55 protein-coding genes (1 of these 55 running past the window's edge) are annotated in these 55,993 nt (G+C 63.2%); 31 read left to right on the plus strand and 24 right to left on the minus strand.

What is annotated here, in order from left to right:
• The 6 genes from AC1D10_RS18905 to otsB all read left to right on the plus strand — a co-directional run.
• On the plus strand, nt 1–176 hold the final stretch of the coding sequence (locus tag AC1D10_RS18905; protein ID WP_477274451.1) for a DoxX family protein. 202 nt of this gene lie to the left of the window's left edge; only the last 176 of its 378 coding nucleotides appear in the window; its start codon lies beyond the left edge, outside the window; its stop codon occupies nt 174–176.
• A gap of 133 nt (nt 177–309) precedes the next feature.
• A complete protein-coding gene (locus AC1D10_RS18910) occupies nt 310–1,212 on the plus strand; it encodes a GNAT family N-acetyltransferase (RefSeq protein WP_477274453.1) in 903 nt (300 codons plus the stop codon).
• A gap of 155 nt (nt 1,213–1,367) precedes the next feature.
• A complete protein-coding gene (locus AC1D10_RS18915) occupies nt 1,368–2,429 on the plus strand; it encodes a glycosyltransferase family 4 protein (protein WP_477274455.1) in 1,062 nt (353 codons plus the stop codon).
• 50 nt (nt 2,430–2,479) lie between these two features.
• Nucleotides 2,480–4,642, plus strand: coding sequence for an amylo-alpha-1,6-glucosidase (locus AC1D10_RS18920; RefSeq protein ID WP_477274457.1), 2,163 nt, complete (start codon nt 2,480–2,482; stop codon nt 4,640–4,642).
• A 144-nt stretch (nt 4,643–4,786) separates the two neighbouring features.
• The gene (locus tag AC1D10_RS18925) at nt 4,787–6,565 is read left to right on the plus strand and encodes an alpha,alpha-trehalose-phosphate synthase (UDP-forming) (RefSeq protein WP_477274459.1); all 1,779 of its coding nucleotides are present in this window, start codon (nt 4,787–4,789) and stop codon (nt 6,563–6,565) included.
• Nucleotides 6,565–7,305, plus strand: a complete 741-nt coding sequence (otsB, locus tag AC1D10_RS18930) for a trehalose-phosphatase (RefSeq protein ID WP_477274461.1) — start codon at nt 6,565–6,567, stop codon at nt 7,303–7,305. The genes AC1D10_RS18925 and otsB overlap by 1 nt, the downstream gene beginning before the upstream one ends.
• 311 nt (nt 7,306–7,616) lie before the next feature.
• Here otsB and AC1D10_RS18935 read toward each other — a convergent pair whose 3' ends face one another.
• Both AC1D10_RS18935 and AC1D10_RS18940 read right to left on the minus strand, forming a co-directional pair.
• Nucleotides 7,617–8,339 (minus strand): SDR family oxidoreductase, encoded by a 723-nt coding sequence (locus AC1D10_RS18935; protein WP_477274463.1) that lies wholly within the window; start codon nt 8,337–8,339, stop codon nt 7,617–7,619.
• Nucleotides 8,336–9,181: an SDR family oxidoreductase gene (locus AC1D10_RS18940; protein WP_477274465.1), complete on the minus strand. Its 846-nt coding sequence runs from the start codon at nt 9,179–9,181 to the stop codon at nt 8,336–8,338. Before AC1D10_RS18940 ends, AC1D10_RS18935 begins: the two co-directional genes overlap by 4 nt.
• Nucleotides 9,182–9,284: 103 nt before the next feature.
• On the opposite strand from AC1D10_RS18940, the gene AC1D10_RS18945 reads away from it, so the two are divergent.
• Complete coding sequence (locus tag AC1D10_RS18945; RefSeq protein ID WP_477274467.1) at nt 9,285–10,172, plus strand: helix-turn-helix transcriptional regulator; 888 nt, start codon at nt 9,285–9,287, stop codon at nt 10,170–10,172.
• 12 nt (nt 10,173–10,184) lie between these two features.
• On the opposite strand, the gene AC1D10_RS18950 is transcribed toward AC1D10_RS18945, so the two are convergent.
• Nucleotides 10,185–10,820 carry a TetR family transcriptional regulator C-terminal domain-containing protein gene (locus AC1D10_RS18950; RefSeq protein ID WP_477274469.1) on the minus strand — a complete coding sequence of 212 codons (636 nt, stop codon included), beginning with the start codon at nt 10,818–10,820 and terminating at the stop codon, nt 10,185–10,187.
• 227 nt (nt 10,821–11,047) lie between these two features.
• Between AC1D10_RS18950 and aptA the strand changes: the two genes are divergently transcribed.
• The 4 genes from aptA (at nt 11,048) to AC1D10_RS18970 (ending at nt 15,589) form a co-directional block, all read left to right on the plus strand.
• On the plus strand, nt 11,048–12,376 hold the full coding sequence (aptA, locus tag AC1D10_RS18955) for an omega-aminotransferase AptA (RefSeq protein WP_379103532.1): 1,329 nt from the start codon (nt 11,048–11,050) through the stop codon (nt 12,374–12,376).
• Nucleotides 12,377–12,447: 71 nt separating this feature from the next.
• The gene (locus AC1D10_RS18960; RefSeq protein ID WP_477275005.1) at nt 12,448–13,698 is read left to right on the plus strand and encodes a Zn-dependent hydrolase; all 1,251 of its coding nucleotides are present in this window, start codon (nt 12,448–12,450) and stop codon (nt 13,696–13,698) included.
• 65 nt (nt 13,699–13,763) lie between these two features.
• Nucleotides 13,764–15,215 (plus strand): dihydropyrimidinase, encoded by a 1,452-nt coding sequence (gene hydA / locus AC1D10_RS18965; RefSeq protein WP_477274471.1) that lies wholly within the window; start codon nt 13,764–13,766, stop codon nt 15,213–15,215.
• A 2-nt stretch (nt 15,216–15,217) separates the two neighbouring features.
• Nucleotides 15,218–15,589, plus strand: coding sequence for a hypothetical protein (locus AC1D10_RS18970; protein ID WP_477274473.1), 372 nt, complete (start codon nt 15,218–15,220; stop codon nt 15,587–15,589).
• A gap of 35 nt (nt 15,590–15,624) precedes the next feature.
• On the opposite strand, the gene AC1D10_RS18975 is transcribed toward AC1D10_RS18970, so the two are convergent.
• Nucleotides 15,625–16,023, minus strand: coding sequence for a cupin domain-containing protein (locus AC1D10_RS18975; protein WP_184874971.1), 399 nt, complete (start codon nt 16,021–16,023; stop codon nt 15,625–15,627).
• Nucleotides 16,024–16,153: 130 nt separating this feature from the next.
• Between AC1D10_RS18975 and AC1D10_RS18980 the strand changes: the two genes are divergently transcribed.
• Genes AC1D10_RS18980 through AC1D10_RS18995 form a run of 4 tightly spaced genes read left to right on the plus strand, consistent with a single transcriptional unit; the run spans nt 16,154 to nt 20,000 of the window.
• Nucleotides 16,154–16,945 carry an ABC transporter ATP-binding protein gene (locus AC1D10_RS18980; protein WP_477274476.1) on the plus strand — a complete coding sequence of 264 codons (792 nt, stop codon included), beginning with the start codon at nt 16,154–16,156 and terminating at the stop codon, nt 16,943–16,945.
• 13 nt (nt 16,946–16,958) lie between these two features.
• On the plus strand, nt 16,959–17,837 hold the full coding sequence (locus tag AC1D10_RS18985; protein ID WP_477274478.1) for an ABC transporter permease: 879 nt from the start codon (nt 16,959–16,961) through the stop codon (nt 17,835–17,837).
• Nucleotides 17,834–18,988 (plus strand): ABC transporter permease, encoded by a 1,155-nt coding sequence (locus tag AC1D10_RS18990; RefSeq protein ID WP_477274480.1) that lies wholly within the window; start codon nt 17,834–17,836, stop codon nt 18,986–18,988. Before AC1D10_RS18985 ends, AC1D10_RS18990 begins: the two co-directional genes overlap by 4 nt.
• A gap of 40 nt (nt 18,989–19,028) precedes the next feature.
• Entirely contained in the window at nt 19,029–20,000 is a 972-nt protein-coding gene (locus tag AC1D10_RS18995; RefSeq protein WP_477274482.1) for an ABC transporter substrate-binding protein, read from the plus strand.
• Between the two features lie 48 nt (nt 20,001–20,048).
• On the opposite strand, the gene AC1D10_RS19000 is transcribed toward AC1D10_RS18995, so the two are convergent.
• Entirely contained in the window at nt 20,049–20,507 is a 459-nt protein-coding gene (locus AC1D10_RS19000) for an Lrp/AsnC family transcriptional regulator (RefSeq protein ID WP_477274484.1), read from the minus strand.
• A gap of 123 nt (nt 20,508–20,630) precedes the next feature.
• Between AC1D10_RS19000 and AC1D10_RS19005 the strand changes: the two genes are divergently transcribed.
• Together AC1D10_RS19005 and AC1D10_RS19010 are read left to right on the plus strand one after the other, a co-directional pair.
• Nucleotides 20,631–21,914 (plus strand): cystathionine gamma-synthase family protein, encoded by a 1,284-nt coding sequence (locus AC1D10_RS19005; protein WP_477274486.1) that lies wholly within the window; start codon nt 20,631–20,633, stop codon nt 21,912–21,914.
• A 150-nt stretch (nt 21,915–22,064) separates the two neighbouring features.
• Complete coding sequence (locus AC1D10_RS19010) at nt 22,065–22,508, plus strand: CHRD domain-containing protein (protein WP_477274488.1); 444 nt, start codon at nt 22,065–22,067, stop codon at nt 22,506–22,508.
• Nucleotides 22,509–22,559: 51 nt separating this feature from the next.
• Here the strand turns inward: AC1D10_RS19010 and AC1D10_RS19015 are convergent, their stop codons facing one another.
• From AC1D10_RS19015 to AC1D10_RS19025, 3 genes are all read right to left on the minus strand, one after another.
• Complete coding sequence (locus AC1D10_RS19015; RefSeq protein WP_477274490.1) at nt 22,560–24,209, minus strand: thiamine pyrophosphate-binding protein; 1,650 nt, start codon at nt 24,207–24,209, stop codon at nt 22,560–22,562.
• Nucleotides 24,206–25,381, minus strand: a complete 1,176-nt coding sequence (locus tag AC1D10_RS19020; protein WP_477274491.1) for a CaiB/BaiF CoA transferase family protein — start codon at nt 25,379–25,381, stop codon at nt 24,206–24,208. The genes AC1D10_RS19015 and AC1D10_RS19020 overlap by 4 nt, the downstream gene beginning before the upstream one ends.
• A 140-nt stretch (nt 25,382–25,521) precedes the next feature.
• A complete protein-coding gene (locus AC1D10_RS19025; protein WP_477274493.1) occupies nt 25,522–26,454 on the minus strand; it encodes an alpha/beta fold hydrolase in 933 nt (310 codons plus the stop codon).
• Nucleotides 26,455–26,643: 189 nt separating this feature from the next.
• Here AC1D10_RS19025 and AC1D10_RS19030 point away from each other — a divergent pair, with 189 nt between their 5' ends.
• The gene (locus tag AC1D10_RS19030; protein WP_477274495.1) at nt 26,644–27,651 is read left to right on the plus strand and encodes a ribonuclease T2 family protein; all 1,008 of its coding nucleotides are present in this window, start codon (nt 26,644–26,646) and stop codon (nt 27,649–27,651) included.
• Between the two features lie 34 nt (nt 27,652–27,685).
• Here AC1D10_RS19030 and AC1D10_RS19035 read toward each other — a convergent pair whose 3' ends face one another.
• Both AC1D10_RS19035 and AC1D10_RS19040 read right to left on the minus strand, forming a co-directional pair.
• Nucleotides 27,686–27,817 (minus strand): hypothetical protein, encoded by a 132-nt coding sequence (locus AC1D10_RS19035; protein WP_477274497.1) that lies wholly within the window; start codon nt 27,815–27,817, stop codon nt 27,686–27,688.
• Between the two features lie 42 nt (nt 27,818–27,859).
• Complete coding sequence (locus tag AC1D10_RS19040; RefSeq protein WP_477274499.1) at nt 27,860–29,146, minus strand: GGDEF domain-containing protein; 1,287 nt, start codon at nt 29,144–29,146, stop codon at nt 27,860–27,862.
• A 276-nt stretch (nt 29,147–29,422) separates the two neighbouring features.
• Here AC1D10_RS19040 and ettA point away from each other — a divergent pair, with 276 nt between their 5' ends.
• The 5 genes from ettA to AC1D10_RS19065 all read left to right on the plus strand — a co-directional run bounded on the left by ettA (nt 29,423) and on the right by AC1D10_RS19065 (nt 34,216).
• A complete protein-coding gene (ettA, locus tag AC1D10_RS19045; protein ID WP_477274501.1) occupies nt 29,423–31,072 on the plus strand; it encodes an energy-dependent translational throttle protein EttA in 1,650 nt (549 codons plus the stop codon).
• A 45-nt stretch (nt 31,073–31,117) separates the two neighbouring features.
• On the plus strand, nt 31,118–31,885 hold the full coding sequence (tam, locus tag AC1D10_RS19050) for a trans-aconitate 2-methyltransferase (protein ID WP_477274503.1): 768 nt from the start codon (nt 31,118–31,120) through the stop codon (nt 31,883–31,885).
• A gap of 105 nt (nt 31,886–31,990) precedes the next feature.
• A complete protein-coding gene (locus AC1D10_RS19055) occupies nt 31,991–32,326 on the plus strand; it encodes a hypothetical protein (protein ID WP_477274505.1) in 336 nt (111 codons plus the stop codon).
• Nucleotides 32,327–32,434: 108 nt separating this feature from the next.
• A complete protein-coding gene (locus AC1D10_RS19060) occupies nt 32,435–33,556 on the plus strand; it encodes a beta-ketoacyl-ACP synthase III (RefSeq protein WP_477274507.1) in 1,122 nt (373 codons plus the stop codon).
• Between the two features lie 243 nt (nt 33,557–33,799).
• Nucleotides 33,800–34,216 (plus strand): GFA family protein, encoded by a 417-nt coding sequence (locus tag AC1D10_RS19065; protein ID WP_477274509.1) that lies wholly within the window; start codon nt 33,800–33,802, stop codon nt 34,214–34,216.
• Between the two features lie 20 nt (nt 34,217–34,236).
• Here the strand turns inward: AC1D10_RS19065 and AC1D10_RS19070 are convergent, their stop codons facing one another.
• The 3 genes from AC1D10_RS19070 to AC1D10_RS19080 all read right to left on the minus strand — a co-directional run bounded on the left by AC1D10_RS19070 (nt 34,237) and on the right by AC1D10_RS19080 (nt 35,770).
• Nucleotides 34,237–34,803, minus strand: coding sequence for a methyltransferase family protein (locus AC1D10_RS19070; RefSeq protein WP_477274510.1), 567 nt, complete (start codon nt 34,801–34,803; stop codon nt 34,237–34,239).
• Nucleotides 34,804–34,917: 114 nt separating this feature from the next.
• A complete protein-coding gene (locus AC1D10_RS19075; RefSeq protein ID WP_477274512.1) occupies nt 34,918–35,316 on the minus strand; it encodes a VOC family protein in 399 nt (132 codons plus the stop codon).
• Nucleotides 35,317–35,347: 31 nt separating this feature from the next.
• Nucleotides 35,348–35,770, minus strand: a complete 423-nt coding sequence (locus AC1D10_RS19080) for a tautomerase family protein (protein ID WP_477274514.1) — start codon at nt 35,768–35,770, stop codon at nt 35,348–35,350.
• 124 nt (nt 35,771–35,894) lie between these two features.
• On the opposite strand from AC1D10_RS19080, the gene AC1D10_RS19085 reads away from it, so the two are divergent.
• Both AC1D10_RS19085 and AC1D10_RS19090 read left to right on the plus strand, forming a co-directional pair.
• Nucleotides 35,895–36,536 (plus strand): TetR/AcrR family transcriptional regulator, encoded by a 642-nt coding sequence (locus tag AC1D10_RS19085; protein ID WP_477274516.1) that lies wholly within the window; start codon nt 35,895–35,897, stop codon nt 36,534–36,536.
• Nucleotides 36,537–36,541: 5 nt separating this feature from the next.
• On the plus strand, nt 36,542–37,159 hold the full coding sequence (locus tag AC1D10_RS19090; RefSeq protein ID WP_477274518.1) for an MOSC domain-containing protein: 618 nt from the start codon (nt 36,542–36,544) through the stop codon (nt 37,157–37,159).
• Between the two features lie 168 nt (nt 37,160–37,327).
• On the opposite strand, the gene AC1D10_RS19095 is transcribed toward AC1D10_RS19090, so the two are convergent.
• Both AC1D10_RS19095 and AC1D10_RS19100 read right to left on the minus strand, forming a co-directional pair.
• On the minus strand, nt 37,328–38,167 hold the full coding sequence (locus AC1D10_RS19095) for an SDR family oxidoreductase (RefSeq protein WP_477274520.1): 840 nt from the start codon (nt 38,165–38,167) through the stop codon (nt 37,328–37,330).
• 149 nt (nt 38,168–38,316) lie between these two features.
• A complete protein-coding gene (locus AC1D10_RS19100) occupies nt 38,317–39,279 on the minus strand; it encodes a D-amino acid aminotransferase (RefSeq protein ID WP_477274522.1) in 963 nt (320 codons plus the stop codon).
• A gap of 150 nt (nt 39,280–39,429) precedes the next feature.
• On the opposite strand from AC1D10_RS19100, the gene AC1D10_RS19105 reads away from it, so the two are divergent.
• Nucleotides 39,430–39,933, plus strand: coding sequence for a hypothetical protein (locus AC1D10_RS19105; RefSeq protein ID WP_477274524.1), 504 nt, complete (start codon nt 39,430–39,432; stop codon nt 39,931–39,933).
• Nucleotides 39,934–39,947: 14 nt separating this feature from the next.
• On the opposite strand, the gene AC1D10_RS19110 is transcribed toward AC1D10_RS19105, so the two are convergent.
• Entirely contained in the window at nt 39,948–40,262 is a 315-nt protein-coding gene (locus AC1D10_RS19110) for a DUF2293 domain-containing protein (protein WP_477274526.1), read from the minus strand.
• Entirely contained in the window at nt 40,259–40,798 is a 540-nt protein-coding gene (gene tsaA, locus AC1D10_RS19115) for a tRNA (N6-threonylcarbamoyladenosine(37)-N6)-methyltransferase TrmO (RefSeq protein ID WP_477274528.1), read from the minus strand. The genes AC1D10_RS19110 and tsaA overlap by 4 nt, the downstream gene beginning before the upstream one ends.
• Before the next feature lie 125 nt (nt 40,799–40,923).
• On the opposite strand from tsaA, the gene AC1D10_RS19120 reads away from it, so the two are divergent.
• Nucleotides 40,924–41,931, plus strand: coding sequence for an ArsR/SmtB family transcription factor (locus AC1D10_RS19120; protein ID WP_477274530.1), 1,008 nt, complete (start codon nt 40,924–40,926; stop codon nt 41,929–41,931).
• Nucleotides 41,931–42,848 (plus strand): methylenetetrahydrofolate reductase [NAD(P)H], encoded by a 918-nt coding sequence (gene metF / locus AC1D10_RS19125; protein ID WP_378915394.1) that lies wholly within the window; start codon nt 41,931–41,933, stop codon nt 42,846–42,848. Before AC1D10_RS19120 ends, metF begins: the two co-directional genes overlap by 1 nt.
• Before the next feature lie 401 nt (nt 42,849–43,249).
• Here metF and AC1D10_RS19130 read toward each other — a convergent pair whose 3' ends face one another.
• Nucleotides 43,250–44,167 carry a DMT family transporter gene (locus tag AC1D10_RS19130; protein ID WP_477274532.1) on the minus strand — a complete coding sequence of 306 codons (918 nt, stop codon included), beginning with the start codon at nt 44,165–44,167 and terminating at the stop codon, nt 43,250–43,252.
• A 206-nt stretch (nt 44,168–44,373) separates the two neighbouring features.
• On the opposite strand from AC1D10_RS19130, the gene AC1D10_RS19135 reads away from it, so the two are divergent.
• A complete protein-coding gene (locus AC1D10_RS19135; protein ID WP_477274534.1) occupies nt 44,374–45,594 on the plus strand; it encodes an alanine racemase in 1,221 nt (406 codons plus the stop codon).
• 5 nt (nt 45,595–45,599) lie between these two features.
• Here the strand turns inward: AC1D10_RS19135 and AC1D10_RS19140 are convergent, their stop codons facing one another.
• From AC1D10_RS19140 to AC1D10_RS19150, 3 genes are all read right to left on the minus strand, one after another.
• Nucleotides 45,600–45,983, minus strand: a complete 384-nt coding sequence (locus tag AC1D10_RS19140) for a hypothetical protein (protein ID WP_477274536.1) — start codon at nt 45,981–45,983, stop codon at nt 45,600–45,602.
• Nucleotides 45,984–46,035: 52 nt separating this feature from the next.
• Entirely contained in the window at nt 46,036–47,214 is a 1,179-nt protein-coding gene (locus tag AC1D10_RS19145) for a lytic murein transglycosylase (protein WP_477274538.1), read from the minus strand.
• A gap of 242 nt (nt 47,215–47,456) precedes the next feature.
• Nucleotides 47,457–48,257 (minus strand): glycoside hydrolase family 25 protein, encoded by an 801-nt coding sequence (locus AC1D10_RS19150; protein WP_477274540.1) that lies wholly within the window; start codon nt 48,255–48,257, stop codon nt 47,457–47,459.
• Between the two features lie 224 nt (nt 48,258–48,481).
• On the opposite strand from AC1D10_RS19150, the gene AC1D10_RS19155 reads away from it, so the two are divergent.
• Nucleotides 48,482–49,861 (plus strand): serine hydrolase domain-containing protein, encoded by a 1,380-nt coding sequence (locus tag AC1D10_RS19155; protein WP_477274542.1) that lies wholly within the window; start codon nt 48,482–48,484, stop codon nt 49,859–49,861.
• Between the two features lie 2 nt (nt 49,862–49,863).
• Here AC1D10_RS19155 and AC1D10_RS19160 read toward each other — a convergent pair whose 3' ends face one another.
• The 3 genes from AC1D10_RS19160 to AC1D10_RS19170 form a co-directional block, all read right to left on the minus strand.
• Complete coding sequence (locus tag AC1D10_RS19160; protein ID WP_477274544.1) at nt 49,864–50,529, minus strand: class I SAM-dependent methyltransferase; 666 nt, start codon at nt 50,527–50,529, stop codon at nt 49,864–49,866.
• Entirely contained in the window at nt 50,526–51,773 is a 1,248-nt protein-coding gene (locus tag AC1D10_RS19165) for a BtaA family protein (protein ID WP_477274546.1), read from the minus strand. Before AC1D10_RS19165 ends, AC1D10_RS19160 begins: the two co-directional genes overlap by 4 nt.
• A gap of 94 nt (nt 51,774–51,867) precedes the next feature.
• Complete coding sequence (locus tag AC1D10_RS19170; protein ID WP_477274548.1) at nt 51,868–55,515, minus strand: hydantoinase B/oxoprolinase family protein; 3,648 nt, start codon at nt 55,513–55,515, stop codon at nt 51,868–51,870.
• A 192-nt stretch (nt 55,516–55,707) separates the two neighbouring features.
• On the opposite strand from AC1D10_RS19170, the gene AC1D10_RS19175 reads away from it, so the two are divergent.
• Nucleotides 55,708–55,968, plus strand: coding sequence for a hypothetical protein (locus AC1D10_RS19175; protein ID WP_477274550.1), 261 nt, complete (start codon nt 55,708–55,710; stop codon nt 55,966–55,968).
• The last annotated feature ends 25 nt before the right edge of the window (nt 55,969–55,993 follow it).

Genomic DNA, 55,993 nt, shown 5'->3' on the forward strand with positions numbered 1-55,993 from the left:
GCCTCTGGACGACAATGGCCGCTGCGGTGCTGGTCGTGTTCCTGATCGCTGCCACGCCGATGTTCCACAATTTCTGGGACCATCAAGGCCCGGACCGCGCGTCGCGCATCAACGGCTTCGTCGGCAATGTCGCATTGAGCGGTGGGTTTCTGACGCTGATCGCGCAGTCGCTCTAGGCAAAGAGTGAGCCGATCGGGTTTCCCGCCGAAGATCGAACGATCACAAGGATTGCAGACGGCCGCGGTGCTGTTTGACTTCGGTACTGGACGCTCTAACCTGGGCCAGCGGCTTCTTGTCAAGGAGTGGCCCATGTCGGTCGTGTATCGACCTGCCGGCGCGCAAGATCTGAAACGAGCTGACGAGCTTGTCGTTGCCAGCATCAACGATTTGACCCAGCGCCATGGCTTTGGCCCAATGGCGGTCCCGCGCCCGACCAATTTTCAATTGTTTTCCCTGAAGGACGACGCCGCTGGCTTGTGGGTGGCGGAAGACGCCGGTGAAATCCTCGGCTTTGCCTGGAGTTGGGTCTGCGGCGATTTGTGGTTTCTGGCGCAACTATTCGTGTCTTCCGGACATCAGGGCAGCGGGATTGGCAACGAACTGTTGAAACGAACGCTGGAGCATGCGCGGCAATCGGGAGCGACCAGCAAGGCGTTGATCACCTTCAGCTTCAACACGGTGTCGCAAGGTCTCTACATCAGGCACGGACTGTTCCCGCGATTTCCGATCTACAATCTCAGCGTCGCGCAGGATGTCCTGAAAGGTCGATCAACGGCCGGGCAACTCCGGTGCGTGCCTCTGGAGGAAACAGCTTCGCACCTGTATAGCCTTGCTCGAATTGACAATCGGGCCTTGGGCGTATCACGAGAAAAGCATCACCGATATTTGATCAACGACGATGCGACGAGGGGTGTTGTTCTCTACGCCGGCGACGACTGCGTAGGCTACGTGTATATAGGCACCAACGGTCACATTGGACCACTTGCAGTCGCGCAGCCCGATCAGCTTGATGCTGCCTTCAGGACGGCACTGAACCTGGCTGCGGATATTGGTTCTTCGCAGGTGTCGGCGTTTCTCCCTGGCACAACGCAAGCGGCTCTAAGCACCGCCGTCGAGCATGGGATGCGCATCACGCTTCCCATGGTTCTGATGTCGACGCGGGAGCTTGGCAATTGGTCTCAGTATCTGCCCCGCAATCCTGGATTCATGTGATCGCAGCCGCCGCTTCCTGGCATGGCATTTGACCCGCAGCGGGCTCGTCGAGGGACACCGCGGCACTGCCGCCCCGACGGCGTCGATCTTAAATCGGAACCAATCGAGCCGTTGACGCATTTCGCCCCTGTATGCCGAGCATCCCGGGATGAAATATGAAAATTGCCCATGTCGCACCGCTTCATGAATCGGTGCCGCCGAGACTTTATGGCGGTACCGAACGCATCGTCTCGTATCTGACCGAAGCGCTGGTCGATCTGGGTCATGAGGTAACGCTGTTTGCCAGTGGCGACAGCCAGACTTCCGCAAAGCTGGTAGCCGGCCGGGAATGCGCGCTTCGCCTCGATCCGCGTCCGCTCAAATCCGAGACGGCGGCGCATCTTTCGATGCTTGCCGAGGTGCGGAAGCGGGCGCGAGAGTTTGACGTCATCCACTTCCACCTCAGCCACTTCCTGCACTTTTCGTTTTTCGAGGACATGGCGGAGCGGACGGTGACGACGCCGCATGGCAGGCTGGACTATGTCGACCTGGCGCCCGCCTATGAGCGTTTCCCGCGCTTTCCGATGATTTCCATTTCGCACAGCCAGAAGGCAGGCCTTGCCAGGGCCAACTGGTTGGCGACGATCCACCACGGGCTGCCGACCGGTATCTACGAGCCAACTTTCGAGACGACGCGGGAAGAACCGTACCTTGCCTTCCTCGGCCGGTTTTCACGCGACAAGCGCCCGGATCGCGCCATCGAGATTGCCTTGCGATCGGGGCTCAGGCTGAAGCTTGCGGCAAAGATCGGCGACGACGATCGCGCCTATTTCCACGAGGTGGTCGAACCTTTGATCGACGGTGATCGTATCGTCTATGTCGGCGAGATCGAGGAGCACCAGAAGGCGGAATTTCTCGGCAACGCGGCAGGCCTCTTGTTCCCTATCGACTGGCCGGAGCCGTTTGGCCTTGTCGCCATCGAGGCAATGGCCTGCGGCACGCCGGTGATTGCCTGGAATTGCGGCGCGCTGCCCGAGATCGTCGATCAGGGCGTGACCGGCTTTATCGCGGAGTCGATGGATGGCGCGGTCGCCGCGGTGCCGGACTTGCTGCAGCTCGACCGGCGAAAGGTGAGAGCCGTTTTCGAAAAGCGGTTTTCCGCCAGGAGAATGGCCGGCGACTATCTGGCCGCCTACGCGCGGCTGATCGGCGTCCCGGCCGAAGCGAAGGCGTCGTGAACGGCGACGCGTTCGAGCGACGGGAACGAAACGACAGGGATTTGTGACGAATGGCCCAACTCGACGAGCGCCAGCTCGATCCCGCGGTAGCCCTTGCATCGCTCGACGCAACCGCTCCTCGTGAACCACACCGGCTCTTTGCGCTCAAGCAGGGCGACTGCTTTGTGGTTGCCGATGCCTATGGCGACATACGCGGCGCCGGTGACGGTTTCTTCCGCGACGACACACGCGTGCTCTCCGAATTTCGACTGACCGTCGGCGGCAGACAGACATCGTTGCTCGGCGCCTCGCTCAGCCAGGACAATGTGCTGTTCACCACCAACCTGACCAATCTGCCGATGCAGAGCGCTAGCGGTCGAGACATTCCGCAGGGTGCGATTCATGTCGAGCGCGTCAGGCTGCTGTGGCAGGACAGGTTGTTCGAACGCATCACACTTTCCAACTACAGCCGGGAAACCTCGACAATCGGCGTTTCCCTGCACTTCGCCGCCGATTTCCGCGACATGTTCGAAGTGCGCGGCTCGACACGGCTGCGGCGCGGCATGGCCCATGTGGCCGAGATGGATGCGACATCCGTCCTGCTGCGCTATGACGGGTTGGACGGGCTGGCGCGTGCCTCGGCGATATCATTCTCGCAGGCACCGGACCAACTGACTGCCGACCGCGCCGATTTCCTTCTCGCCGTGACCAAGCGCAGCAGCAAGGTGCTCTATGTCGAGGTCGGTCCCGAGGTGACCGATACGCCCGATCGCGACCGTTTCCGCGCCGCCGCCGCCCGGGCCCGCTTTGGCATGCGGGCCAAGCGCCGCCATGGCGCGACGGTGCACAGTTCCGGTCGCGTCTTCAACGACTGGGTCGAGCGCGCCCGCGCCGATGTCGCGCTGCTGACCACCGAGCTTGCGACCGGACCCTATCCCTATGCAGGCATCCCCTGGTTCTCGACGGCGTTCGGTCGTGACGGCGTCATCTCTGCGCTGCAGATGCTCTGGCTCAATCCAGGCCTGGCGCGGGGCGTGCTGGCCTTCCTGGCCCAGCATCAGGCGACGGAGACGTCGCCGTTCAGCGATTCGCAGCCGGGCAAGATCATGCACGAGACGCGCAAGGGCGAAATGGCGGCGCTGCGGGAGCTTCCGTTCGGACGCTACTATGGTGGCGTCGATACGACGCCCCTCTACATCCATCTCGCCTGTGCCTACGCCGACCGCACCGGCGACATGGCGTTCATCGACAGCCTGTGGCCGTCGCTATGCGCCGCGGCCGAATGGACGGAGGAGGCGGGCCGCGAGACCGGGTTCGTGACCTACCAGCGGGCTGCCGAGTCCGGCCTCGCCAATCAGGGGTGGAAGGACAGCTTCGATTCCGTCTTTCATGCCGATGGCCGCATCCCCAAGGGGCCGATCGCGCTGGTAGAGGTGCAGGGCTATGTCTTTGCCGCCTTCCGGGGGCTGGCAAAGCTTGCCCGTCGCCGTGGCGAGGACGACAGAGCCGATCACTGGGATAGCCGCGCCGAGGCCATGCGGGTGTCGGTCGAACGCGATTTCTGGCTCGACGATCTCAGCTTCTATGCCCTGGCGATCGATGGTGCCGGCGAGCCCTGCAAGGTGCGGACCTCGAATGCGGGCCATCTCCTCCTTGTCGGGCTTCCCGAGCCGGAGCGGGCGCAGATGGTCGCCGACCAGCTTCTTTCGGCCTCCTTTCATTCCGGCTGGGGGCTGAGGACGCTTGCCGACGATGCCGTGTTCTTCAATCCGATGTCGTACCACAATGGCTCGATCTGGCCGCATGACACCGCCATGTGCGGCGCCGGCCTGGCGCGCTATGGCGAGCGTGACAGCGTGGTCCGGCTGATGAGCGGCACGTTCGAATCCGCGGTCCATTTCAACATGCGGTTGCCCGAACTGTTCTGCGGTTTTACCCGCGCACCAGGCGAAGCGCCGATCGCCTATCCCGTCGCCTGCCTGCCGCAAGCATGGTCGGCGGGTTCCGCTTTCATGCTGATGCAGGCCTGCCTTGGCCTGGAAATCGATGGCTGGGAGGGCGAAATCCGAGTCACCCGTCCGAGGCTGCCGATCGGCATCGACACACTCACGCTGCGACACCTGGGCGTCGGCGAAAGAGTGGTCGATCTGACATTCCAGCGCGTCGGCGACCGGGTCGTCGCCTTTCTCGCCGACCGGCATGAAGGCCTGGTACCGCTCATCGTCAGAACCTGATCCGAGCGAGATTGGCTGGAACCGATCCCGGTTTTGTGCGTTGCAAAATACAGGTCCGAATGGCGACCAGGTCGCCGGCGGACTATTTCAAATCGGAAACACAAACAAAATGGCCGCCGAACGGCCGGAGGTGATGGCATTCCCATGACAGATTATGGTGCGGACCTGCTCTGGGTTCTGATCCTCGCGAGCCTCGGTCTTTCCGCTCTTGCCGTTTTCCTTTCCATATCGCGGCAACGCCGCAGTCCCCCCCCGGCGGTTGTACATCCGGCCGGTGAGGACGTGGCCGCGGAAGCGGCGCGCAAGGTGATACGGGAGTTCGAAAAGAACGGCCAATCTGTCGATGCCGCCCTGGTGACATGGTCGCCCGAAACATTGCGCAAGATCCTGGCCGACGATCTGCCCGATGCGCAGGTGATCGTGGTCTCCAATCGCGAACCGTATATCCACAACCTCAGGGACAATGGCGTCGAACTGCTTGTGCCGGCCAGCGGGCTGGTTTCGGCCCTGGAGCCGATCACCCGCGCCTGCGCCGGCACCTGGATTGCCTATGGCGGCGGAACGGCAGACCGTCTCATGGTCGACAAGGACGACCGGGTACAGGTGCCGCCCGGCAATCCGTCCTACACGCTGCGCCGGGTCTGGCTGACGGAGGAAGAGCATCAGGGCTACTACCTCGGCTTCGCCAATGAAGGCCTCTGGCCGCTTTGCCATATCGCCTTCACGCGGCCGATCTTTCGCGAGTCGGACTGGGAAGCCTATGAAGCCGTCAACCGAAAGTTCGCCGATACGGTGGTTGCCGAGGCGCGCAACGAGCGGCCGATCGTGCTGGTCCAGGACTATCATTTCGCGCTGCTGCCGCGGATGATCCGCGAGCGCCTGCCCGAGGCGATCGTCATCACCTTCTGGCACATTCCATGGCCGAATTCGGAAGTGTACAGCATCTGTCCATGGCGTGAGCGTATCCTCGAAGGGCTGCTCGGCAGCTCGATCATCGGTTTCCACACCCAGTTCCACGCCAACAATTTCACCGAAAGCGTCGATCGCTTCCTGGAAAGCCGCATCGAGCGAGCCGATGCGGCCATCTCCTATGGCGGGCAGACGACGTTGGTGCACGCCTATCCCATCTCGATAGAATGGCCCGCGGACCTTCTGGCAAGATTGCCTGATGTCGATGACTGCCGCGCCCGCCTGCGCACCAGGTTCGGGCTGAAAGCGGATGTGAAACTTGGCGTCGGCGTCGAACGTCTCGACTACACCAAGGGCATTCTGGATCGGTTTCAGGCGCTGGACGAATTGTTCAAGCGATACCCGGAATGGATTGGAAAGTTGGTTTTCCTGCAGATTGCGGCACCCAGCCGAGGCACGCTCCCGGCGTACAAGCTGCTCCACGATGAATGTCACCGCTATGCCGAAGAGCTCAACGAGCGTTACGGCAGCGACGGCTACAAGCCGGTGGTCATGGTGGCCGAGCATCACACGCAGGAACAGGTCTATGAGATCTATCGCGCCGCCGACATATGCATGGTCACCAGCCTGCATGACGGCATGAACCTGGTCGCCAAGGAATTCGTTGCGGCACGCGACGACGAACAGGGCGTCTTGATGCTCAGCACGTTCGCCGGTGCCTCGCGCGAATTGCTGGAGGCGTTGATCGTCAACCCCTATGACGCCGCCATGATGAGCGAGGCGCTGCTGCAGGCGCTGACCATGACGCCGGACGAGCAGCGCGAGCGCATGCGGCCGATGCGGCAGATAGTCCGCGACAACAACGTCTATCGCTGGGCCGGCAGCATGCTTCTGGATGCGGCGCGCCTGCGCAAGCGCGGCGACGTCGATCGGGCAACGGGCACTGGCGACCGGCAGCCGCCAAGCGTCGACAATGTCGTCTCCATGTTCGAGCGCAAACGGCTGGCAATATGATGAGCCAGACCCTGCAAAAGCCTCAGACAGTGCTGACCGGGGAATGGGCGCTGTTCCTCGACATTGACGGCACCCTGCTGGAACATGCCGAACACCCGGACGCTGTCTCGGTCAGCGACGAGCTTCGTACATTGCTGCAGGGTCTGGATCACAAGTTGAACGGGGCATTGGCCGTTATTACAGGCCGCTCCGTTGCGGCCGTGGACCAGCTGTTTCAGCCTTTGAAGCTGCGGGCGGCCGGGCTTTACGGCCTCGAACACAGGCTGCTGCCGGACGACGACGTCGAAGTCGCGGGAGAGCCGGCGGATATTGCCGCTCTTGCCGACGAGATCGAGGCCGAGCTCGGGCGTGGGCAGGCCTATATCGAGCGCAAGGGCCGGGTGCTGGCCATCCACACGCGCGCTGCGCCGCATCTGCTTCCGCGCGCGACGCAGCTTGTCGAGCAGGCGCTGGCCAGCCTGCCAAAGGGCTACCGGGTGGTTGCCGGCAATGCCGGCGTGGAACTGCTGCCGCTCGAGGCGGCCAAGGGTGCTGCGATCCGGCGGTTCATGGGCATCGCGCCCTTCACAGGCCGCCGCCCGGTCTTCCTGGGCGATGACACGCCGGACGAAAACGGTTTTGAGGCCGTCAACGATGCCGGCGGCATATCGATACGGGTCAAACCCTTCGCGCATACAACCGCGCGGTACGGCCTTGCCGGCGTTGCCGAAACGCTCGCCTGGCTGGGGGGGCAACTTTAGGGTACCAGCCGAGGAGCGCAACCGCGCTGGCGCACCTTGGAGGGATATTTCGACCAGGAAAGGAACGGTTCGAAGGGACGCTTTGCACGGTTGGTGCGTGAGATCACGCCAGCTTGGCTCGTTCCTCGCTCCGCCCGCCATGTGGCCGCCGACATATCACCATCCGCCGCAGGCGCCAGCTGGCAAGAAGCGACCGACAAGAAGATGTATGGGGCGCCTTCCAAGGAAGCCGAACCCTGGCGGCGCCCAATGATGGCTACGATCCTTGGTTGTGCGCTGTTGCCACTCTGACAGGTGCGCGCCCCCGGGGCCTACGCCGCAAATCGTAGACCCCCATCGCAGGTCAGGACCTGACCGGTCATGAAGCCGTTGGAGACGAGAAAGGCGATTGCGTCGGCGACGTCCTCGGCTTTGCCGACTCGGCCAACCGGTGTCTTGTCGGCATAGTCGGCAAAGATCGCTTGCCTCTGCTCCTCGGCAACGAAATCCCACCAGGGCGTGTCGATGACGCCGGGCGCCACGACATTGACGCGCAGCGGCTTCAGCTCCACGGCCAGGATCGGCACCACCGTCAGAAGCATGCCGTTGATGGCGGCGATGCCGGCGACGCCCGGCATGGCAAGCTGAGCCGAGACCGCCGAGATGAAGGTGACCGATCCACTCTTTCGGAGCGTTGGCAGGGCGGCCTGCAGGCAGGACAGTTGCGGCCTTACTTTCTCGTCGACACCGCTGCCGATGTCGGTCAGGTCGAGCGTCTGGAAGGGGCCAAGGCCCTTGCCGCCGCTGGCCGCCAGGACCAGATGGTCAAAGGGGCCGAGGCGCTCGAAGAATCCGCTGACCTGGTCCGGCTTTGCGGCATCGAATGCTGCCTTGTCGACAGCGCCGCCAAGGCTCTTCCATGCGCTGTTGAGCCTGTCCTGATTGCGTCCGGTGATGGTCACCTTCATGCCGGGACCAAGCAGTTTGCGCGCGGTCGCCAGGCCGATGCCGGACGAGCCGCCGATGATGACGGCATGTTCGATCGTCTTGGTCATGAATGCTGTTCCTTCGATGTTGGGGAGGCGAGGCCGACGAGGTCCAGGCTCAGGCTGCGCAATTGCTGTCTTGCCCTGGCATCGTAGGCCTGGGCGTCGGCGCGGGATTCCCGCAGGCCGTCGAAGTAGAGGCCGCTGCGTCCTTCCAGCGCCGGTGATGTCGCGAGGTTGAGGATGGCATCGGCACCTGTCTCGACCGAACTCCACGGCGTCACGCCAGCCTGGCGGACCATGGTGGTGTTCATGTAGCTGGCCGGATGCAAGGCGTTGACGGTGACGCCGCTCCCTTTCAGATGCTCCGCAAGGTCTACGGTGAACAGGATCTGCGCCAGCTTGCTCTGGCAGTAGGCGCGCACGCCGTCGTAGCTGCGGGTCAGCATGACATCGCCGAAGTCGACCGCCTGCTGTCCGGCCGAGGCGACATTGACGATGCGCGCGGGCGCGCTCGCCGCGATCAACGGCAGAAGCTCCGATGTCAGCAGAAACCCGGCGAGATAGTTGACCGCGAAGCGCAGTTCGTAGCCATCAGCGTTGACCTGTCTTCTGGCGCCCTGGCCAGCCGTGCCGATGCCGGCATTGTTGACGAGGATGTCGAGCCGGTCCGTCCTGGCGCGCACGGCCTCGGCGAGGCGGCGCACCTCGGCCAGCGAAGCAAGATCCGCGACCAGCAGTTCGGCCTTGCCGCCGGCGGCTTCGATCTCAGTGACGGTCGCCTTGCCGCGCGCCGCATCGCGGCCATGTACCAGCACGCGGGCGCCGCCGGCGCCGAGTCGTTGCGCCACGACGCGGCCGACGCCGTCGGTCGACCCGGTGACGAGGATTGTCTTGTCTTTGAGTTCCATGTTCAGAGCCTCCGTTTCGTTGCTCCGAACCAAAGATGGGGCAGCAGCCGCGCGCCAAACAGTTCAAACTTTATCCTGGTATCAATACTGCTATATTAGCCTCATGGAATCCCAGCCCCACTCTGCTCCCACCCACTCCGCTGAAGACAGCCGACGGCGCGAGCTCGGCGCCTTCCTGCGATCGCGCCGCGAAAGGCTGACGCCCTCGGCAACCGGCATTGCCACTGGCCTCAGGCGACGTACGCCGGGCCTGCGCCGCGAGGAGGTGGCGATGATCGCCGGCGTCGGCACGACCTGGTACACATGGCTGGAGCAGGGGCGGGAGGTGCGGCCGTCGGTCGAGGTGCTGACGGCGCTCTGCGAGGCGCTTCGGCTCGACGCCGCGGAAAAGCAGCATCTGTTCATCCTTGCCGGCCGCCAGCAGCCGGAGCGTCGCGCCGTGGCGCCGGAAAAGGTCGACGGCCCCTTGCTGCACATGCTGCAAAGCCTGGTGCTGCAGCCGGCCTATGTCGTCGGCCGGCGCTGGGACGTGCTGGCCTGGAACCCGGCGGCGGTCGCCGTGTTCGGCGACTACGGTCTGCTGGAGGGGGACGCCCGCAACATCGTCCACATGGTCTTCACCAATCCGCACCACCGGCGGCTGCTGGTCGACTGGGAGGAGCTGGCGCGGATCGTGCTGGCATCGTTCCGGGCCGCGAGCGCCAGATATGTCGGCGATCCGGATTTCGAACGGCTGATCGAATTGATGACGCGCTCGAGCCCCGAGTTTCGCGCCTGGTGGCCTCAGCGCGACGTCGCGCACCGATTGTCGGGGGTGAAGCATGTCAGGCACCCGAGCGCGGGCGCCATGACGTTCGAGCATATGAGCTTGTCGATCGGCGACGGCTCCGACATGAAGCTGATCGTCTACACGCCGCTTGCCGAGCAGAACTCGATCGCCAAGCTGCAGACATTGCTGGACGCGCTGCCGGCCGAGCGGCGCAGCGCCTGAAGCGCCTGTCCGTCAGCTCTTCGGCTTCAGCCCGTCGAGGAACAATTGCTCCAGAAAGCGTGCGGCGTCTTCGAAACGGCCATCGCCGCCGCGGTCGGCTCCGAGCACGGCGCGGACCTGGACGTCGAAATCGGCATAATGCTGCGTCGTCGCCCAGATCGAGAAGATCAGGTGCCAAGGGTCGGTCCTGGCGATCTTGCCGTCGCGCATCCAGCCCTTGATGACGGCCGCCTTCTCGTCGACCAGCGTCTTCAGTTCGCCGGCCAGCAGCGGCATGATGCGCGGCGCGCCTTGCAGGATCTCGTTGGCGAACAGCCGGCTCTCGCGCGGAAAATCGCGGGCCATTTCGAGCTTGCGCCTGATGTAGTTGCGCAATTCGGTCATGGGATCGCCGATGTCGTCGAGTTCCCGTAGTGGCGCCAGCCAGGTGTCGAGCAGGCGCTGCATCAGCGTCTCGTGGATGTCCTCCTTGCGGCGGAAATAATAAAGCAGGTTCGGCTTCGACATGCCGGCGGCTTCGGCGATCTGGTCGATGGTCGAGCCGCGAAAACCGTTGGTGGAGAAAACCTCCAGCGCCGCCTCGAGAATGAGTTCGCGCTTTTCCTGCTGGATGCGGGTGCGGCGAGGGGCGTCCGTGCTGGTGTTCACCGTTGCGGGCCCTCGCGTTGACGGTCATCTGGACCAATTCTCTGGACCAGTTTTTCCTTGGCCTGTGGAACGCACTTCAAGTGCCGCATTTCCGCTAGTAATCCCTTGACCGCCGACAGGGCGGTGCTAACGTTTGTCCAATCGGTCAAAAATTTGCGTAGCATGAAAACGCGGCAAAGACCAAGCGTTGGGCGCACCGAAACAGGTTACAAGGGGAAGTCTTGGTCATGTCCAACCGGCTGAAAGTCACGCCGAACGATCTCAGCGCATTCTGGATGCCGTTCACGGCAAACCGACAGTTCAAGCAGGCGCCGCGCATGATGGTGTCCGCCAAGGACATGCATTACACGACCAGCGACGGCCGCAAGGTGCTGGACGGCACCGCGGGTCTCTGGTGCGTCAACGCCGGCCACTGCCGGCCGAAGATCACCGAGGCGATCCAGCACCAGGCCGCTGAGCTCGACTATGCGCCGGCGTTCCAGATGGGCCATCCGATCGTCTTCGAACTGGCCAACCGCCTGGTCGACCTCGCGCCCAAGGGCATGGACCATGTGTTCTTCACCAATTCCGGTTCGGAATCGGTCGAGACGGCGCTGAAGATGGCGATCGCCTATCACCGCGCCAAGGGCGAGGGCTCGCGCACCCGTCTGATCGGCCGCGAGCGCGGCTATCACGGCGTCAATTTCGGCGGCATCTCGGTCGGCGGCATCGTCACCAACCGCAAGATGTTCGGCACGCTGCTCGGCGGCGTCGACCACATGCCGCACACGCATCTGCCGGAAAAGAACGCCTTCACCAAGGGCGTGCCGGAGCATGGCGCGGAACTCGCCAACGAGCTGGAGCGCATCGTCGCCCTGCATGACGCCTCGACCATCGCCGCCGTCATCGTCGAGCCGGTCGCCGGTTCCACCGGCGTCATCCTGCCGCCCAAGGGCTATCTGCAGAAGCTGCGCGAGATCTGCACCAAGCACGGCATCCTTTTGATCTTCGACGAGGTCATCACCGGTTTCGGCCGTCTCGGCACGCCGTTCGCCGCCGACTATTTCGGTGTCACGCCCGACATCATGACCACCGCCAAGGGCGTCTCCAATGGCGTCATCCCGATGGGCGCGGTGTTCGTGAAGAAGGAAATCCACGACGCCTTCATGACCGGCCCCGAGCATATGATCGAGTTCTTCCACGGCTACACCTATTCGGGCAATCCGATCGCCTGCGCGGCGGCACTCGGCACGCTCGACACGTACAAGGAAGAGGGCCTGCTCACCCGAGGCGAGGAGCTGGCGCCATACTGGGAAGACGCGCTGCATTCGCTGAAGGGCGAGCCGAACGTCATCGATATCAGAAACATCGGCCTGATCGGCGCGATCGAGCTGGCGCCGATCGCTGGCCAGCCGACCAAGCGTGCCTTCTCGGCCTTCGTCAAGGCGTTCGAGCGCGGCGCGCTGATCCGCACCACCGGCGACATCATCGCGCTGTCGCCGCCATTGATCATCACCAAGGGCCAGATCAACGAATTGATCGACCATGTGCGGGATGTTCTGCGCTCGATAGACTAGATCTGCCTGGACCTGGACGGGTGGCGACGGGAACCGCCGCCCGCCCAGGACATGAAATGAGAGGACTTGGAATGGCCGCACCCGGCGAGAATCTGCGAATCAATTCAGACCGTTTGTGGGATTCGATAATGGAGATGGCGAAGATCGGCCCCGGCATTGCCGGTGGCAACAATCGCCAGACCGTGACCGACGAGGATGGCGAGGGCCGGCATCTTTTCAAGCGCTGGTGCGATGCGGCCGGGCTCGAAATGGGCGTCGACGAGATGGGTACGATGTTTGCCCGCCGCGAAGGCACCGACCCCAGCCTGCCACCGGTCTATGTCGGCAGTCATCTCGATACGCAGCCGACCGGCGGCAAGTATGACGGCGTGCTCGGCGTGCTGGGCGGGCTTGAAGTGGTGCGCTCGCTCAACGACCTCGGCATCAAGACCAGGCATCCGATCGTCGTCACCAACTGGACGAACGAGGAAGGCGCGCGCTTTGCCCCGGCGATGATGGCGTCCGGCGTGTTCGCCGGCGTGCTCGACCAGGCCGATGTCTACGAACATGTCGACAAGCAAGGCAAGAAATTCGGCGAGGAACTGGAGCGCATCGGCTGGAAGGGCACCGAGAAGGTCGGCGACCGCAAGATCCATGCCTTCTTCGAACTGCATATCGAGCAGGGACCGATCCTAGAGGACGAGGGCATCGACATCGGTGTCGTCACCCACGGGCAAGGGCTGAAGTGGCTGCAGGTGACGCTGACCGGCAAGGAGGCGCATACCGGTTCGACGCCGATGCCCAAGCGCCGCAATGCCGGGCTTGGCATGGCCAGGGTGATCGAACTGGTGCACGAGATCGCCATGGACTACCAGCCCGACGCCGTCGGCGCGGTCGGCCACATGGAGGTGTTTCCCAACTCGCGCAACATCATCGCCGGCCGCACCGTCTTCACCATCGATATCCGTTCGCCCGAGAAGGAAGTGCTGGATGCGATGGACGGTCGCATCCGTGAAGGCATAGACACGATCTGCGAGGCGCTCGACATCCAGTACAAGATCGAACAGGTCGGCGCCTTCGACCCGGTCACCTTCGACGCCGGCTGCGTCAAGGCGATCCGCGATGCCGCCGAACGTCTCGGTTATTCCCACCGCAACATCGTGTCCGGCGCCGGCCATGATGCCTGCTGGATCAACCGCGTTGCGCCCACCGCCATGGTGATGTGCCCCTGCGTCGACGGCCTCAGCCACAACGAGGCCGAGGACATCACGAAGGAATGGGCGTCGGCCGGCGCCGACGTGCTGTTCCACGCAGTGGTGGAAACGGCTGTCATCGTGGAGTGAGCTTGCAATCCGCATCCCAAAACGCCGCTCGCAAAGAAGCGCGAAGAGAACAAGGGAACACAAAAATGACCAAAGTCATCAAGAACGGCACCGTTGTCACCGCCGACCGCACGTGGAAGGCCGATGTGCTGTTCAAGCACGGCAAGATCGTCGCCATCGGTTCGGACCTGCATGGCGATCACGAGTTCGACGCCACCGGCTGCTACGTGATGCCGGGCGGCATCGATCCGCACACCCATCTCGAAATGCCGTTCATGGGCACCTATTCGGCCGATGATTTCGAATCCGGCACGCGGGCGGCGCTCGCCGGAGGCACCACGATGGTGGTCGATTTCTGCCTGCCGGCGCCGCAGCAGTCGCTGCTCGAGGCCTTGCAGATGTGGGACAACAAGACCTCGAAAGCGTCCTGCGATTATTCCTTCCACATGGCCATCACCTGGTGGGGCAAGCAGGTGTTCGACGAGATGGCCACCGTCGTCGACAAGGGCATCACCTCGTTCAAGCACTTCATGGCCTACAAGGGCGCGCTGATGGTCGACGACGACGAGATGTACGCGTCGTTCCAGCGTTGCGCCGACCTTGGCGCGCTGCCGCTGGTGCATGCCGAGAATGGCGACGTGGTTGCTGCGCTTTCACAGAAGCTTCTGGCCGCCGGCAACAACGGCCCCGAGGGGCACGCCTATTCGCGGCCGCCGGAAGTGGAAGGCGAGGCGACCAACCGCGCCATCATGATCGCCGACATGGCGGGCGTGCCGCTCTATGTCGTGCACGTCTCCTGCGAGCAGAGTCACGAGGCGATCCGCCGGGCCCGCCAGAAGGGCATGCGCGTGTTCGGCGAGCCGTTGATCCAGCACCTGACGCTCGACGAGAGCGAATATTTTGACAAGGACTGGGACCATGCGGCGCGCCGCGTGATGAGCCCGCCCTTCCGCAACAAATTGCACCAGGATTCGCTGTGGGCCGGCTTGCAGGCGGGATCGTTGCAGGTGGTGGCGACCGACCATTGCGCCTTCACCACCAAGCAGAAACGCAACGGCGTCGGTGATTTCACCAAGATCCCGAACGGCACCGGTGGGCTGGAAGACCGCATGCCGGTGCTGTGGACGACGGGCGTCAACACCGGACGGCTGACGATGAACGAGTTCGTCGCGGTGACCTCGACCAACATCGCCAAGATCCTCAACATGTATCCCAAGAAGGGCGCCATCGTCGAAGGTGCGGATGCCGACATCGTCGTCTGGGATCCGAAACGCAAGAAGAAGATTTCCTCGAAGAAGCAGCAGTCGGTCATCGACTACAACGTCTTCGAAGGGTTCGAGGTGACCGGCCTGCCGCGCTTCGTCTTCTCGCGTGGCGAACTGTCGATCCAGGAGGCCGAGGTCATGGCCAAGCCCGGCCATGGCGAGTTCGTCGGCCGCGAGCCGAACGCGGCGGTCAACCGGGCGCTATCGACGTGGAAGGAAATTTCCGCGCCGCGCAAGGTCGAGCGCACCGGCATTCCGGCGACCGGGGTTTGAGCTTGGCGCGCTCGGCCGCGTTCATTTTACTGGTCCTGGCGGCAGTTGTCGCAGGTCCGGCAGCAGCGAGCGGCGTGCTCGCCGGCTCCTGGGGCAATGATGTCGGCTGTGCCGGCGTCAAGGCCGGTTATCAGGACAGTGACGCCTACATCGTGCTGACCGCCGAAGGCATAGAGACCTATGGCAGCGGCTGCCGGTTCGCGCAGCAATTGACGTCGGTGCTGGGTGCACAATGGTTGACCTCGACCTGTTCCGCCGAGGGTGAGGCGGGGACGACGACTGAGACCGTTGTGGTCACCAACAAGGGGGAGGATGGTTTCTTCGTCACCATTCCCGGCCTTGAGGAAATGGGGCCGCTGCAATCATGTTCATGACGGTGCCGGTGACGGCCCCTCCGTCGATGTCGGCTTCAAGCGACGAGTGCGTCCAGTTCCGGCAGCAGGACGACGCTTTCCTGTTCGTTGGGATCGGTGCGGGCAATGACGGCGGAAGACGGGGCGCCGCTGAGATTGGCCGGCAGATGCGGTACGCCGGCCGGAATGTAGAAGAGGTCGCCGGCCTTGACGACGATATGATGCTCCAGCCGGTCACCGTACCAGGTATGGACTTCGCCGGAGAGTACGTAGATCGCCGTTTCATGGCTCTCGTGCATATGCGCCTTGGCGCGGGCGCCGGGCGGCATGGTGAGCATATGCATGCAGATGCCGGAGGAGCCGACGGTTTCTGCGGCGATGCCGGCGAAATAGGTCAGTCCCTGCTTGCCTTCATAAGTGGTTTCAGGGCGGATAAGATGACAAGTGGGCGACATCGGGGAAACTCCGGGCGTCGATTGAGTGGGACAAAGGCAGTGGGACAGGGCGAGTGGAAAACAACATCGCGATAAAAGCAATCGGATTCCAGCCGGTGCCCCGGTGGCGGCAACGGGCAGGCTGCAGCCGATGACAGGGATTTCGCCAGCCGTCGTTGCGGCAAGCAAACTCGAACTGACCTTCCAGACCAATGACGGACCGGTGCAGGCGCTGACCAATGTCGACCTGACCATCGGCAAGGGGGAGTTCGTTTCCTTCATCGGGCCATCGGGCTGCGGCAAGACCACCTTGCTGCGCGTCATCGCCGATCTGGAAAAGCCGACCTCGGGGACGATTTCGGTCAACGGCATGACGCCCGAACAGGCGCGCGAGAAACGCGCCTATGGCTATGTCTTCCAAGCTGCGGCGCTGTTTCCGTGGCGCACCATCGAGCGCAATGTCGGGCTGCCGCTGGAGATCATGGGGCTGTCCAAGGCGGAACAGGCGGAGCGGATCAAGCGCACGCTCGACCTCGTCAACCTCAGCGGCTTCGAGAAGAAATATCCCTGGCAGTTGTCGGGCGGGATGCAGCAGCGCGCCTCGATCGCGCGCGCGTTGGCTTTCGACGCCGACCTGCTGTTGATGGACGAGCCGTTCGGCGCGCTGGACGAGATCGTGCGCGACCACCTCAACAAGCAATTGCTGGAACTGTGGGGACGCACAAACAAGACCATCTGCTTCGTCACCCACTCCATTCCCGAAGCCGTCTATCTTTCGACGCGCATCGTCGTCATGTCGCCACGCCCGGGCCGTGTCAGCGATGTCATCGAGTCGACGCTGCCGAAGGAGCGGCCGCTCCACATCCGCGAGACGCCGGAATTCCTGGCGATCGCCGCGCGCGTCCGCGATGGTCTGCACGCAGGGCACAGCTATGAAGATTGAGGCGGTGCGCTAGATGGACAGCTTCCGCGACAAGCTCGTTCCGGTAACATCGATCCTCGCTGGCGTGGTCGTGCTCTGGTATGTTTTCGCCGTCATCCTCAACACGCCGTTCCAGCGCGATCTCGACCGCCGCGCCGGGGAAACGCCCGGCTTGAGCGAGTTCATCGGCAAGACGCTGTCGCAACCGAAGCCGACATTGCCGGCGCCGCACCAGGTGGCGGTGAACTTCTTCGAAAACACGTTTCTGCGCCCCATCACCTCGAACCGTAGCCTCGTCTACAACGCCTGGGTGACTCTGTCATCGACGCTGCTTGGCTTTGCTTTCGGCACGGCGCTTGGCATCATCATCGCTGTCGGCATCGTGCATGTGGCGACGCTCGACCGCAGCCTGATGCCGTGGATCATCGCCTCGCAGACCATTCCCATCCTGGCAGTAGCGCCGATGATCATCGTCGTGCTGGCGGCAATCGGCATCACCGGCCTCATCCCGAAGGCGATGATCTCGACCTATCTGTCGTTCTTCCCAGTGACGGTCGGCATGGTGAAGGGCCTGCGCTCGCCCGAGATCATGCATCTCGACCTGATGCACACCTACAATGCGAGCCGCACGCAGACCTTCTGGAAATTGCGCGTGCCGGCCGCAGTGCCGTTCCTGTTCACCTCGATGAAGGTTGCGGTGGCGGCAAGCCTCGTCGGCGCCATCGTCGGCGAACTGCCGACAGGCGCGGTCGCCGGCATCGGCGCCAAGCTTTTGGCAGGCGCCTATTACAGCCAGTCCATCGACATCTGGTCGGCGCTGGTTGCCGGTTCGGTGGTGGCAGCACTTCTGGTCATGGTGGTCGGCATTGCCGGGCGCATCGTCGACCGCGCCATGGGCGGGAGGGCGGCATGAGTTGGCTGAAACCCTCCTGGCAAGCGGTGCTGGCCATCGTGCTGTGCCTGATCGCGGTGGCGCTCGGCGCGATGTCGAAGCCGGAAGCGGCAGCGCTTGCCGAGCCGGCGGCCAGCTTCAATTACCCCTATCTCGGAACGAAGGGCTTGATGTTTGGCCTGACCTTGCTGGCGGCGCTGGTCTCGATGACCAGGATTCCACCCCTTGCGGAAGCGGTGGTGCTGTTTGTCGGCGCCCACTTGGTTGCCCGGCTGCTGATTTCAGGCATATCCGGCTTCGAAGGCACCGCACTGGCGCCATATTTCCTGCTGCTGACCGCCGCATGGCTGCTCGGTTGGCGCTGCGTCGCTGTCCTGTCAGGACTTCGCCCGATGGCAAACTGGGCCCGGACTGCGTTGCGCCTGATCATCCCGGCCATCTTCGGTGCCTGGATCCTGATCATCTGGGAGGCGGTGACGCGCGGCGCCGGCATTCCCTTCATCCTTTTGCCGCCGCCGAGTGCCATCGGAGTCCGCATCGCCAGTTCGCTGCCGGTGCTCGCCGCGGATGTCCGGCAGACCATCTTCAAGGCGGTGATCTTCGGCTATGTGGTGGGCAGCGGCGCCGGCTTCATCACCGCCGTGCTCGCCGATCGCGTGCCGTTCCTGCGCCGCGGCCTGCTGCCGATCGGCAACATGGTCTCGGCGCTGCCAATCATCGGCGTGGCGCCGATCATGGTCATGTGGTTCGGCTTCGACTGGCAGTCCAAGGCGGCCGTCGTCATCATCATGACCTTCTTCCCGATGCTGGTGAACACGGTCGCCGGGCTCGCCGCTTCTGGCCATATGGAACGCGACCTGATGCGCACCTATGCGTCGGGTTACTGGCAGACGCTGCTTAAGCTCAGGCTGCCGGCAGCAGCGCCCTTCATCTTCAACGCGCTGAAGATCAACTCGACCCTGGCGCTGATCGGCGCCATCGTCGCCGAGTTCTTCGGCACGCCCGTCGTCGGCATGGGCTTCCGCATCTCGACCGAGGTCGGGCGGATGAACATCGACATGGTCTGGGCCGAAATCGCAGTTGCAGCACTTGCGGGTTCGGTCTTTTATGGCGTGGTCGCTCTTGTCGAAAGAGCCGTCACGTTTTGGCATCCCTCTGTCCGTGGTGGATAGGGCGGTGGGTTTAAGGGTACCAACTTCAGAGGGTAAAAAGATGAAAAGACTGATTATTCCCGTTCTGGCCGGCGCGATGTCGCTTGCCGCATTCCAGGCAATGGCAGCCGACAAGGTGACGTTGCAGCTGAAATGGGTCACGCAGGCCCAGTTTGCCGGCTACTATGTCGCCAAGGCCAAGGGTTTCTACGAGGCCGAGGGTCTCGATGTCGACATCAAGCCGGGCGGTCCCGACATTGCGCCTGAGCAGGTGATCGCCGGCGGCGGCGCCGATGTCATCGTCGACTGGATGGGCGGCGCGCTGGCCGCCCGCGAAAAGGGCGTCCCGCTGGTCAACATCGCCCAGCCGTTCAAGAAGGCCGGCATGGAACTGGTCTGCCCGAAGGACGGCCCGATCAAGACCGAGGCCGACTTCAAGGGCCACACGCTCGGCGTCTGGTTCTTCGGCAACGAATATCCGTTCTACGCCTGGATGAACAAGCTCGGCCTGAAGACCGATGGCGGCCCGGACGGCGTCACCGTGCTCAAGCAGAGCTTCGATGTGCAGCCGCTGATCCAGAAGCAGGCGGATTGTATCTCGGTCATGACCTACAACGAGTACTGGCAGCTGATCGACGCCGGCTACAAGCCGGAACAGCTGACCGTGTTCAACTATTCGGCGATGGGCAACGACCTGCTCGAGGACGGGCTCTATGCGTCGGAAGACAAGCTCAAGGATCCGGCCTTCGAGGACAAGATGGTGCGTTTCGTGCGCGCTTCGATGAAGGGCTGGAAGTATGCCGTCGACAACAATGACGAAGCCGCAGGCATCGTCATGGATGGTGGCGGCCAGGACGAGAACCACCAGAAGCGGATGATGAGCGAAGTCGCCAAGCTGGTCGACAATGCCGACGGCAAGCTCGACCCGGCGACCTACGAGCGTACCGCCAAGGCGCTGCTCGACCAGAAGATCATCACCAAGGAGCCGACCGGCGCCTACACCACCGCCATCACCGACAAGGCGGTCAAGTAAGCCTAGTCAGTGACGTCTTGATCTCATGCGCGGCGCCTTTGGCATGTGTCAAAGGCGCCGTTCCTTTATGGTGTTCATGACGAAGCTGGTTTCGATCGAGGCGACGCATTTGAGCCGCGCGATCTTTTCCTTGATGAAGCGCTCATACTGTTCGAGGCTGCCTGTCACCACCTTCAGCACATAGTCGCGCGAACCGGTGACAAGGTGGCATTCCAGCACCTCTTCCCAGCCGCGGATCGCGTCCTCGAACATGACGATCTCGTCCTCGTTCTGGCGGCTGAGCCGGACGGTGGCAATGGCGACCATGCTCCAGCCGAAGGCAGCTGGGTCGACCACGGTGGTATAGCCTCTGATAACGCCGGTTTCCTCCAGCCGCCGCACGCGCCTCAGGCAGGGCGACGGCGACAGGTCGATGCGCTCGGCAAGTTCGTTGTTGGTGATGCGGGCGTCGGCCTGCAGTTCACGCAGGATCCTGCGGTCGAAATCATCGGCTATCTTCTGCTGCACTTTCGGTCGCTCCAGGCAATTTGTTGCGAAGATGCAGCCATGCAAGCCCAAAAATAGCAAGGACTGGCCGAAGAGGATCGCATAAATTGCCACGCAACACTCCTCGAAAAGCAGGAAGAACCCATGCCCGCTCCGCGCCCGTCGAAAACCCATATCGGCAACCACAAGCTCCACCCGGAGACGCTGATGCTGAGCTATGGCTTTGATCCGCAGCTTTCGGAGGGCGCGGTCAAGCCGCCGGTGTTCCTGACCTCAACCTTCGTGTTCAAGTCGGCGGAAGAGGGACGCGACTTCTTCGACTACACTTCCGGCCGCAAGGAGCCGCCGAGCGGCACTGCGTCAGGTCTGGTCTATTCGCGCTTCAACCATCCCAACAGCGAGATCGTCGAGGACCGGCTGGCGATCTATGAGGGGACGGATGCCTGCATCCTGTTTTCATCTGGCATGTCGGCGATCGCGACGACACTGCTCGCCTATGCCCGGCCGGGCGACGTCATCCTGCATTCGCAGCCACTCTATGGCGGTACCGAGACGCTTTTGACGCGCACGCTGTCCGGCTTCGGCATCGGTGCTGTCGGCTTCGCGGATGGCGTCGACGAGACGGCGGTGCGCGCGGCGGCCGACGCCGCAGTCGCGAAGGGCCGTGTCTCGGTCATCCTGATCGAGACGCCGTCAAATCCGACGAACAGCCTGGTCGACATCGCGCTGATGCGCAGGATCGCCGACGAAATTGGCACTGGCCAAGGGTCGACGCCGATTGTCGTTTGCGACAACACGCTGCTCGGACCGGTATTCCAGAGGCCCATCGAACATGGCGCCGATGTGTCCGTCTATTCGCTGACCAAATATGTCGGTGGCCATTCCGACCTGATCGCGGGTGCCGCCATGGGCAGCAAGGCAGTCACCAAGCCGATCAAAGCTTTGCGCGGCGCGATCGGCACGCAGCTCGACCCGCATTCCTGCTGGATGCTGGGCCGCTCGCTGGAGACGCTGTCGATCCGTATGGAGCGGGCGAACGACAATGCGCGCATGGTCGCCGAATTCCTGCGCGATCATGCCAAGGTCGAGAAGGTGCATTATCTGCCGTTCCTGGGCGAGGACACGCCGGCGGGCCGTGCCTACCAGGCGCAATGCACGGGCGCCGGGTCGACATTCTCCTTCGACATACGGGGTGGCGAGAAGGCGGCCTTCGCCTTTCTCAACGGCCTGCAAATCTTCAAGCTGGCGGTGAGTCTCGGCGGAACGGAATCGCTGGCCAGCCATCCGGCGGCCATGACCCATTCGGGCATTCCCTTCGACGTGCGCCAGCGCATCAGGGTGTTGGAGACCACGGTCAGGCTGTCGATCGGCGTCGAACATCCGGACGATCTGATCGCCGACCTGACGCAGGCGCTGGCGGCGGTCTGACACCGCCCTTCGAACGACCGGGACATCGCGGTCCGACTGTTTGCACGTAAGCGTTACTCGCGTGGAGCCATCCACGCCTGTAAGCGTTCTGTCGATACATCCGCGCGCCGGGGAGCCGTGGAGGATGTCATCCAGCAAACGGAGAGTCTCATGCGTATCCAATCCTTGGCACCAATGCTTTCGGCCCTGGCCATCTCGGCGTCCTTCCTCATGGCATCGCCGGCCCTGGCCGAGACGGTGAAGCTGAAAGCGACGCTCGACGGGGGCCAGCAGAACCCGCCGGTCACCACGAAAGGCAAGGGCACGGCCGCTCTCACCTTCGACACGGCGACGAAGAAGCTCAGCTGGAACGTCAAATATTCCGGGCTGAGCGGGCCAGCCACCGCCGGGCACATTCACGGCCCAGCCGCGGTTGGTGAAAACGCCGGAGTGGCGATCCCGTTCAAAGGCAAGTTGAAGAGCCCCATCAAGGGTTCTGACGTCCTGACCGACGCGCAGGCCGCCGACCTGATCGCCGGCAAGGACTATGTCAACGTTCACACGGCGGCGAACAAGGACGGCGAAATCCGCGGCCAGATCGAGACCGCGAAATAGCGCAAGCCATTTCGGACAAAAGGGGCGGGAGATCGCCCCTTTTTTGTTCGATCATGCCTTGTCGCGTATCTGGGTCATCGTCCGGGTCGGCGTGATTGCTTCCGGGTCGAGCCTGATCTCGACGATCGCCGGCTTGCCGCTGGCGCGGGCACGTTCGAAGGCCGGGGCGAAGTCCGCGGTCTTCTCGACCGTCTCGCCGTGGCCGCCATAGGCGCGAGCCAACGCCGCGAAGTCGGGGTTCTTGAGATCGGTCGCGACGACGCGGCCAGGATATTCGCGCTCCTGATGCATGCGGATGGTGCCGTAGATACCGTTGTTGACGACGACGACGACGATCGGCAGGTTATACTGGACGGCGGTGGCGAACTCCTGCCCATTCATCAGGAAGCAGCCGTCGCCGGCGAAGGCAACCACGGTGCGCTCCGGAAACAGCTCTTTGGCGGCGACCGCGGCAGGGGTGCCGTAGCCCATCGAGCCCGACGTCGGTGCTGCCTGCGTGGCGAAGCGGCGGAAGCGGTGGAAGCGGTGCACCCAGGTGGCGTAATTGCCGGCGCCGTTGGTGAGGATGGCGTCGTCGGGCAACATCTTTTCGAGATAGTTCATGATCGGCCCCATCTGGACCGGGCCGGGGCCGCTTTCCGGCGGCGTCGACCAATCGAGATAGTCGGCATGCAGCTTTGGCGTCTCTGCTGCCCAGGTCGGCGCTGAGGCCGGCTTGCGCTTGGCGAAAGCTTCGACAAAGGCGGCCGGCGAGGCGTTGATCGCCAATGTTGGCCGGTAGACGCGGCCGAGCTCGCTGGCGTCGGCGTGGATATGGACCAGCGTCTGGTCGGGGTAGGGGCTTTTCAAGAGCGTGTAGTCGGACGACGGCATTTCGCCCATGCGGCCGCCGATCAGCAGCACGAGATCGGCCTGTTTGATCACTGTGGCCAGCTTCGGATTGATGCCAATGCCGACGTCGCCGGCATAATTCGGATGCAGGTGGTCGAAAAGCATCTGGCGGCGGAAGGAACAGCCGACCGGCAGCGACCACGCCTCGGCGATCGAGCGCATCCGCGCCACGGCCCCGACGTCCCAGCGCGTGCCGCCGAGAATGACGAACGGCCGCTTGGCCTTGGCCAGCAATTCCTGCAGCGCGTCGAGTTCGGCTTCGCCTGGCCGGGTTTCGACCGCTGTGTGCGGCAAGGCAGCGGGCGCTTCGACGATACTGGTCAGCATGTCTTCCGGCAGCGAGATGACCACCGGGCCGGGACGGCCCGATGTCGCCACCGCGAAGGCGCGGGTGACGAATTCCGGGATGCGCGAGGCGTCGTCGATCTCGACCACCCATTTGGCGATGTCGCCAAAAAACCGCTTGTAGTCCACCTCCTGGAAGGCCTCGCGCTCCTTGGCGTGGCTGGCGACCTGGCCGATGAACAGGATCACAGGTATCGAATCCTGCATGGCGATGTGGATGCCGGCCGAGGCGTTGGTGGCACCGGGGCCGCGGGTGACGAAGCAGATGCCGGGCTTGCCGGTCAGGCGGCCGTGGCAATCAGCCATCATGGCGGCGCCCCCTTCCTGGCGGCAGACGATAGTGCGGATCGCTGAATCGTGCAGCGCGTCGAGCACCGCGAGGTAGGATTCGCCGGGCACGCAATAGATGCGGTCGGTGCCGTTGGCTTCGAGCGCGTCGACGATCAGTTGTCCGCCGGTCTTCATTGTCCAGACTTCTCCAGTTCGGCAAGGATTTCTTCGGTGTGCTCGCCCAGGCGCGGCGAGGGACGCTCATAGACGAGTGGCGTGCCGGACATCACCATCGGCGCGCGCACCGATGGCAGAAGATTGCCATGGCTGTCGTCGAGGTCGAGCCGCATGCCGCGGGCGATGGTCTGCGGGTCGGCAAACATCTGGCCGATCGTGTTGATCGGGCTCGCCGGCACGCTGGCCGCTTCCAGCATTGCCAGCAGCGGGTCGCGATCAAAAATCTTCAGGGCCTCGATCATGTGTTCGCGCAGCTTGACCCGGTTGGCGACCCGGGCAGGATTGGTGGCGAAATCGGGATTTGCGGGCAATTCGTCCAATCCGACTGCAGCACAGAATTTGGCGAACTGGCCGTCATTGCCGACCGCCAGGATGATGTGGCCATCCCTGACCGGCACCACCTCGTAAGGCGCGATGTTCATATGCGCATTGCCCATCTGCACCGGTGACTTGCCGGAGACGAGATAGTTCAGGTTCTGGTTGCCGAGTGCCGAGATCTGGGTGTCGAAGAGCGCCATGTCGATGTGCTGACCTTCGCCGGTCTGTTCGGCATGGCGGAGCGCCGCCTGGATGGCGATAACCGAATAAAGGCCGGTGAAGATATCGGAGATGGCGACGCCGGCTTTTTGCGGTTCTCGGCCGACCTCGCCGGTGATCGACATCATGCCGGCCATGGCCTGGATGATGAAATCATAGCCGGCGCGTGGCGCGTAGGGCCCATCCTGGCCGAAGCCGGTGATCGAGCAATAGACGAGGCGAGGGTTGATTTTCTTCAGGCTGTCGAAATCGAGGCCGTATTTCTTGAGGCCGCCGAGCTTGAAGTTCTCGATCAGCACATCCGAAGTCGCGACCAGCCGGCGCACGGTCTCGGCGCCCTCCGGCGTCGAGAAATCGATGGCGATGGAGCGCTTGCCGCGATTGCAGGAATGGTAGTAGGCGGCCGACAGGTTCTCGCCGTCCTTGCCGATGACGAAGGGCGGGCCCCATTTGCGGGTGTCGTCGCCGCCATCCGGGCTTTCGACCTTGATGACGTCAGCGCCGAGATCGGCAAGCAATTGCCCTGCCCAAGGCCCGGCAAGGATGCGGGCGAGTTCGACGACGCGGACGCCTTTCAGCGGGGGTTCGGCCATAAATCACCAGAATTGGTCGGAACCGCAGCGGATTTTCGGTTGTGCATGTCGCTATCCCAAAACCGCTGCACACTTTCGGGGGCGTCATGCACTATCAACACCTTGCGCTGCTGTCACGGCCCTTGCGCTGGGCCAAGCCTTCATCGCTTCAGCACGGTTTCGGCCCAGGTCGCGAAATCGACCATGATGATGTCGCGGTTCACCTCGTTCAGGCTTTCGTGGCGGGTGTCGGCGTAAACCTTTGAAACGAGATTCGAAAAGCCCATCTTGCGCATGCGATTGGCAAGGTGGGTGATCCCTTTGCCGTAATCCGATGCGGGGTCTTTCTCACCGCCGACGACGCTGACGGGGAGGTTGTGCCTGATGCCGGCAAAGGCAGCATCCTTGCCGCCGTTCAGCGCCATGCCGACGACGTCGCGCCACATCGACACCGAGGCATCCCAGCCGCAGAGCGGATCGGCGATGTATTTCGCCACTTCCCCCGCGTCGCGCGACAGCCAGTCGAAAAGCGTGCGGTGATTGGGCACCGCCTTGCCCCAGGCCTGGAAGGTAAGTTTCGGCAACAGGCGCGAGGGGACATCCGAGCCCAGCCGCATCCTTTCCCAGCCAAGGATGCCCAGGGCCAGTTGTCCGAGCAGGCCTTGCGAGAAATTGCCGTTCCAGATCGCGGCGCCATGAACCCGTGGCGAGTGCGTCAAAAGGAAGTTCAGCGCCACGGACGCACCCATCGAATGGCCGAAAAGGATGACCGGCAGGTTCGGCTGTTCGCTGGCAATGAGATCATGAATGGCGTCGACATCGGCGATCACCTTGGCTGCGCCGCCCCTGTCGGCGAATCTCCCGAGCGGCGCATCGGGGGCCTTAGTCTCGCCGTGGCCACGATGGTCGTGGACATAGACATGGAAGCCGCGTGGCCCGAGAAAATCGGCGAATCGGGCATAGCGCGCGGCATGCTCGGCCAGCCCGTGATTGATCTGGACGACGGCACGTGCCCGGCCATCGGCCTGCCTGACGAAAAGATTGAGATCGGCACCGGTCGGCGAGGCAATCACACGCTGCTGGCTGAATGACATGCCGCTCGGTCTCCAGGCTCTGGCTGCCACCCGTGGCGCCGGCTTTGTTTGCGCCGGCGCCGGTTTTGCGTCAATCCGCTCCGGCAGATTTTCGGCGACGATGTTTCTTGCGTTTGGCCAGCAAAATATCGCAATTCTGACATGGAGACGGCTTCAGTCTGTCGCCCACTTCCTCAGCGGGGATTCCCTATGCGCATTGCTGTTGTTTTCGGATTGGCCTTGCTGGCGGCGTCGCTGACCAATGCTGCGCATGCCGACGTCAAGATGAGCGGCACCTTCGTTGCCGATGCGGCCTGTCCGGCAACGCAAGCGATCAAGAACGGCAAGAACCCCGGCAATGTCTCGACCGATGCCGGACAGAGCTATCAGCTGCTTGCCGGCAACAAGGATGCGCCGACGCATTACCTCATCCTGGTGCCCGGCGCCGATCCGGAGCGGCGCTGGGTGAAGGTCACCTGCGGCCATGTCTCCGGCAGCAGCGCCGCGACAGCGCCGGCAGCACCTGGCGGACAAGGCAAGCCGGCGGCTTCGGGAAAACCCGAATACGTCTTCGCACTGAGCTGGCAGCCGGCCTTCTGCGAGACCAAGTCGAGCAAGACCGAATGCAAGGCACAGAGCGCTGGCGATTTCGACGCCACGCATTTCACCTTGCACGGCCTGTGGCCGCAGCCGAACGGCAATTTCTATTGCCAGGCGACTGCAGCCGACAAGGCCAATGACAATCCGGCCCATTGGAAGGACCTGCCGCCGGTCAACCTGGATGCCGACACCCGCACGGAACTCGATCAGGTGATGCCAGGGACAGCCTCCCATCTCGAACGGCATGAGTGGATCAAGCATGGCACCTGCTACGGCAAGAGCCAGCAAGACTATTTCTCCGACGCGCTCAATCTGATGCGTGCGGTGAACGGCTCGCCGGTGCGGGATCTCTTTGCCAAGAACATTGGTGGGAAACTGACGGCGGACCAGATCCGTGGCGCCTTCGACAGCGCCTTTGGCGCCGGGGCAGGGGACCGGGTGCGCGTCTCCTGCGTCATCGATCCGTCGAGCGGCAGGCGGCTGATCGGCGAACTGACGCTCGGCCTTGCCGGCCCGATCGGTCCGGACAGCTCGCTCAAAGACCTGCTGCTGGCTTCGGTCCCGACCAACAAGGCCGGCTGCCCGACCGGCACCGTGGACGCGATCGGATTCCAGTAGGCGCTGGCGGAACGCAGACACCCGACTGCTCTGCCTACGACGTCGAAGCCGGGCCGATCATCACCGCGCTGAAATGGCTGGCGATCGCCTTGATGGCGGTTTCCACGGTGGCGGGCATTCGGCGGCAGAAGAAGTCGCCGTAAGCGTCACATAACTTGAGCAGCACGATCTTATCCGAAAACCGGATTCCACTTTTCGGGACCATGCTCTAGATTCGAGCGGATTGGGTCCATGCGACGGAAGTGTCGGCCTCGTGACCGCCCGGCTCGCCGACGACGCGGTCGCGTCCGGTCGACTTCGCCTTGTAGAGGCGCTGGTCGGCAAGCGCGAACAGATCGGCAAGGCAGCGCGTCGTTTCGCCGACGCTGGACACGCCGGCGCTGACGGTCAGCTCGAAGCGGCTGGTGTTGGCGGAGGCCTTGACTGCGTGGCGGATGCTTTCGCCAAACAGCCTGGCCACCGAGTGCGGACGCGAACTGAGGATGGCGAATTCCTCGCCGCCGATCCGGAACACCTGGTCTTCGGCGCTTGCCGCATCGCCGAGCAGGGCTGCAACCGCTTTCAACACCTTGTCGCCTTCGGCATGGCCGAACCGGTCGTTGATCGACTTGAAATGGTCGACATCGATGATCAGCAGGCTGAGCGGCCTGGCCGTGCGCAGGCTGACCTGAACCGCGGCTTCTCCATCGCTGTCGAAGCGACCCCTGTGCAGCAGACCGGTCAGGCCGTCCCGGCCGACATGTTCGACCAGCGCTTCGTAGCGTTCGCGATAGGTCAGCGTGTCGAAGATGTCGGTCAGTCCGCGCGGCACCGCGATCTGGCGTTCCTCGAACCATCTGAGATAGGCCACGAGCATGGTGCTGAAGATCAGCGCGGCGGCCATCTTGGCGAACCAGCCGCCGAAGAACACCGCGATCGGCGCGCCGGCAACGAAATGCAGCGCGGTGAAGAACCCCACCTGGTCGAAGGTGAGCACGCAGGCGACCGAAATCAGGATGCGCGCGAACTGTGCCTTGCGCAGACGACGCCCGAGCTTTTCATAAAGGAGTATGATCAGGATGGCGTCGACGAACAGCAGTGTCGTGCCCCACACCATCAGCCAGCCCATCTGGTCGATGAAGCCGATGTCGGGGAGCCTGTCGTCGGGAAGGGGCGCGATGGCGTGCAGGCGCAACAGCAGCACCAGCCCGATCATCAGCGCATTGCCGAGCAGCAGGCCATAGATCGGCTGGCGGACGGTGGCGGCATCCTCTTTCATGTAGAGCAGCAAAAGCATCACCAGCTTGCCCGAAAACAGCACGGCCGAGCCGGGCGAGACCATGCCGAACGGCAAGGCGACGTAAAAGACGCTGGCGAGGTAGGTCTCGAGAAAGTGCATGACGCCGAGCGCGCAGACGAAGACGCCGAGGCCAGTGCGCTTCCTGATCCGGAAGAGCGTCACCATGACGCTGAAGTAGACGACCGCCTCGGCAAGGAGCAGGAAACTGTTCAGCAACGCCGTCCGATCCGATCTCTTCTCGTGGAATCGCGACAAACCAGCGATTCCACCCCGATCCTGTTTTGACGCGGAAGGGTTAACGGAGCTTTCATCGCGCCCCGCGGCCGGTGGAAAACTTCAGTGGTTGGCGGACACTTCCGCGTGTGGCCGGCTAGATGAGGCAAAAGCGATTGCCGTTCGCCGCCGCATCGCCTACATAGCGGCCAACCTCCATTCAATTTGACAAATCCAGTCAGTTTCTCTGGGCCAGTCAGTTTTTCAGGGAAAGCGCGCGTGGCACGCCAGTTCATCTATCACATGGCCGGCCTCAACAAGGCCTATGGCACCAAGAAGGTGCTCGAGAACATCCATCTGTCCTTCTATCCGGATGCCAAGATCGGCATCCTCGGCCCCAACGGTTCGGGCAAGTCGACGATCCTCAAGATCATGGCCGGGCTCGACAAGGAGTGGAACGGCGAGGCGTGGCTGGCCGAAGGCGCTACCGTCGGCTACCTGGCACAGGAGCCGGCGCTCGACCCGGCCAAGACCGTGTTCGAGAACATCATGGAAGGCGTTGCCGCCAAGACCGCCGTCATCGAACGCTATAACGAATTGATGATGAACTATTCCGACGAGACGGCCGACGAGTCGGCCAAGCTCCAGGACGAGATGGACCGGCTGAACCTGTGGGACCTCGAACAGCAGGTCGAGATGGCGATGGAAGCGCTGGGCTGCCCGCCCAAGGAAGCCGACGTCACCAAGCTGTCGGGCGGCGAGCGCCGCCGCGTGGCGCTTTGCCAACTGCTGCTGCGTCAACCCGACTTGCTGCTGCTCGACGAACCGACCAACCATCTCGACGCCGAAACCACGGCGTGGCTGGAAAAGCATCTGCGCGCCTATCCGGGCGCGGTGATGATCATCACCCACGATCGCTACTTCCTCGACAATGTCACCGGCTGGATCCTCGAACTCGACCGCGGCCGCGGCATTCCCTATGAGGGCAACTACACCAAATACCTCGAAGCCAAGGCCAAGCGGCTCAAGCAGGAAGGCCGCGAGGATGACGCCCGCCAGCGCGCCATCGGCCGCGAGCGCGAGTGGATCCAGTCCAGCCCGAAAGCCCGCCAGACCAAGTCCAAGGCGCGTATCCAGGCGTTCCAAGATCTGCTGGATGCCGCCGACAAGCGGCGTCCGAGCGATACGCAGATCGTCATTCCGCATGGCGAGCGGCTCGGCAATGTGGTGATCGAGGCCGAAGGCCTGTCGAAGGGCTTTGGCGACACGCTGCTGATCGACGGCCTGGAATTCAAGCTGCCACCCGGCGGCATCGTCGGCGTCATCGGCCCGAACGGCGCCGGCAAGACGACGCTGTTCCGCATGATCACCGGCCAGGAAAAGCCGGATGCTGGCTCTGTCCGCGTCGGCGAAACGGTCAAGCTCGGCTATGTCGACCAGAGCCGCGATGCGCTCGATCCGTCAAAGACAGTGTGGGAAGAGATTTCCGGCGGCGCCGAAGTGGTCAAGCTCGGCAAGTTCGAGGCCAACACGCGTGCCTATTGCGCCTCGTTCAACTTCCGTGGCGGCGACCAGCAGCAGAAGGTCGGCAATCTGTCCGGCGGCCAGCGCAACCGCGTGCACCTGGCCAAGATGCTGAAGACCGGCGGCAACGTGCTGCTGCTTGACGAGCCGACCAACGATCTGGATACGGAAACGCTGGCGGCGCTCGAAGACGCGCTGGAAAATTTTGGTGGCTGCGCGGTCATCATCTCGCACGATCGTATGTTCCTCGATCGCCTGGCGACGCACATCCTCGCCTTCGAGGGCGACAGCCATGTCGAATGGTTCGAGGGCAATTTCGAGGATTACGAGCAGGACAAGATCCGCCGCCTCGGGCCGGATGCCGTCAACCCGCACCGCATGACCTACAAGAGGCTGACGCGGTAAGGGACTAACCGGGGCGGCGAATTCTCAACTGTGTGAGGAGTTCAAATGGCTGATTGGTCCGCCGCCCAATATCTGAAATTCGAAGACGAGCGCACGCGACCGGCGCGTGATCTCGCAGCACAGGTGCCGGTGGATTTCCCGCGCCGGGTCGTCGACATCGGCTGCGGGCCGGGCAACTCGACCGAGCTGCTTGTCGGGCGCTGGCCGAATGCTGAGGTCAGAGGCTTCGACACCTCGCCCGACATGATCGAGAAGGCGAGGGCGCGGCTGCCGGATCTCAACTTCGACCTGGCGGATGCCTCCAAATGGCAGCCGGCCGAGCCGGTCGACGTGATCTTCGCCAATGCGGTGTTCCAGTGGCTGCCCGAGCATCCGGCGGTCTTCCAGCGGCTGACGGGTTTTCTCGCCCCAGGCGGCGCGCTGGCCATCCAGATGCCCGACAATATGGGCGAGGACTCGCACCGCCTGATGCGGGAGACCGCCGTCGAAATGCCATTTGCCGACAAGCTCAAGGGCGCGGCGCGTGGGCCGCTGCCGCCGGTGTCGTTCTATTATGACCTGCTGTCGCCGCTCAGCGATCGGCTGGACATCTGGCACACAATCTACAACCACCCACTTGCCGACGCCGAGGCGATCGTTGAATGGGTGAAATCGACCGGGTTGAAACCGTTCCTCGATCCGCTCGAGGCGGACGAGCGTAAAATGTTCCTCGACAGCTACACGGCCAAGATCGCCAAGGCCTATCCCAGGACCGCGAACGGCAAGGTGCTTTTGCGCTTTCCGCGCATCTTCATCGTCGCCAAGCGGGCTTGATTGTCCACGTTGCGATACTCCAATTGCGGCCGCTTGACCCGGTTTCGCCGCCATGCGCATTTCATCACATTGGATCGCGATGGCCCGCGTGGCAGGGGGTGGACGTTGACACTGAAAAAGGTGCTTTTCGGCGGCGGCGTGAGTGCAGCGGCACTTCTGGCGTTCTCGATCTCGGCGGAGGCCAAGCGGGCACGTTGCTTCACCAGCGATGACGGCTATTTTCCGTGCAGCTATCGCGTGATCGATGACGCGGGCAGCTTCCGCATCTCGGCGCCGGGCTATCCGACCTATGTCCTGGAGATCGATGGACCGGGCTTTGCCTATGGCTATCTCAATCTCGGCCGCCGCAACGTGCCGCTGCCGGGGCAGTTCGTGCGAAGCCGTGATGACGGCGCCTGCTGGAACAATCCGCAGACAAACACCAAGCTGTGCGCCTGGTGAAGTCGGGCTTAAGTCGGCGTAAACCGCCTCGGTGAGAAAAGTTATTGCGCCGGAGCGTTCCGGCGCCCACATGAAACCCGCAACGCCTGCGGATGGGACGGACTGGACATGCATCGCGTCATCATCAGCGGCATTGGCGTTGAGATCCCCGAACCCACGATCACCAATGAAGAACTGGTCGCCAGCTTCAATGCCTGGGTCGACATGGAGAATGCCCGCCGCCAGGGTACCGACGATCCGCCGCTGGCGAAATCAGACAGTGACTTCATCGTCCACGCCTCGGGCGTGCGCACCCGCCATGTGATCGAGCGCGAAGGCATTCTGGACCCGACCCGCATGACGCCGCGCATTCCTGCGCGGCTCGACGACGCGCTGTCGCTGGAGGCCGAGTTCGGCATCGCCTCGGCGCGAAAAGCTCTCGACCATGCCGGGCTCAAGCCGTCCGACATCGATCTGGTGATCTGCTCGGCCTCGCATCACCAGCGGCCGTACCCGGCGATCGCCATCGAAATGCAGGCGGTGCTGGGCACAAAGGGCGCCGGCTTCGACATGGGGCTTGGTTGTTCATCCGCCGCGGCGGCGCTGCATATGGCGGTCAATTTGGTGCGCTCGGGTGCGCACAAGCGCATTCTGGTGACGACGCCAGAAATCATCACCGGCCATCTCAATTTCCGCGACCGGCAGACGCATTTCATCTTCGGCGACGCTTCGGTGTCGATGGTGGTGGAGGGGCTTGCTCAGGGCGACAAACGGCCGGGGCGTTTCGAGGTGCTGGACACACGCATCTGGACGCAAATGTCGAACAACATCCGCACCAATCTGGGCTACCACACCCGCACTGCCCAGGACGATCCCTACATGATCAACCTGGAGGGAAATCTGATCAAGCAGGTCGGCAACAAGGTGTTCAAGGAAGTCACAGTCGCCGGCCAGAAGTTCATCGTCGAGTTCCTCGCCGAGCACGGGCTGACGCCGCAGGCGGTGCGGCGCTTCTGGCTGCACCAGGCCAATGCGCGCATGAATGCCATGATCCTGAAACTGTCATTCGGCCACGAGGTCGACCACGACCGCGCGCCGATGGTGCTGGAGCGACTGGGCAACACGGCGGGCGCCGGCGCCATCGTCGCCCTGTCGGAGAACCATGCCGACATGAAACCCGGCGATTTTGGCTTGATCTGCGCGTTTGGCGCGGGGTATTCCATAGGTGGCGCGCTTCTGCGAATGCTGTAGGGCATTCGATATTCGGGCGACGCCAGCCTGCGAATAGCGGCGGCCTGCGCCTGCGGTACTCATGTACCCAAGCCGTCGTTCGGGTTCTCGAAATCCGCCCAGCTCGGTCGCTTCGCGCCCGTCTCCCATTCCCGCTCAGCCTGACCTGAACCCAACACCCTGTGCTGGGGCGCGTCTCAGTTTGAAATCAACACGATCTCGCTTCAGAAAACGATCTCGCTTCAGAAAACGGAGGATTTTCCAATGATTGATGCCCGATGCAATTGCGGCGCTTTCGCACTGACGCTTCCAGGACCATCAAAACTGGTGGTCGCCTGTCATTGTCTTGAGTGCCAACGGCGAACCGGCGCGCCCTTTGGCGTCGGCGCTTTTTATCCGGTCGATGCGGTGGCCATTTCTGGAACCGCAAAAGAGTTCACCCGCGATACAGCCAGCGGCGGCAAGGTCCACACCTACTTTTGTCCAAACTGCGGATCGACGGTCTGTTGGAAAGCCGACAAGCTGCCGTCGATGATCGGCGTTGCGGTCGGCGCGCTGGCAGACCCTAGATACCCGCCCCCCGTCAGATCGGTTTTCGAGCAGTCGAAACATGATTGGGTTCAAATCGATGGCGCCGTCGAACACTTCGAGCAAAGCAGTGTGGCAAGAAATTCAAACTAAGCTGGCGTTTATCTGCCGTGTCAGGCTGGCGCGAACGGCACCAGCATCGGCACCCGCCTGGCATAGTCGTCATAGGCGCTGCCCAGTTCGCCGCGCAGGAAGCTTTCTTCCAGTCTTGCCTTCGTCACGATGCCGATGATGAGCACCGCGGTTCCGGCAATGCCCCAGACCGTACCCTTGGCCACCATGGTGGCCAGGATCGCCAGCAGCAGTCCGGTGTAGATCGGATGCCGGACCAACCCATACGGGCCGGTGTCAACAACGTGGTGCCCGGCCTTGGCGGTGATGGTGCCCGACCACAGCCTGCCGAGATGCAGGCGCGCCCACCAGGCAAAGGCGATGCCGATGGCGATCAGGGCTACACAGATCCATGCCTCGGCGAGGTTCGGTATCCACAACCTGAGGCGGCCTTCATAACCATGCGCGGGGATGAACAGCAACACCGCGCCGACCAGCCAGAGAACCCGATAGCGAGCCTCCACCCTGAAGCCGGCGCGTTTCTGGGCAGGGTCGGCCCACAGGGCTGCGGCGGCCCAGGTCACCGCCCAGATCAACCAAAGCTTCGCGATTGCCGTCCCGGCATGCATGACAACCTCCGCAGACTTGGTCCCGATGCACCATGACGCCACCGCGGCGCGTCAGCAATCCGGTGAGACGTGGGACGGGCTCCGTTTCAGGTAAGAAGATCGTGATCCGCGCCCTCATTCATTGGTGCAGCTGAACATCCACTGCACGCCGAAGGCGTCGACCAGCATGCCAAAGCTGGTTCCCCAAACTTGCCGCGCCAGGGGCACGTTGATCCGGCCGCCTGCGGCCATGCGGGTGAAAAGCTGCCGCATCGCCGGCAGGCTCGCGAATTCCAGACAAAGGGCGGAGCCTTTCATCGGCTCCGCGTCATCATTGTCCGAGGCATGAAACAGCACGCCTGGACCTTCGAACCGCGCATGCAACACCTTTCCGCGCATGATTTCGGTTCGCACCGGCATGGTGTTGTCGCCCCAGCGCAGCACGATCGTTGCCCGGCCAAGGCCGCACTGTTCGTAGAAGGCCAGTGCAGGCTCGCAATTGGTGGTGAAGAACAGCGAAGGGGAGAGCCGCATCGGTTCGCTCCTGTTCATCGCAACCGCCACATCAGTGCGCGGCGGCGGTTGCTGCGGCGACAAGTGCCTCGCCGGAATATTGCCTGCTACCGATACCCCAGCCGCCGTCGGGCGCATTGACGATGTTGATCCAAGTGTTCTCAGGCCGGTGGCCCGGCACGCAGAGCTCGGCGACAATCCCGGCGGCCGCGGTGATGAAGGCATTGCGGGCTTCGATCGACCCGAGGCCGATGTTCGGCAGCTTCAGCTCGACCATGACGACCGGTCGATTGGCGCCACCGGCATAGATGCGCTGCAGCGGCAGGACGTGGACCGTGCCGCCGACGATCGCGGTGAAGAACGCATTGCCGGTGGCACCGGATGCTTCGATGAGGGCGGCGCTGAGACGCGGCACGATCTCGCGCTCTCCCGCCGGGGTCAGTACGCCTTCGGGTGCGGTCACGGTGATTGGCATCTGGCTCTCCTTTTCGCTGGTTTCTATGGTGTTCCGGCGGGCTATGTCTTCCGACTTGCCATGTTTCGTATCGATTGGTACGTTATGTGGAGAAGATGAGTCAACAGGTTTCGTATCGATCACTATGGATAATTTGGAAAAGCCTCGCGGCGGCCGGCCGCGCGCATTCGATCCCGACCGGGCACTGGATGCGGCGATGCATCTGTTCTGGGAGCATGGCTATGAGGCGACATCGCTGGCCATGCTGCGCGAGGCGATGGGGCTGACGCCGCCTCAGATCTACAACGCCTTTACCGACAAGGAGACTTTGTTCCGCAAGGCGCTGACGCGCTACCACCAGACCGAGATCGGCTTTGCGCTGGACGCGCTGAGTGCGCCGGTGCCGACGGGGGAGGCGGTCCGGAGGTTGCTGCTCGGCGCGGCGGAGGCCTATTCCAGGCCCGGCAAGCCGGGTGGCTGCCTGTTCGTCAGCGGTGCGCTGGCAGCCTCGCCGCAGGCGCAAGCCATCGCCGATGAACTGAAGGCCTATCGCAAGGCAAGTGAAGCGGCGATCGCCGAGCGGCTGGCCAAGGGCCGGGCAATGGGCGACCTGCCGAAAGGTCTCTCCGTCGAGGCCTTCGCCAAATATCTGGCGGGCGTCATGAACGGCATGTCGATCCAGGCGCGGGACGGCGCTTCGGTCGAAGAGTTGCGCACTTTGGCCCAAACCGCTCTTGCGGCGTTCTTGGTCGAAGGGCAAAAACAGGGTGCATCATCCAAGGAATGAAGCCGATGTTGGATCTCTTCCCCGAGGCTGAAAAGCCGATCGAAATCATCCCGGCGCGCAAGCTGGTCGCCAAGGTGGCGGCGCTTTACGTCGCGCCATCGGATCATTTCGAGACGCGCCCGGTCGACTCGCTGCGGCTGGGCTTCGACGGTATATCAGGCGATTTACACGCTGGCGCGACGCGGCGCTCGGGCGGGCGCGAGCCCTGGTATCCGCGCGGCACCGAAATGCGCAACGAGCGGCAATTGTCCGTCGTGGCGGCGGATGAACTGGCCATCGTCGCCGAACGCATGGGCCTGGCCGAGATCAAGCCGGAATGGATCGGCGCCAATCTTGTGATCGAAGGGGTGCCGCATTTGTCCATGCTGCCGGCTGGCACGCTGCTGTTCTTCAAGGACGGTGTGACCATCAAGGTCGATGCACAGAACGGACCTTGCCGCATCGCCGGCCGATCGATCGCCGAACATGCAGGGATGGCCGACATCGAGGCCGGTGCGCTGCTGTTCCCGAAAGCCGCGAAGCGGCTGCGCGGCGTTGTCGCCTGGGTTGAAAAGCCCGGAGCGATCAAGGCCGGCGAAGAGATATCCGTGCGCGTGCCGGAGCAGTGGATCTATCAGAGCTAGACTCTCGCCCATTGGAACGCAGGGGCTACGCCGCCGAGGCGGCGTAGCGATATTTCCGAACTAGTGCAGTTCACCGTTTCACGGAAACGGCGAACCACTCTAACTCTTTGTTTTGACGCAATTCCGGACGGAAAACCGTTTCACACTTTTCCTGGAATTGCTCTAGCCTCAAGCCTTGCGGTTCTTCTTCGCGCCCTGCGCCATGATGGAAACGTCGTCCCACTTTTCCCAGGTGGCGATGCGATTGGCGTATTCCTGCTTGATCATCGGCAGGCCGCCATCGCCGAAGAACACGCGCAGCGGCGGCTCGGCGGCATCGACAATGGCCAGCATCGCAGGCCCGGTGGCCTCCGGATCGCCGGCGACCGAATTGGCGCGGCGCTCGGCCATCTTGGCGCGGGCCGGCGCGTAAGCCTCGATCGGCTTGGAAACCTTGGCCGACGGACCGGCCCAGTCGGTTGAGAAACCGCCGGGCTCGACCAGCGTCACATGGATGCCGAATTCGGCGACCTCGATGTTGAGCGACTGGCTGAAGGCTTCCAGCGCCCATTTCGAGGCATGGTAGAGGCCGAGCGAGGCAAAGGCATTGACGCCGCCGATCGACGAGATCTGGATGATGTGGCCGGCGCGCTGCGCCCGCATGATCGGCAGCGCGGCCTGAGTGACCCAGAGTGCGCCGAACACGTTGGTTTCGATCTGGTCGCGGGCTTCCTGTTCGCTAACTTCCTCGATGGCGCCGAAATGGCCATAGCCGGCATTGTTGATGACGACGTCGAGCCGGCCAAAGCGCTTGTGCGCCTCGGCGACAGCGGCATCGACGGCTTTCTTGTCGGTGACGTCGAGCTTAATCGCGGCAATCCTGTCGCCGTACTTCTCGACGAGATCGGCGAGCGTGCCGGCATCGCGGGCAGTCGCCGCGACGTGGTCGCCACGGGCGAGTGCCGCCTCGGCCCAGACGCGGCCAAAGCCCTTCGACGATCCGGTGATGAACCAAACCTTGTTTGTCATGATGTGGAGTCCTTGCCCCTGCGGGCGTGATTTCGGGTGAAAGCGGAGGCTTCTCCGCTTTCGGGCATATACGGACGATCCTGCGCTTTTCCAGAGGCGGAGAAAACTTTTTGAACAAGCCGCGCCCGTAGAACAAGAAATTGGGCCGATCAGGGATAGTGCACCGGACTCGACCATGCCGGGTCGTCGTGCTTTCGCCAATAGAGCGCCATCAGGCGGCTGGTGACCGGACCGACCTCGCCGTTGGCGATCCGGGCGCCGTCGATCTCCGTCACCGGCATGATGCCGCCGGCGGTCGAGGTGATGAAGACCTCGTCCGCCTCGCGCAGCGCGGCGACGCTGACATCGGCCGGGGCGGCGGCGAGGCCCAATTCGGCGCAGAGATCGAAGACGGTGCGCCGGGTGATGCCGGGTAGCACGCCAACGGCCGGCGTCGACATTGCGCCATCCTTGACGCAGAAGACGTTGAAGCCCGGACCCTCGGCGACATTGCCGTTGAAATCGAGAATCAGCGCGGTTTCAGCGCCGCGGTCGTAGGCATCGTAGAGGCCGCGCACCAGATCGAGCCAGTGGTAGTTCTTGATCGCCGGGTCGATCGAGGCCGGCGGAATGCGCACCTTGTCGCTGACGGCTACGCGCAGGCCGCGCCGCAACTGGTCGGCATTGGCAACCGAGCCGAACGGCACGGCGAATGCCATGAAGCGGTTGACCGCCTGTCGCGGGTCGCGGCTGAAGGTTGGCGAGGCACCACGCGTGCACAGTATTTCGACATAGGCGGCGCGATGGCCCGACAGTGCCACGCAATTCTGCAGGATTTCGGTCACGCCTTCGCGATCGAAGGGGATCGTCATGCGCAGCTTTTCCAGCCCGCCGAAAAAGCGGTCGAGATGCAGGTCGAGGCGAAAGAAGCGGCCATTCCAGACATGCACGGTGTCGTAGGTGGCGTCGGAATGCAGGAACCCCCAGTCCAGCACCGAGACCTTCGCTTGCGACATCGGCAGGTACTGGCCGTCGAGGAAGGCGATGCCGTCGGGATAGGAATGCGGGTCGATGTGGCGCTCGCTGACCGTCGGCAGGGGCTTTGCATCCTGTCTTGCCATCGTCCGGCTCATAAGGCCTCCTCTCGCGCTGGGCGGGATCAGCAAGCTACCGGCGCGATGCGGAAGGTATAGAGCCAGCCGACCGGCGCTGTTCGTCCTCGATGACGATCTGGCCGATACATTGGAGCTGAATCGCCGTATGTTGCGTGACCGAGGGGGGACATGGGCAGGTTTGGGACTGTCATCGCAGCCATGATGGTTTTCGCCGCCGCCGGCCAAGCCAGTGCCCAGTGCGCGCGCGAAGGCGAGGAACTGTGCCAGAGCGGCCAAACCTATCGCTGCGAGAAAACCGGCAGCGAATTGACGCCGATCTTCCAGAACGTGCCTTGCGCGGTGAATGTGCCGACACTAAGCGGCACCTGGGTCGGCAGCGGCCATCAAAGCCCGGCCGGAGCCACTGGCGCCGACTGGTCGATCACCATGACGATCAATGATGGCGGCGCGTCGATCGACTATCCGTCGCTCGGCTGCGGCGGATCGCTATCGCAGACGTCCAGGGACGATACCTCAGCGGAATACCATGAGAGCATCACCTACGGTCAGGACAAGTGCATCGACGGCGGCAACATCACGGTCAGGTTTTTCAAAGGAAATCTGTCCTGGACGTGGATCGGCCAGGCGGACGGCCAGCCCTACAATGCGGTCGCCGTGCTGATACGGCAATAAGCGGACTTACGGCCTCATTCCTCCTCGTCGTCGGCGTCGAGCAGCCGGGTGGCGCGCCAGCGGGTGAGCACCAAGTTGGTCTGCTCGATGACGAAGAAACGCGCCGAGTCGCGGTCATAGCCTTCGCTCAGCAGCTTTTCGTAATCGGTGTGCACGTGGCGGATGTGGGCAATGGTCGCCAGCCACACGGCAATCGTCGGCGGCAGGGTTTTCATGTGAACCGAGCCGGCATCCGCACGGATCTTCTCCATGTCGGCATAGGGTGCCAGCGGCAGAAGTGCTGTCAGCGCCTTGGCGATGGCACGGCGGCGTCCGGTCGGCGCTTTCATCGCCGAATCCGATTGGGCTCGTCGCGCCCTTCGATGGTCGCCTCGGCGAAGGCGTCGGTCGAGGCGAAATAGGGCTTGATGTCGATGACCGGCGTGCCGTCGAGCACGTCGATGGCATCGAGATCGATGCGACCGGTGCCGATGTCGAGCCCGACGAGCCTGGCCACATGCAGGCCGACCGGGTTCGGCCGGGCCGGGGAGCGCAGGCCGAATACGCCTTTGGCTTCAGCCGCATGGCGCGGTTTCTGCACAATCAGAGTCCGCGGCGCGTGATGCAGCCACGACAGGATGATGATGTGGCTGGCCCGCTCCAGCCCTTGCAGGCCGCTGCGATAGGGCGCGTCGATGGTCAGCACCGCCGGTTGTCCGGTCTCGCGCGCGGTGCGCATGTTCTTCGGACAGGTCTCTCGTGTCGTCCATGGCGAGGCGATGCGGCCGATGAAGACGATCCCGCCATCCGGCGGCATCAGCGCCGGATCGTTCTCCAACCTCTGCTCGCCGTCGCGCGTCTCGAACATCTCAAGCGGTCCGGTCATTTGGCCCAGGTTTCTCCGAACGCCACGCAAGCGGCATTTTCTTGTCCGGAAGCGACATAGTGCTTGCAAGGTGTCGAAAATCGACATAAACATATGTTTATATCTTTTTCAAAGAGAATACGCTTATGCATGTCTCTCTCGACACCATGGTGGACACATTGAAGGCGGCGGCCGAATCCAGCCGCCTGCGCATATTGGCACTGTTGTCGCGCGGCGACCTCACCGTTTCCGATCTTACCGAAATTCTCGGCCAGTCGCAGCCGCGCGTTTCACGGCACCTGAAGCTCCTGCTGGAGGCCGGGCTGATCGGCCGCTACCAGGAAGGGTCGTGGGCCTTCTTCCGCCTTTCGGACGCGGATTCCGCGCGTGACTTCGTCATGGGGCTGGTTTCCGGCATTCGCGGCGCCGATCCGCAGGTCGAGCGCGATCTCGAGCGCCTGGCCTCGGTCAAACGCAAGCGGCAGGACCGCGCGACCGAGTATTTTTCTGTGAATGCGGCAAGCTGGGACCATATCCGCTCGCTGCATGTGCCGGACCGCGCCGTCGAGGCCGCGATGCTCAAGCTGGTCGGCAAGCGGCCGTTCCAGTCGATGCTCGACCTGGGCACCGGCACCGGTCGGCTGCTCGAAATCTTCTCGCCGCTCTACCGGCGCGGTGTCGGCATCGACATGTCGCGCGAGATGCTGACCGTGGCGCGCGCCAATCTCGACAAGGCGGGGGTGTCTAATGCGCAGGTGCGGCAGGGCGACATCTTCGCGCCGCCGGTCGAGCGCGACGCCTTCGATCTCGTCACCATTCACCAGGTGCTGCACTATCTCGACGATCCAGCCCGCGCCATCCACGAGGCGGCGCGACTTTTGCGCCCGGCCGGGCGACTGGTCATCGTCGACTTCGCACCGCACACGCTGGAATTCCTGCGCGACGAGCACGCGCATATGCGGCTCGGCTTTTCAGACCGGCAGATCGCCGACTGGTTTTCCGAAGCCGGCCTCGATCTCGAAGACAGCCAGGAGTTCGAGCCGCGCGGCGGCAACGAGGCCAGGCTCACCGTAAAACTCTGGCTCGGCCGCGACCGGCGCCTGCTGATCGCCGATCCTTCCAACGACACAAGGCAGATAAGGGAAGTTGCCTGATGAACCAGTTCCGCTTTTCCCGCCGCCCCGACATCGGTGACAAGGTCCGGGTTTCCTTTGAATTCTTCCCGCCGAAGACGGACGAGATGGAGGCAAGGCTGTGGGACACGGTCACCAGGCTGGAGCCGCTCAAGCCGAAATTCGTCTCGGTGACCTATGGCGCCGGCGGCTCGACGCGTGAGCGCACCGCACGCACCGTAAAGCGCATCCTGACGGAAACCGGTATTCCGGCCGCGGCGCATCTGACCTGCGTCGGTGCAACGCGCGAAGAGGTCGACGCGGTCATCCAGGATTACAAGTCGATCGGCATCAACCGATTCGTGGCGCTGCGCGGCGACCCGGCTTCCGGTGTCGGCGAACCCTACCGCCCGCATCCGGGCGGCTACGAGAATGGCGCGGAACTGGTCGCCGGGCTTAAGAAAATCTCGGATTTCGACATCTCCGTCGCGGCTTATCCGGAAAAGCATCCGCAAAGCCCGGATTTCGCCACCGACATCGAGATGTTGAAACGCAAGGTCGACAATGGCGCGACGCGCGCCATCACCCAGTTCTTCTTCGACAATGACCTCTACGAGCGCTATGTCGAGCGCGTCCGTCGCGCCGGCATCTACATTCCCATCGTGCCGGGCATCCAGCCGGTTCACAGTTTCAAGCAGGTCGCGAACTTTTCCGCGAGAGCGGGCGCGCATGTGCCCGGCTGGCTGGCGGAGCGGTTCGAGGGCCTTGACCGGGACCCGCAGACGCATGCGCTGGTGGCGTCGGCGGTGGCGGCCGAACAGGTCATGGATCTGGTCGAGCGCGGGGTCGGCGATTTCCATTTCTACACGATGAACCGAGCCGACCTGGTCTTCGCGATCTGCCACATGATCGGCATCCGCTCACACGAAGCCGAGGCGGCCGGGTCGGCCGCGGCGTAGGTCCTAAGAGCGTCTGAAATGCAAAAAGGCCGGGCAAAAACCCGGCCTTTTAATTGGTTGTACTATTGGGTGCTGGTCTTCCCCGTCTTGGCGGGTCAGGGAAGAAAGCCCATAATGAGGGCTCCGATGAAGGCGAACGCAGCACAGATCATCAATGCGTTGATTGGCCTTGTAAGTCCCATGACATAGCCTCCTCTTAAAGAGCTATGCCTGAGAGTCTAGGTTCATTTGTGCCACAGGCAAGCGGAAAATATGCTGCATTGCGACGTGATTGTGGGATTTGCGACCCGCCTTTTGCCGTTAAGCATTGAAACTCTTCGGCAAAAACCCGCTTCAGACCTGTGAACAAATTATGGCGGCGGTGTGTCATTCCCGTGTCATGGCACCGCTACCGCGTCGTCCTAACGCCTTCCGAACAATCGCCCATCGATGGTGACGAGGCCAAGTGCGATCAGCACCACGCCACCGATTTCGAACAGTTCGAGCCGTTCGCCGAGGAACAGGAAGCCGAGCAGCATGGCGCTGGCTGGCACGATGAGCGTGACCAGCGAGGCGTTGGTGGCGCCGGCCGAGGCGACGAGGTTGAAGTAGAGGATATAGGCGAAGGCGGTGGACAAAAGCGCCAGCGCCAGCACCGCCGCCCAGACCGGCGGCGATGCCGAGAACAGGCCCGCCGGACCATAGGTGAAGAGTACGATCGGGATCATGATGATGGTGGAGGCGGTCAATTGTCCGGTGGCGATGACCGGCGACGGCACACCCTTGAAGCGGCGGGCGACCATCAGCGCCACGGCATAGGACAGTGAAGCGCCGATCAGCGCGAATTTGGCCCAGACCGGGCCACCGAGCCCGGCAAGCAGGCCGGGGCCGATCATCACCGCCGTGCCGGCGATGCCGAGCGCTATTCCGGCGAGCTTGTTCCAGGAGAGTTTTTCATCGCTGGTCAGCGCGTTGGCCAGGATCAGCGTCCAGAACGGCGTCGTCGCGTTGAGCACCGACGCAACGCCGGCGCCAAGCTGGGTCTGGCCGGCGAAGATCAGCGAGAAAGGGACGACGTTGTTGGTGAACGCCAGCAGGAAGAACAGGCGGGCATGGGGAAGCGCGAGGCGGAAGGACGGTCCGCGGATGGCGAGATACAGCTGCAGCGCAATCGCCGCGATGGCGACGCGAAACAGCACCAGCACCAGCGGATGAAGTTCCGCCACCGCGATGCGGGCAAAGAAAAACGAACCGCCCCAGATCGCACCGAGCAGCAGGAGCTGCCCCCAGTCCTTGAGCACCATCGGCCCGCGTTGTGCTGATGTCGCGATCATTGCCATGTCAATCGTCCTCCCAGACGGCCTCAATGCCAGCCGGTCAGGCAGAAGCCATATCGGGTCCATCGACAAGGGCCACCCGAAACCTGAGTGATGGCAAACGTACTGCCAGGACCTAGCGCCGCTGCGTCAGGTGCACGAGACACAGAATTGTTTTCATTAGCCGCTAGCTTGGATTAATTGTGCGCAGCCGAGGTGAGGATTCGTCCATGCAGCGATTCGAGAATGCCCGCGAGGCGGCACTGGCGCTTCGCCCGGACGATCCGGTCTATTGTTTCCGCCCACAGGTGCTGATGGCGGATGCCAGACAGTTCATGGGCATGTTCCCCGGCAAGACGGCCTATGCGGTCAAGACCAATGGCGAGCCGATCGTGCTCAAGGCATTGGTCGAGGCCGGCGTCACCGCTTTCGACGTCGCTTCGCCCGGCGAGTTCGCCGCCGTGCGCGCGGTCTCTGCCGATGCCGAGATGCTCTACATGCATCCGGTCAAGGCGCAGTCGGACATCAAGCTGGCGCTGGAGAAGTACGCCATCCGCGTCATTTCGCTCGACCATGAGGACGAGATCACCAAGCTGACGCGGGTGGTGCGGGCGCTCGACATCGATCCGGGCGCAATCACCGTGTTCGTGCGGGTGCAGACCAAGGGGCTTGCCGCCTACGAACTGTCGAAGAAGTTCGGCGCCGGACCGGCCTATGCGGTCGAACTGGCGGAGCGGCTGAACCGCACCGGCTACAAGGTCGGCCTGTGTTTCCATGTCGGCAGCCAGATCGAGGATCCCGACACCTATGAGCGAGCGCTGGCCTCGGCCGACTGGGTGCGCAACCGGCTGACCTTCGACATTGCCGGGCTCGACGTCGGCGGCGGCTTTCCAGCCGAGTACGGCCACGACCCGAACCGCAAGCAGATCGAGATGCCGTCGCTCGGCCAGATCATGTCGCGGCTATCCGGTGACCTGAAAGAATATCAGTTCGATCAAATACCGCTGGTGGCGGAGCCCGGCCGGGTGATCGTGGCGCGCTGCCTGTCGCTGATTGTGCGGGTGCTGCTGCGCAAGGGCAAGCGGCTCTACATCAATGACGGCATCTGGGCGTCGCTGTCGGATTCATGGACCGGCAAGATCACGCTGCCGGCGCGCTTCATCCCCGATCCGGCGATCCGCTCGCGCAATGGCGAGGAAAAGAACATCGTACCGTTCAAGGTCTGCGGCGCGACCTGCGATTCCGTCGATATCCTGTCGCGGCCGTTCTGGTTGCCGGAAACAGTCGACACCGGCGACTGGATCGAGATCGGCCATATCGGCGCTTATTCGCTGTCGCTGCGGACCCGCTTCAACGGCTTTTACCCCGACACCTTCGTCGAGGTGACGACGCCGTTCGACGAGGGCGACGCGCCGCAAGGCTTTGCGAGCTTGGAGACGATGGCGGGGTAGTGGTCCTACCAGCCGATCATCTGCACGAAACTATCGAATTTTTCGATCCCCAGCGCGGCGGGGTAGTGCCTGGCGAATTCCGCCGGCTTGAAGGGCTTTGACAGGAAAATGAACTCCCAAGTCCCGTCGCGGGAATGGTAGTCAATTCGCAGGTTGTCACGATTGAACTCGATGGGATTGTTGACGCTGATAATCAGCGTATGCATCGAGGTTAATGCGTAAAATCTGTTCCCGCCATAAGCAGACCGGATGTGGCGAATGAGATCGACCATGGGCTGCTGGTCGATGGCTTCGTTGGTCAGCGAGATGTAGAAGGCCTCGATGCTGTCCCATGGCCGCGGCGGAACGAGGTTCGGCGTGTAGCTGTTCTTTGGGTCATAGAGGCTCATCCAGACTTCCACAAATGCTTGGCACCAACAGGCTTCCACGTCATACAGGCAATTACAGCTTCGCCAAAAGGTCCGGCGTCGGCCAGCCATCCACCGGCAGGCCAAGGCGCATCTGCTCCTTGCGGATCGCTTCGCGGGTGTTGGTGCCGAGGATGCCGTCGACCGTGCCGACGTCATAACCCCTGGCTTCCAGCTTCGTCTGCAGCGCCTTCAGCTGATCGTTGTTGAGACCTGTCTCGGGATTGCGCGGATCGAACTGTGGCGCGCCCGCCAGCCTGGCGGCGAGGTTGGCCGCAGTCAGCGCGTAGGTGAAGGACTGGTTCCATTCGAGATAGACGTCGAAATTGTCGTAGGCGAGGAAGGCTGGTCCCTTGCGTCCCATCGGCAGGGCGAGGCCCGCTTTCAGGCCGTTGTCGACCAACGGTGCGCCGCTGGGGTAGGTGACGCCCCATTGCGCCCATTGCGTCAGCGGCAGCTTGTTGGTGCGCCCGGTCTGGTCCCACGGCATGTCGTCGGGGACGCGGACTTCCTCGATCCAGGGTTCGTCGCGTTTCCAACCACGCGACAGCACCTTGTTGGCGGTGGTCATGATCACATCCGGCACGCTGCCGCGCAGGTCGACCTTGCCGTCGCCGTCGCCGTCGACGCCGCGCGCCAGATAGTCGGAAGGCAGGATCTGCGTCTGGCCGATCTCGCCGGCCCAGGCCCCCCTGACATCGGCCGGCACCACGCCGCGATCGATCAATTCCAGAAGTGGCACCAGCTGCGGCCGGAACAGTTGCGGTCGGCGGCAATCATGGGACAGCGTAACCAGGGCGCTCAGCGTGTGGAAATCGCCCTGCACGGCGCCGAAATCGGTCTCGAGCGCCCAGAAGGCGGCGATGATTGGTGCCTGGACGCCGAACTGCTGGTCGGCACGGGCGAAGACGTCTGCGTATTTCTTCAGGTTTGCCGCGCCCTGCTTCAGCCGGTAGGCCGAGATCATGCGGGTGGAGAATTCGATGAAGGTCTGGGTGAAGACGCCCTGGGCGCGGTCACGCGCCAGGACCTTGTCGTCAAGGGTGGCATCCTCCAGCGCGTCGAGACCCACGACGCCGACACCGGCCGCCTTGGCTTCCGCCGCCACGCCCTGCTTCCAGGCTTCGAAGTCGCCGCCGCATTCCTGCGCCATCGCCGGCAAGGTCGTGGCGCACAAGAACAGCGCCGCGAGGGCTTGGGAACGCAGTCGCATCGGCTTCCTTTCGAAACGAATGAGGGCCTTTGTCGTGCCCCCTCGGAAGCCCAACACCCTAAATTACCGGCGGCTGCACTGTTTACCGCTGGCAGTGTCGAAAAGCAGGCGGCAAGCCCGGTGTCAACGGGTGTTCTGCCGTAGCCACTCGTTCAGGGCGGCTTCGGTGCCGTTGAACCGGTGTCAACGGTGTTCTGCCGCAGCCCCTTGTTCCAGGTGGCTTGGCTGGCGTTGAACCGGTGTCAGCGGGTGTTCTGCCGTAGCCACTTGTTCCATGCGGCTTCACTGCCGTTGAAGACGTTGATGTCGGACTTGCCGGTCATGCCGGGAACGATGCCTGTTCCGGTGTACTGCCAGAAGGTGAAGGGGTGGCTGCCGTATTTTTCGCGCGGATGGCCGGCCACGGAGCGCAGCCAGTAGGGGTAGCCACGGAAGGTCGACAGCTCGTTGTCGTCGAAGAAGTCGACCGAGGTGTAGATGATCGGCTTCTTGCCATAGTGCCGTTCGACGATTTCGAGGAAGGTGGCCATCTCTGCGCGCACCGTGGCCGCAGCGGGACGCAGCCTGCAGGTCGGCGATTTCGGGTTCCACTCCATGTCGAGGACCGGCGGCATCGCCGAGCGGTCGGCCGGAACATTCCGGATGAACCAGCGCGCCTGCTGAGCGGCGGGCGTGCAGAAATAGAAGAAATGATAGGCCGCGCGAGGAACGCCAGCGGCTTTCGTGCGAGCCCAATGCTCGTTGAAGTATTCATCGAAGCGATCGCCGCCCTCAGTCGCCTTGATGAAGGCGAAGGAGATGCCGCTGGCCTTGGCCGCCGGCCAGTCGACCGAGGTCTGGTATTTCGAGACGTCGGTGCCGTGAACAGCATAGTTCCACGGCGCACCGCTGTCCCATTCATGCGGCTTGGAATCGGCAAAGCGCGGCGCGCGCACGGCAACAGTCGGGCTGCTCGACACGGACGGCGACAGCGGCGAAAGATCGTCCACGGTCGAGCATGCGCCAAGCAGCGTTAGCATGAAAAGGGCCGCAAGACGGCGCATCGCAACTCCCGAGCCGGATTCAGCCGGTCCCTGATGGGTCTGTGCACTGATGGCTGGCCGTTGGCCCCCTACGAGCGATCGCCCCACAGCATCGCCCGTTCCGCCTGTGATCGCCGAACATGGTTGATATCAGGTTGACGGCGCTCGACAAGCATAGCGATTTGCGGAAGCAATGGCGGCAAATCGATGACAGAGGCGTCAGGCAGAGGCCTGGGAGGAAACAAATGCGGATCGTCGTCAAGATCGTCAAATGGCTGCTTGGCCTGGCCGTGCTGGCGATCGCCGTGCTGTTTGCCTGGCTTTACGTCGCGCCGCCCGAATTGATCCGCGTCGGCTCGGGCTATTCGGCCAAGATCGTCTGCTCGAACGTCTTCATCGCCGGGCGTGATCCCAATGAGGTGCTCGCGGTCGACGTCCAGGCGCCCGGGCACCCGCTGCTGCGCTTGATGCGGGTCTCCGTGGACAAGAACAGGGGAACGGTTTCGGCAGGGTTACTTGGGTTCCTTGGCAAAAGCCTTGCCGTTGCGCGCGACGGTCTGGGCTGCGCGTCGGTTCCGGATGGCGATGTCGGCAAGGCGCGGCGGACGACTGTCCACGCCGAGCCGTCGGCGGTCAGCGCGGACGCGTTTTGGCCGGAGGGCGAACGCGTCGAGCCATCACAGGATCCGGTGATTGCCAAGCTGCTCGACGACGCGGCACTGACCGGCACCGGCATGCGCGCGGTGGTGGTGGTCAAGAACGGCCGCGTCGTTGCCGAGCGCTATGGCGCGGGATTCTCGGCAAAGACACCGCTGCTTGGCTGGTCGATGACCAAGACGGTGAACGCCGCGATCATCGGCACGCTGGTCAAGGACGGCAAGATTGCCATCACCGACAAGGGGCTGTTTGCGCCTTGGAAGGCGGATGGGCGCGCCGCGATCAGCCTTGCCGACATGATGGCGATGTCGAGTGGGCTGGAGTTCAATGAGGACTATGGCGACGTCGCCGACGTCACGCGCATGCTCTATCTCGAACCCGACATGGCGGGCTTCGCCGAATCCAAGCCGCTGACCGCCGAGGTCGGCAAGGTGTTCTCCTATTCGAGCGGCAGCGCGGTGATGCTGTCGCGCCTCTGGCAGGAGGCGATCGGTGACAAGGCCAAGGCGCTGATGTGGCCACGAACGGCGTTGTTCGAGCCGCTCGGCATGCACAGCGTGGTGCTGGAGACCGACGAGCAGGGCACCTTCGTCGGCTCGTCCTACCTCTATGCGACCGCGCATGACTGGGCGCGCTTCGGTCAGTTCCTGCTGCAAGGTGGGGTGTGGAACGGCAACCAGGTGCTTCCGGCCGGCTTCGTCGACTGGATGCGGGAGCCGGCACCGGCCTCGAAAGTCTACGGCAAGGGCCAGTTGTGGATCGAGGCACCGGGCGACGAGGACAGCCCCGGCGCCGGCGTCGCGGCGGGCCTGCCCAGGGACACCTACTGGATGGAAGGCCATGATGGGCAGACGGTCACCATCATCCCCTCGGAGCAACTGGTGGTGGTGCGGCTGGGCCTGACGCCGGCCAAGCTCGGCTACCGGCCGCAGACCATGGTGGGGGCACTGGTGACGGCGCTGCATTAGCTCTATGGACGCGGCCCGACCACGGCCAGCCAGGCATAGCCGCGATAAAGCGTGCGGAAACGGAAGGTTGCGCCGGTAAGCCGAGATTCCGATTCCAGAATCTCGCGCAGCGATTCACGCGGGGCGACGTGGAACTTCTTGAGCCAGCCGCGCAGCATCGCCCGGAACCAGCCCGGCAGGCCTTCCTGCTGGCCGAAATCGACGACATGCAGCGAACCGCTGGGGGCCAGCGCCGCAAGTGCCGCCGAAACCGTCTTCTCCCAGCCGGGGATCATCGACAGCGAGTACGACACGAAGATGCGGTCGAACCGTTCGACACCGTAAAGCGCGCCCGCATCGAAAGCGGTGGCGTCACCCCTTGCCAGCATGACACGGCCGGACAAGACTTCGCGGGCAATTGCGGCGCCAGCCGTCTCCAGCATTTCGGCTGAAATGTCGAGGCCGAAGAAGCGTGCGCCGGGATAGCGACGGGCGGCCAGGATGATGTTGCGGCCTGTGCCGCAGCCGAGCTCAAGCACGGTGCCGCCGGGCGGTACGTCGAGCCCGGCGATCAACTGGTCGCGGCCAAGCAGGTAGTATTTGCGGGTCAGGTCGTAGATGTGGCGCTGCCAGCGGTAGACGCCGTCCATCAATTCGGCATGGCCGGCCGGCAGCTCGGTCGTGCTCATGCGGCACGCTTCACATAGAGGTGGAAGCCGCCATAGATGGCGGAGCGGTCGCGGGCCGAGAATTCGCGCGAAATCTCGTCCTGATAATTCCACTGGTCGAGCAGCGAGCTGGAGACCCGGCCGGGCAACAGGCTAGGCTCGGCGGCGGTGCGGAAGATGACGCGGGCGCCGTCGGATGCCGTGCGGGTTATTTCCGCCCACAGCGCATTGAGCTGGTCATCTGTCATCCAGTCCTGCGCATCGAGCAGGATGAAGCGGTCGACCGCGCCTGCATCCTTGCCGGCAAGGAATTCGATCAGATTGGCGTGGTGGATGGCGACGCGGTCGACATTGCCGCGGATGGTCTCGTAGTTCTGCTTTTCGAGATAGGCGGGGAGGGCGGCTTCGCCGGGGTTCGGATACCGCCGGGCGAAGGCCTGCCAGGCGAAGTAGTTGTTTTTCAGCGGAAAATCGCAAGCCAGCTTTTCCAGCCGGGCCTTGAGCACACTGGCCATGGTGCCGTCACCGGAGGTGATCAGCGAATCATACTGCGCCGGCGGAATGCCGAGGCCGAACAAAGAGGCCTTGCGCGACGTCGCCCATTTCAGCAGCGGTTTGTCGAAAACCGGCGCCAATTCCTCATCGAAGAAGCGGCGCTGTTCGCCGATGTTTCTGGCTTCCATCATACGGGCTGGATTGACACCGAAGAATTTGGCCGTGCGGTGGCCCATGGCGATGAACCGGCCAAGCAGACCGGTCTGGTAGAAATTGCGATCGAAGACAGCAATGCGCCGGCGGCCGCGCCAGTTGCGGCGCTCCCAGTAGTGACGGCTGACCGGATCGAGATGCGGCGCGATGAAACGGTCGTAGGCTTGCGAATTGTGGCTGGTGTCGGCGGCGCCGAAGAAGCGGAACAGGTCGCCCTGCGATGGCAGGTGGCGCACAGCCTCCAGCTTCATGCGGTTCAGCGCGATGTGCGCGGCGTTGAGGTCGACGGCGTCGACCTGTGCCGGCGAGCGGGTCAGGTAGGCGAGGATGTTGCAGCCGCCCGAGGCGATGGTGACGACGCGGTGGCCCTGGCCAAGCTGCATCGCCTCCATGTCGACATCGGGGTCTTCCCAGATCTGCGGATAGACGAGGCCGGAAAACAGGAAGGCGAACAGCCGCTCCGAAATGCCGGCCTTCGACAGCGGGCGGTTCTGGTAGACGGCTTTTCCAACTTCCTTGCCGCGGCGAAAAACCAGATCTGCGGAAACGTCCGTCATGGCAAGGTGATTCCCCATTTGCTTTGCCGCAAGCGGGTAGCGCTCGGCGATGACAGATGGATGACAGCAGCCGGCTTGCAGCCCCGGGAGCGGCTTATTGCCGTCCGAATCCCCCCGGCGTCGGCGTCGTCAGGATGACGGCATCGCCGGCCTGAAGCACGGTCTGGTCGCAGGCTTTCAGCATTTCGATCATGCCGTCCTTGCGGCGGACCTTGGTCGAGCCGACCTCGCCGTCGCCGCCGCCGTCCAGTCCTTGCGGCGGGCGGTTGCGATGCGAGGACAGGATCGCGCATTCCATCTTCTCGAGGAAACGGATGGTGCGTTTGGTGCCGTCGCCGGCGCTCCATCTGCCCTTGCCGCCGGAACCTTCCCGAATGTGGAAGTCCTCGAGCAGAACGGGAAAGCGCAGTTCCAGCACTTCCGGGTCGGTGAGGCGCGAATTGGTCATATGGGTGTGGACACCAGAGGTGCCGGAAAAACCGCGGCCGGAGTTCATCTGGCCGGCGGGCGAGCCGGAACAGATCGTCTCGTAGTATTGGTATGTCTTGTTGCCGAAGGTCAGGTTGTTCATTGTGCCTTGCGCGTTGGCCATGGCGCCCATGGCGCCGAACAGCGCATTGGTGACGTGCTGCGAGGTCTCGACATTGCCGGCGACGACGGCGGCGGGGTAGGCGGGTTTGAGCATGCAGCCGTCGGGAATGATGATGTTGATTGGCCGCAGGCAGCCGGCATTCATCGGGATCATGTCCTCGACCATGACACGGAAAGCGTACAGGACAGCCGCGCGGGCGACCGGCTCGGGCGCATTGAAATTGTTCTTCATGACAGGCGAGGTGCCGGTGAAATCGACCGTCGCCTCGCGCTTTTGCCGGTCCACCGTGATCTTCACCTTGATGACCTGGCCGGTGGCGGTCGGATATTCATATTCGGAAGCGTCCGGCAGCCGCTCCAGCACGCGGCGCACGCTTTCGGCTGCGTTGTCCTGGACGTGGCCCATATAGGCTTCGACGACATCGAGGCCGAAATGCGTGACCATCTTGCGAAGCTCTGCCACACCCTTTTCGTTGGCGGCGATCTGCGCCTTGAGATCAGCGATGTTCTGGTGCGGATTGCGGGCCGGCCAGCGGTGGTCGGTGAGCAGCGTTTCCAGCTCCTTCTCGCGGAAGCGGCCGCGATCGACGATGCGGAAATTGTCGAACAGCACGCCTTCCTCGTCGACGGTGGTGGCCAGCGGTGTCATCGAGCCTGGGGCGGTGCCGCCGATATCGGCATGATGGCCACGTGAGGCTGCCCAGAAGAGGATCTTCTGCTGGATATCGTCGAAAACCGGCGTCACCACCGTGATATCGGGCAGGTGCGTGCCGCCATTGTACGGCGCGTTGAGGGCAAAGACGTCGCCGGGGTGGATATCACCGGAATTCAGCCGGATGATGGTTTCGACCGAACGGTCCATGGAGCCAAGATGCACCGGCATGTGCGGCGCATTGGCGACTAGCGCGCCGTTGCGGTCGAACACTGCGCAGGAAAAATCCAGCCGCTCCTTGATGTTGACGGAATAGGCGGTGTTCTGCAGCGTCACGCCCATCTGCTCGGCGATCGACATGAACAGGTTGTTGAAGACTTCCAGCATCACTGGATCGGCTTTGGTGCCGAGCGCCGCCTGTCGCTGCTTCTCCTCGATACGGCGCAAGAGCACGTGGTTCTTGGCGGTGATCTCGGCCTGCCAGCCCGGCTCGACGACGATGGTCTGGTTCGGCTCTATGATCAGCGCAGGGCCGGCGACTTTGTGCCCGGGCTTGAGCGTTTCACGGCGGACGATGCCGGCGTCGCGCCAGATGCCGTCGGAAAAGATTTTTCGAATCTCCGAAGGGTTTGCGGCGATGTCTTCGAGCGCTGAATCACTCTCGTCGCGTCCGGAGCCGCCGGTGTCGGTGCCTTCGACGCCGACGGTCTCGACGATCATCGGCTTGTTGTCATAGACGAAACCGAATTGCGCCTTGTGGGCGATTTCGAAATCGCGCCTGGCCTGAAAAATCGAGTCTTCCTCGAAGTTCACGGGCAAAGTCGTGTCGGTGCCGTCATAGCGAATGTGCAGCACCGGTTTCGCGGCAACCGCATCCTCGGCGATGCCTTGCGCTGCGAGCTCGGCGATGACGGCCTTTCTCAAGCTGGCGATGAGGTTGCCGATCTCGGTTCTGGACTCTTCTGCAAGAGGCTTCAGCAGCGCCTGCTGGCGCGAGGCAAAGACCGAGGACAGGCCGATGCCGTAGGCCGACAGCAGGCCGGAAAAGGGATGGATCAGCACCGCCTCCATGCCGAGCGCGTCGGCGACCAGGCACGCATGCTGTCCGCCGGCGCCGCCGAAGCAATTGAGCAGATATTCGGTGACATCATAGCCGCGCTGGACGGAAATCTTCTTGATGGCGTTGGCCATGTTTTCCACGGCGATGGTGACGAAGCCCTCGGCGACAGCCTCGGGCGTGCGGCCATCGCCGATTTCGGCGGCCAGGGCGGTGAATTTTGTTCGCACGGCCTCGACATCGAGTGGTTCGTCCTGGCCGGGCCCGAAAATCGCCGGGAAGAAATCGGGCTGCAGCTTGCCCAGCATGACGTTGGCATCGGTAACGGCCAAAGGGCCGCTGCGGCGATACGCTGCCGGGCCGGGATTGGCTCCGGCCGAGTCAGGTCCGGCCCGGAAGCGGCCGGCCTCGTAGTGGAGGATCGAGCCGCCGCCGGCGGCGACGGTGTGGATGCGCATCATCGGCGCGCGGATGCGCACGCCGGCGACCTCTGTGTCGAAGGCGCGCTCATATTCGCCGTCATAATGGGCGACATCGGTGGAGGTGCCGCCCATGTCGAAGCCGATGACCTTGTCGAAGCCAGCGAGCTTCGCCGTCTCGACCATGCCGACAACGCCGCCGGCCGGCCCTGACAACAGTGCGTCCTTGCCTTGGAACATATCGGCAGCGGTAAGACCGCCAGAGGACATCATGAACATGAGACGAGGGGACTGGCCGATCTCCCCCCTTGTGGGGGGGATTGGCGCGGTGCCCATTTCCCCCGCCACGCGTTGCACATATCTAGACAGGATCGGCGACAGATAAGCGTCGACCACGGCCGTGTCGCCGCGGCCGACCAGCTTGATCAGCGGCGAGACCTCGTGGCTGACGGAAACCTGGCTGAACCCGAGTTTCCGGCAGACTCTTGCCACTGCCTTCTCGTGATCTGGATATTTCCAGGCGTGCATGAAGACGATGGCGACGGCATCGATGCCATCTGCTTTCGCCTGCTCGATCGCTGGCCGGCAAGCGGCGATGTCGAGCAACCGTTCGACGCGGCCATCGGCGCGCACGCGCTCGTCGATCTCGATGACGCGCTCATAGAGCTGTTCGGGAAGGATGATTTCCTTGGCGAAGATGTCCGGGCGCGCCTGGTAGGCGATCTTCAGCGCATCGCGAAAGCCCTTGGTGATGAGCAGCAGCACCCGGTCGCCCTTGCGCTCCAGCAATGCATTGGTGGCGACCGTGGTGCCCATCTTGACGTCGCCGATCAGGCCGGACGGGATCGTGCCGCCGGGGGACAGGCCGAGAAGATCGCGGATGCCCTGGATGGCGGCATCGGCGTAGGCTTCCGGATTTTCGGAGAGAAGCTTGCGGGGATGCAGCCCGCCATGCGGGTCGCGGCCGATGACATCGGTGAAGGTCCCGCCGCGATCGATCCAGAAATCCCACTTCGCGGTCATGGCAGCTCCCGGCACGTTTCAGTTCGATCGGTTCAACGCATCCTGTTAGTTCGCCGTTGTCTGGCCGGCAATCGCAAACGGGCCAGACGATGTTACATGCGGAAACGCAACGTTACGAAACTCATGGCTGTCTGATGCATTTCCTGTTCGACCGTTCACCGTAACGTGAACGCGTATTGAAGGAGAGATCTTATGAAAAAGCTCATTCTCACGTCCGTTTCCGCTTTGGCCTTGCTGGGCGTTGCAGCCTGCAGCGATAGCGGCAAGGACAACACCACCACCCAGAGCACCAATCCACCGGCAGCCGAAGAGCCGATGAAGCCGGCGACGCCGGAAGCCACGCCGCCGGCCGCAACGCCTCCGGCAACCGACAACTCGACCACGAAGAGCATCACACCCGAGAAGCCTGTCGAGCCGGCTCCGGCAACACCAGCTCCTGCGCCCGCGCAGTAGTCAGCAAAACAGTACTCGTGTGATG

Source organism: Mesorhizobium sp. P2_A8 (assembly GCF_056404935.1).

Bases quoted from the DNA above. Each gene is read 5' to 3' on its own strand.
- AC1D10_RS18910 (WP_477274453.1), top strand. From the start codon at position 310: ATGTCGGTCGTGTATCGACCTGCCGGCGCGCAAGATCTGAAACGAGCT.
- AC1D10_RS18915 (WP_477274455.1), top strand. From the start codon at position 1,368: ATGAAAATTGCCCATGTCGCACCGCTTCATGAATCGGTGCCGCCGAGA.
- AC1D10_RS18920 (WP_477274457.1), top strand. From the start codon at position 2,480: ATGGCCCAACTCGACGAGCGCCAGCTCGATCCCGCGGTAGCCCTTGCA.
- AC1D10_RS18925 (WP_477274459.1), top strand. From the start codon at position 4,787: ATGACAGATTATGGTGCGGACCTGCTCTGGGTTCTGATCCTCGCGAGC.
- otsB (WP_477274461.1), top strand. From the start codon at position 6,565: ATGAGCCAGACCCTGCAAAAGCCTCAGACAGTGCTGACCGGGGAATGG.
- AC1D10_RS18935 (WP_477274463.1), bottom strand. From the start codon at position 8,339: ATGACCAAGACGATCGAACATGCCGTCATCATCGGCGGCTCGTCCGGC.
- AC1D10_RS18940 (WP_477274465.1), bottom strand. From the start codon at position 9,181: ATGGAACTCAAAGACAAGACAATCCTCGTCACCGGGTCGACCGACGGC.
- AC1D10_RS18945 (WP_477274467.1), top strand. From the start codon at position 9,285: ATGGAATCCCAGCCCCACTCTGCTCCCACCCACTCCGCTGAAGACAGC.
- aptA (WP_379103532.1), top strand. From the start codon at position 11,048: ATGTCCAACCGGCTGAAAGTCACGCCGAACGATCTCAGCGCATTCTGG.
- AC1D10_RS18960 (WP_477275005.1), top strand. From the start codon at position 12,448: ATGGCCGCACCCGGCGAGAATCTGCGAATCAATTCAGACCGTTTGTGG.
- hydA (WP_477274471.1), top strand. From the start codon at position 13,764: ATGACCAAAGTCATCAAGAACGGCACCGTTGTCACCGCCGACCGCACG.
- AC1D10_RS18975 (WP_184874971.1), bottom strand. From the start codon at position 16,023: ATGTCGCCCACTTGTCATCTTATCCGCCCTGAAACCACTTATGAAGGC.
- AC1D10_RS18980 (WP_477274476.1), top strand. From the start codon at position 16,154: ATGACAGGGATTTCGCCAGCCGTCGTTGCGGCAAGCAAACTCGAACTG.
- AC1D10_RS18985 (WP_477274478.1), top strand. From the start codon at position 16,959: ATGGACAGCTTCCGCGACAAGCTCGTTCCGGTAACATCGATCCTCGCT.
- AC1D10_RS18990 (WP_477274480.1), top strand. From the start codon at position 17,834: ATGAGTTGGCTGAAACCCTCCTGGCAAGCGGTGCTGGCCATCGTGCTG.
- AC1D10_RS18995 (WP_477274482.1), top strand. From the start codon at position 19,029: ATGAAAAGACTGATTATTCCCGTTCTGGCCGGCGCGATGTCGCTTGCC.
- AC1D10_RS19005 (WP_477274486.1), top strand. From the start codon at position 20,631: ATGCCCGCTCCGCGCCCGTCGAAAACCCATATCGGCAACCACAAGCTC.
- AC1D10_RS19010 (WP_477274488.1), top strand. From the start codon at position 22,065: ATGCGTATCCAATCCTTGGCACCAATGCTTTCGGCCCTGGCCATCTCG.
- AC1D10_RS19015 (WP_477274490.1), bottom strand. From the start codon at position 24,209: ATGAAGACCGGCGGACAACTGATCGTCGACGCGCTCGAAGCCAACGGC.
- AC1D10_RS19020 (WP_477274491.1), bottom strand. From the start codon at position 25,381: ATGGCCGAACCCCCGCTGAAAGGCGTCCGCGTCGTCGAACTCGCCCGC.
- AC1D10_RS19025 (WP_477274493.1), bottom strand. From the start codon at position 26,454: ATGTCATTCAGCCAGCAGCGTGTGATTGCCTCGCCGACCGGTGCCGAT.
- AC1D10_RS19030 (WP_477274495.1), top strand. From the start codon at position 26,644: ATGCGCATTGCTGTTGTTTTCGGATTGGCCTTGCTGGCGGCGTCGCTG.
- tam (WP_477274503.1), top strand. From the start codon at position 31,118: ATGGCTGATTGGTCCGCCGCCCAATATCTGAAATTCGAAGACGAGCGC.
- AC1D10_RS19060 (WP_477274507.1), top strand. From the start codon at position 32,435: ATGCATCGCGTCATCATCAGCGGCATTGGCGTTGAGATCCCCGAACCC.
- AC1D10_RS19065 (WP_477274509.1), top strand. From the start codon at position 33,800: ATGATTGATGCCCGATGCAATTGCGGCGCTTTCGCACTGACGCTTCCA.
- AC1D10_RS19070 (WP_477274510.1), bottom strand. From the start codon at position 34,803: ATGCATGCCGGGACGGCAATCGCGAAGCTTTGGTTGATCTGGGCGGTG.
- AC1D10_RS19075 (WP_477274512.1), bottom strand. From the start codon at position 35,316: ATGCGGCTCTCCCCTTCGCTGTTCTTCACCACCAATTGCGAGCCTGCA.
- AC1D10_RS19080 (WP_477274514.1), bottom strand. From the start codon at position 35,770: ATGCCAATCACCGTGACCGCACCCGAAGGCGTACTGACCCCGGCGGGA.
- AC1D10_RS19085 (WP_477274516.1), top strand. From the start codon at position 35,895: ATGGATAATTTGGAAAAGCCTCGCGGCGGCCGGCCGCGCGCATTCGAT.
- AC1D10_RS19090 (WP_477274518.1), top strand. From the start codon at position 36,542: ATGTTGGATCTCTTCCCCGAGGCTGAAAAGCCGATCGAAATCATCCCG.
- AC1D10_RS19095 (WP_477274520.1), bottom strand. From the start codon at position 38,167: ATGACAAACAAGGTTTGGTTCATCACCGGATCGTCGAAGGGCTTTGGC.
- AC1D10_RS19100 (WP_477274522.1), bottom strand. From the start codon at position 39,279: ATGAGCCGGACGATGGCAAGACAGGATGCAAAGCCCCTGCCGACGGTC.
- AC1D10_RS19105 (WP_477274524.1), top strand. From the start codon at position 39,430: ATGGGCAGGTTTGGGACTGTCATCGCAGCCATGATGGTTTTCGCCGCC.
- AC1D10_RS19110 (WP_477274526.1), bottom strand. From the start codon at position 40,262: ATGAAAGCGCCGACCGGACGCCGCCGTGCCATCGCCAAGGCGCTGACA.
- tsaA (WP_477274528.1), bottom strand. From the start codon at position 40,798: ATGACCGGACCGCTTGAGATGTTCGAGACGCGCGACGGCGAGCAGAGG.
- AC1D10_RS19120 (WP_477274530.1), top strand. From the start codon at position 40,924: ATGCATGTCTCTCTCGACACCATGGTGGACACATTGAAGGCGGCGGCC.
- metF (WP_378915394.1), top strand. From the start codon at position 41,931: ATGAACCAGTTCCGCTTTTCCCGCCGCCCCGACATCGGTGACAAGGTC.
- AC1D10_RS19130 (WP_477274532.1), bottom strand. From the start codon at position 44,167: ATGGCAATGATCGCGACATCAGCACAACGCGGGCCGATGGTGCTCAAG.
- AC1D10_RS19135 (WP_477274534.1), top strand. From the start codon at position 44,374: ATGCAGCGATTCGAGAATGCCCGCGAGGCGGCACTGGCGCTTCGCCCG.
- AC1D10_RS19140 (WP_477274536.1), bottom strand. From the start codon at position 45,983: ATGAGCCTCTATGACCCAAAGAACAGCTACACGCCGAACCTCGTTCCG.
- AC1D10_RS19145 (WP_477274538.1), bottom strand. From the start codon at position 47,214: ATGCGACTGCGTTCCCAAGCCCTCGCGGCGCTGTTCTTGTGCGCCACG.
- AC1D10_RS19150 (WP_477274540.1), bottom strand. From the start codon at position 48,257: ATGCGCCGTCTTGCGGCCCTTTTCATGCTAACGCTGCTTGGCGCATGC.
- AC1D10_RS19155 (WP_477274542.1), top strand. From the start codon at position 48,482: ATGCGGATCGTCGTCAAGATCGTCAAATGGCTGCTTGGCCTGGCCGTG.
- AC1D10_RS19160 (WP_477274544.1), bottom strand. From the start codon at position 50,529: ATGAGCACGACCGAGCTGCCGGCCGGCCATGCCGAATTGATGGACGGC.
- AC1D10_RS19165 (WP_477274546.1), bottom strand. From the start codon at position 51,773: ATGACGGACGTTTCCGCAGATCTGGTTTTTCGCCGCGGCAAGGAAGTT.
- AC1D10_RS19170 (WP_477274548.1), bottom strand. From the start codon at position 55,515: ATGACCGCGAAGTGGGATTTCTGGATCGATCGCGGCGGGACCTTCACC.
- AC1D10_RS19175 (WP_477274550.1), top strand. From the start codon at position 55,708: ATGAAAAAGCTCATTCTCACGTCCGTTTCCGCTTTGGCCTTGCTGGGC.